Genomic DNA, 56,826 nt, shown 5'->3' on the forward strand with positions numbered 1-56,826 from the left:
ATTGGTGAAGAACTCATTGGGGGTGCTTGTTTCGACGATAGAACCACGGTCCATGAAGACTACCCGGTCGGCAACGTTGCGGGCAAAGCCCATTTCGTGGGTGACAATGGCCATCGTCATGCCGTCGCCGGCGAGCTCTTCCATCACGTCGAGGACCTCCTTGATCATCTCGGGATCAAGTGCCGATGTGGGTTCGTCGAACAGCACTATGTCGGGCTCCATGCAAAGCGCTCGGGCAATCGCCACGCGCTGCTGCTGACCGCCTGACATCTGGCCGGGATACTTTTGGGCTTGATCTGCGATGCGTACGCGCTCGAGATAGCGCATAGCCAGCTCTCGCGCGCGTTCCTCGGACACGCCGAGGTTGACGCGTGGAGAAATGGTCAGATTTTCTAGCACGGTCATGTGAGGGAAAAGACCGAAGTTCTGGAACACCATGCCGACCTTGCGACGAATTTGGCGGATCGTCCGAAGATTGTCGGTCAGCTCGACGCCATCGACAAGAATCTGCCCCGCATCATGGCATTCCAGCCGGTTGATGCAACGAACAAGCGTCGACTTACCCGAACCAGAGGGACCGCAGATAACAACACGCTCGCTGCGGGCAATTTTGAGGTCTACGCCTCGCAGGGCGTGAAAGTTGTTATAGACCTTCTCGACACCGATCATCTTTATGGCGGGTTCGCCGTGGCCCTGCGTGGTGGTTTTATCAGACATCGTGATTTCTCCTGTTGCGACCGCGCTCATGGGATTGGCCGAACATCGACACGCTGTAGCAAATCACCCAAAAGACGAGGCCGACGAAAAGATAGCCCTCGGTGAAGAAGCCGGCCCAATCTGGGTTCTGCGCCGCGTTCTGTACGATACCAAGTAGGTCAAAGACGCCCACGACCAGCACAATGGTACTGCTTTTGAACAAGGCAATGAAAATACCGACCATGGCCGGCAACACGTTTGATAAGGCCTGTGGAAGAATGATCGTCCGCATTTTGTTCCAATAGCCAAAGCCCAGCGCGTCAGCGGCTTCGAACTGCAGGCGACCGATACTGAGCAATCCGCCCCGTATCACCTCGGCAAGATAGGCAGCCGCATAGAGAATGATACCTGCCATGACGGCATAGAAAAGTGGCACCGTGCTCCCGGCCGGCAACATTAACGGCAGTAACAGCGTGGCCATGAACAGAACGCCAAGCAGCGGCACACCGCGCCAGACTTCGATGTAAATAGTGCTGAGAATACGAATAAGCGGCATGTTGGAACGACGCCCAAGCGCAAGCAACACACCAATTGGCAGCGACAGCAGAATGCCAAGTCCACCAACGACGAGCGTGACCAGCAAACCACCCCACTGATTAGCAGCCACGAAACGCAGACCAAAGAACCCGCCATGCAGCGCCGCCAGCGTAAAGAAGGGGCCCAGCACAATGAGAACCGAGCCAAACAGCTGCCGCCTAGGCATGGTCTTCCAGAGATAGACGACGATGGCGGCCAAGACCGGTAGCCCGAAACCAACCAAGACGCGCCACTGCTCGGCCAACGGATAGTTACCGAAGGTAAAGCGGTTGAGATGAACCTTGATGAAGACCCAACATGCCCCGCCGCTTGTACAATCGGCGGCGGTCTGACCAACGAAGTCCGCGTTGAAAACTAGCCAGCTAAGCGCTGGCGCAAAATAAAGCCAAGACAACCAAGCGAGCAGAACCAGTACGACGAGACTGGTCGGCGAGGTTAGCATGCGGCGCATACCGGGGCTAAGGCGCGGTGAGGTTAATTGCATCGCTCAGCGTCCAGGAATTGCAAATCTGCGGCTGTAAAGATTGATCAGCAAGGCGAAGACGAGACTGATCGTGAGGTAAGTGCCCAGTGTGATGACCACGACTTCGATGCCCTGACCGGTTTGAACGAGCACCGTGCTCCAGAACACCTGCATGAGTTCGGGATAGCCAATAGCGGCACCGAGCGAGGTGTCCTTAATGATGTTGAGCACCGAGCCCGTATAGGGCGGTAGGATCACACGTGCTGCCTGCGGGATAACCACGTAGCGGTACATCTTGCCCGACGTGAACGTCAGCGCTTCCGCCGCTTCGTACTGCACTTTCTCAACCGACTGGATACCCGACCGCACGATCTCAGCAATAAACGCACTTTGGTAGAGTGTCAGGCAGAACCAGAGCGCCACTAGTTCGGGCAGCATACGTAGCCCGCCGCGATAGGTCAGCCCCGATAGTGCGGGAGTTTCCCAAGTGAGTTGGGACATGCCGACCCAGAAACCTACGACAATTGAGACTGCGGTCACGGAAAGCAGCACCCTACCCGGAACACGACTGGCATTGCCACGTCTGAACCACGCGATAAAGGCGCCAACGCCGACAGCGAACAGCATTGCGACCAGCCCCAGAACCACGCCATTGGCAGAGGCATCCAGCGATGGGCGCGGCAGGTAAAGGCCACGTCGATTGAGCACAACATCGCCCAAGACCAAGCTTTCGCGCACGACGGGCAACATTGTCAGCGTGACATAGTACCAGAATAGCAAATGCAGCAGCAGCGGGATGTTCCGGTTGAACTCGACGAAAACCTTTCCCAGCAGCGCGAAGAGCGGATTTTTCGATACCCGCATTAAACCGATAACAAAGCCGAGGATCGTCGCCGTGACGATTGCGAGCCCTGCCACCAAAAGAGTGTTGAGCAACGCCACCTTGAACGCATCGAAATAGGTGGAGCTGTCGCTGTGCTCGATCAGCGCCTGCCCGATGCCGAAATGGCCTTCACGGCTTAGGAAATCAAAACCGGAACTGATACCCAAGCGAGAAAGATTGGCCGATACCGTCTGTACAGCGCTCCCGATCAGAAAAGCGAGTGCGGCCAGTACCAGGCCCTGGAAAACCAGGGCCCGGAATCGAGGACTATAGAGCAATCCGGTGATTGTCTTATCGGCCATTCTATAGGTCCTTGCTTAGCGTCAACGGACGGGTGGAGCCCATAGCAAACCACCATCATCCGTTAGTCTATTCTTGCCTCGGGTTAGGTTGATCGCCGTATCTGGGCCGAGGTTGGCGTTGTAGACTTCGCCATAATTTCCGACCTGCTTAATCACGTTGTAGGCCCAGTCGGCTTGCAGGCCGATGAGTTGGCCAATATCGCCGCCTTCGCCGAGCAACCGGCGAATATCGCCGTTCTGGCTACTGCGCATTTCATCGACATTCTCGCTGGTGATGCCAAGCTCTTCGGCCTGGATCATCGCGTTGATGGTCCAGAGCACCACGTTGTGCCACTGCGCATCGCGGTCTGAGATAAACGGACCGCTATAGACGGCTGTGTAGATCGGGTCAGCAACAATGTGGTCGTCTGGAATACGCAGGCCCAGACGGAAACCGGCCAGAGCGAACTGGTCCAGTGAGATCACATCACAGCGCCCATCCTGGTAGGCGTTGAGCATGGCGGGCGTATTGTCGAATGCGATGCTCTCGAACTCAAGCCCGCGCTCATTGAAGAACTGCGGTGTCTGGAGTTCGGATGATGTGCCGGATTGGATACAGGCGGTTACGCCATCGAGTTGCTCAGGATCGGTAATGCCGAGTTCCTTTGGGAACATGAAGCCCTGACCGGTAAAAAAGGTTTCGCGCACAAATCGCAATCCCATTCCAGCTTCACGAGACATCTGCGCGGAAAGCTGGACGGCGAGATCCAGTTCACCAACCTGAACCTTGGGCAAGCGCTCGCCGACCGTACCAGCTACATATTCCACCTTGGTGGCATCACCGAACATCGCTGCGGCCAGAGCCGCACAGATGTCGACGCTGAAGCCTTTCCAGCTGCCCGCTTCGTCGGTGTAGGAGAAGCCGGTCCAGGCTGCCTGAACGCCACAGCGTACAACGCCGCGGTCCTGTATTGCGTCGAATATTTCGCCCGCCTGAGTGGGCGCGATGCTCACTCCAACCCCCGCAAGAACGGTGGCCATAATCAGCCGCTTCGATGTCTTTGCCTTATAGAACATGGTAATCCCTCTCCTTGTTCAGCGTATTGCTGTTCCCTATGCTGTGGTTGGCAGTTCCCCTGCCGGTAGATCCGTCACCAACATGTGGCCGGGGAAATGCGTGATCGCGATCGGCGGGGCGGCCTTCGCCAGCGCATAGTGGCTGGTGACGCCACACGGCCAGAACATCGCAACCTCACCCTCACGCAGATCAGTTAGCCCGATCCCCTCGATCGGGTTCGACAGGTCAACTCCAATTGCGGCCGGATCGCCAACATGAACCGGGCCACCGTGGGTCTCGGGGTGCATGGCGGTTATTGCCGCCACGAGATCCACGTCTTCGCGGCGCACCGCCCGCATTGTTACGACCAGCGGCCCCCTAAACGGCCCGACTTCAACTGTTTCAATGGCGCTGACAAAAGCTGAACAGGTCTGACCCGGTGCATGGCAACGCAGCGCTGCCCCTGCTCCAATAACCACTGCCTCAAACCCCAGTGAGCACCCAAGGGCGAACGTGACCATGTCCGCCCGCCAGACATCGCCAACGTCAAACGGATCGTTAGTAACAACGCCGCCTTGCAAAACGCGATATCGAGGAAGGTCAAAGCGAATGTCGATATTGGATCCCAACGATGGGAGCGACGGATCTCCGGGCGCGCCAATCGCAAGCAATGGACAGGCGGCATGATTAGCCTCGACATAGGCTTGGAAATTCTCGGCCCACTGCATCGGCAGGATGGCAATGTTGGCCTGCTGGAAGCCAGCGGCAAGACTGCCAGTTCTGTCACGCATCACGCCTCTACGCATCAAGGTGCGAAGTTCATGGGGCGCGGTGTTAGAGGTCCACAGCGTCATGGACGACTCCGCGAGACCCACTGCGGACAGTGAGCCTGGATGATAAGAATTTCGAGCTCATGGCTACGGCGCAGACGCTCCCAGCGGGCATCGTCCATGTCCGCCCCGCGCTGCGCCAACAATGTCACAGTGACCTCATCGCCGACCTGAGAGACCCGCGCCTGAATACGTGGCTTGCGAACTTCTGCATTACCTAAGTGGTAGTGAACCACGTGCTGGATCCGATCGGCCTCGATGTGTAGCCACGAGCGCGAGCCGTCAAAAATGGAAGTTCCAGTGTAGACACCGTCCAGCCCGTCGCGCTGAAGGTCCATGCAACCCAACGCCCAACGGCCTAGCGCGTCAGGATCGATCATGAAGTCGAACGCGTCTTCTGGCGAGGCGTCAACCTTTACACTGACGCTGTGCGCGAGATCGCCTTCGATCATTAGCCACTCCAAAACCACTGCGGTATACGAGCGTTAGAAATTTGTATTCTTTTCTAAGCATCAACAGTTGCGGAAGGCAAGTGCCACAACGGTTATGATTAGCGCGAAATATCGCCAATCTTGCCATTCTTGCGTGCGATCGCTGATCTTTTGCGCTAGGAGAGGAGTGCCAATATGCGGATATCTGGCGACGATCAGGGCATTCTGGCCTTTAAAAGAATACAATTATTGCATTATGCAGCGTCGCCGTCGTCGGTGAGAGCTACATATGACTGCTCGGCGGCAAGGATGAAACGCAGCATCTCATCCGCCGCAGCAAAGGCGTCGCGCGCTCGGAACGCCGCAAGCATGCGTGCCTGCCCGTCCACAACGACACGCTGGACCGCAGGATCACGCATAGTGCCCATCCGCACACTCTGAACTTGGATGAGATAGCGACTAATGGCTTCGCGCAGCTCGTCACTAGGCACTGCGCCGAGCCAGCCGCTACGTACCAGTTCGCTGGTTCGATAGAGTGCCTGGATGTCCTGCTCCCGGATGGCAATCCGCGCGCCATCGACCGCAACTGCAATCGATTCAATCTGATCTGTCGTCATCGCGATGGTGGCTTGCCCTACCGCCCGTGGTTCGAGCAGGCGTCGAATTTCGAAAATCTCGCGGACGCGTCGCATGGACAGCGCAGGCAACATAAAGCCGCGCGTGGTGGCGACAAGATATCCTTCATGTGTTAGCCGCATCAGCGCATCGCGTACCGGCATGCGAGAAACACCAAGCTCCGCGCCAATGGCGTTATCGATCAGCCTGTCTTCTCGCCCGATTTCGCCTGCTCGAATGCGAGCCAGAAACATTTGATAGATACGCTCGCGGTGGCTCTTGGACGCCATTCAGTTACTCCGCAATCAATAGGTTTTGCAGTTTCGTATACGGAGCCAGTCCGATTTGTCACCCGAGTTGAGCCGTATTTCGCAAAAAACCAACTGGAACGCCGTGAAATCAAGCGATTGAATTCATGGCTTGACGAAAATAAGTATACTTTTTATCCAGTCATGATCGGCGGTGATGGGAAACCATATGCCGGACCTATGCTGGGGAACACGAGAAAAATGACGACGGGCGAGCAAGGCGGTTCGGGCTATTTCCTTTATCACTCCATAGGGCAGTACGCCAACAAAGGCGTAGATCTGGCCGCGGCGATGAGCCGTTATGCGGAAATCTGGGGGCGGCCTGATGATGCACAGTGGCCCTATCTGTTGGGTCAGCAGGCGCGCTTCATTGATTTATGGACAAACCTCATCGGCGCGGAGCCCGGAACGCTGACGGTTGCGCACAACGTGACCGGAGCGCTCTATTCGCTGATCGGTGCTTTGCCGGCCAACCACCTCAAAGGCAAGAAGCTGCTTGTCGCCGGCGATTGCTTTCCAAGCCTGCACTTCCTGCTCAACGGCCTTCAGGCCCGGTTCGGTTTTGACCTGATCACCGTGCCGCTTCGGCCCGGCGCCTATTGGGTCGAAAACGAGGATGTCATCGCGCATTGGGATGATAGTGTAGGTCTTGCCCTGTTGACGCACGCGAGTTCGACCTCTTCCCACCTTTGTGACCTCGAAACTTTGGTCGCACATGCGCGTGCCAAGGGCAGCCTTGTCGGCGTGGATGTCACTCAGTCGATTGGCCTTGTTCCGTACAATGTTTCCACTCCGTTGGTAGATTTTACGGTATCGTCCACGCTGAAATGGCTATGTGGCACATCGGGCGCCGGCGTCATCCAGGTGGCTCGCCCGCTGCTCGAAACTTGCACGCCGGAACTGCGCGGCTGGTTCAGCCAGGCCAATCCATTCTCGTGGGATTTCAATAGGTTTGAATATGCAGGCGATATACGCCGCTTTGACAACGGCACCCCGGCCGCTATCGCCGCACTGGGGAGCAGTCCGGCCCTGGAATGGCATGCACGGCAAGACGCAAAGAAACTGCAGGCGCAAAACCGCGCTATGACCAGCCTGCTCGTCGAAGCTGCCGATGAGTTCCGTATACCTCTAGCATCACCACGTAATCCGGAAGAGCGCGGCGGAAGTATAATGTTGACTCTGCCCGAAGAGATCGACCCACCGTCCCTAATATCGGCTTTGCGGAAAAAAGCGGTCTATGCTGATGTGAGGGGGCGCATTCTTAGGCTGTCCCCCGGCAATATTACGACACCTGATGGCGTGAGTCGGCTCGCAGATCAGTTGAAGGCAGTGTGCAAAGTCTGATTGATAATTGTGGGGTGGCGGCTACCGACGGACTGCCGACTTTCGGCAACTTCAGCTGCAGCGAAACGTTCATCCACAGGGACATGTTGTGACCGAGGCCGCCCTGAACAGGGCGTTCTGATTGAAGGCCCTATCCTACTCGACCGAAGGCGTCTTTTGCCTGGAAACCCAGGGTCAGTTGCGCAGGGCTACAATATTGAGGCTGCCGTCCAGCTGACAGCACTGAGATCGCGCGTCAACGGAGTCTATCTCATCGGGCGTATCTAGCCGTTCATCGAAGCCCGGATTGGTGATTCACGCGATCATGATGATGGTAAGCTGGTGACCATTCCAGAATGCCCTCGGCTTTAATCCACGTGACATGAGCCGCCGAAGAGCCACGCAGGCTCCATGACGCCGCGCCACCGTGAGGTAGCTGCTTGGGCTTGTTGAACACTTTGGCGTCATCAGGTGCCAGTCGAACCGTGGCGCCGGTCGCATTGTTGAAACTGCTTGTCGGTGCGCCGAAGTTTGAAACCGATACCCGCTTGGTATCGCTCACGCCATCGCCATTGGTATCGGCAAAATGGCGGACGTCGAAACTGCCGCCGCTCGCATTAATAAACGCATTCGTGCCGGCCCCATTAAAGTCGACAAAGCCCGTCACCTGGCCCCAGTTGGTCACTCCCACACTACCAGTGTTGGTGGCGAGATCGCCGATGGCACGGTCCGCCCCCGAACCGATAATGCCGCGGTTGAACAGCAGAGCGTTCCTCGCTGTATTAAACAGAACCTCGGCAGATGGAAGCAACACTCCAGGCGCCAGCGTCATGTCCGATTGCCAGCCCCCAGCGACGATAGCACTCGGATCAATGGTAATTTCGGCCCCGGCCGTCACTGATTGCGCAAAAATGCCAACACCGTATTTCCCGGCAGACGTGACTCGTCCGGCATTGGCTACCGTCACTTGCCCTCCGGCATCGAGGCGCGCGCCCACAGACTCTCGCCCAAAGGCAGTGACAGCCGCGTTCGCGGTCACGCCTAACGCAACTGCCCCCGTAGTCTTAGACAGGGCGTTAATGCCATGGGACTGCTCGCCCAGCGTGACGATGCTCGCACGATCCAGAATATCGAACGAAACGAGGCTGGCATGATCCATTTCAGCCGCCGCGCCGTGGCTGCGAAATCCGTCGGCAACGATGCTGCCATTGCCGTTAACTTGAACAGACTGCGTCGAAGTGTTGAGAACATTTCGTTGCCGCAACTCAGCGCCAGCCGAATCGCCAGGACTGGCCGCGCTATTGCCTAGCACTCTGACGCTGCCGGAAACCATTACATGGGTTTCGCCTTGCCCGTCATTCACCGCGCGGGCGCCTCTGTTAAAATCGCCTTGCAAGACAATGTTGGCGGTATCCAGGACGCTAACAGAAACGGCACCAGATGAGCTCGCGTTACCTGTCCACGCCATAATCCATCGTTTTCATTACCGTAAAGAGTTGAGACACCTGCGGCCTCAATTACCGTATCTCCTGCCCCCCGGTTATAGGCAAAGGCACCAGCAGATTCATTCGCGATGAAATCCACCAGTCCTGACCGTTCCTGGCGGACTAAAATATTGCCGCTTGATAAGGTACTATCAATTGCACCCTGCAATCCATAGGCGAGATCAGGCTCGTTCGAATAGATCGATCCGGCGCCTGAAACACGGATACCCCCCAAGCCGTAATGCAACCCATAGATGCAATTTATACTCAAAGGTCCGGCCAGAAAGAACGAGCTCCCCTGCTCCTGCCGGATATCAATGGTTCCAAGTCCGCCCGCAGCACTGACGAAACCAAAAATCGCTGAGGTCTGCTCCTGCCATGGGGAGGACGGATCCACCCGATTCACCCAAATGTCTGCGGCCGATCGGATAGTGGCGTCGCCATTGCCACTCATCGTCACTTTCAAAGCGTCAGATTGATGTCCGGCCGCCTGGCTCCAGGACCACTGACAATCCATCTGCGCTTGAGCCAGACAGGACGACACCCACTTCAACTGGGCCCGCTAACCGATCGACATGCGCCGTGCTATCGAGCGTCAGCAAAAACTGCTCGGTACCAGCGTCGTATGCTATGCCGGTGTCGTAAGAGGTCGGAGCGCCATGCCCATTGCGCCCAAGAAACCGGCAACTACCCAGGACCGGGATTCATGCCAAACCGCCATTTCCTGCCCCCTTCAAATCTAGAACATCAAACCACGACCATTAACAATACGAGAAACGTATCATCTAAACTATTCAAATCCAAGAATTCGCAAGGTTTATCTTCCCATCCAGGGTCGAGGACGATAAAAACCTCATAATTTAACACAAAAAGCCAGAGCGACACCGCTGTTTTGTCAGCTTGCGTGACCTAGGTCACCTCCAGATTTTGGCAACATGCGCCGCAAGAGTCAGATTGAGCAAGCCTGGGCACACAAGATGCAACGACAGCAGTGATAGCGGCAGCGGCCAAAAGAAGCAGTGTGTATCGGGCAATGCCCATGAGAGGCTCCCGTGAGCGATAGGCGGCGTACATAGATATTCCATGCATACAAGTCGGCAAAGACCTATGACTGCTTTCCGGTCAGCTCCTGACCCAATGAACGTCCGATTTGGGGTCGCAAGCCGCCGGGCGGAAACGCGCCCCATTTCAGCCATTGGCGCGGACTCGGCCGTATCCCCAAAGCGGTCGTTCCTGTGACAGACTGGCAATGGCGACAACGGGGGGGAGCGGACGGGCGAGTTCTGGATATGCCTGACACAAAAGCAGACATTGGTGACCGGTAGATTAGAGGCCGTGACCAGCCTGTCCGCTATTGGTGGAACGCCTCTGAAAAATGCACACCCGTAGTGGGATGTCTCCATATTAGGAACATGACGTGAGCCCCCGCCTTCATCCAACCTAGAGCAGAGTCCTTTGGGACTTAACGCGCGGTGTCAGAGCGGCAGTAACGGCGTACGTATATGACTGGCGGCGTCCGACTGCGATCGAGAGATTGGCCGCCCACTAGTACAGCCTCAAAAGCAGACTTTTGATTTCTAGGGGTATCTGCCGACCGAGAATAGAAAATGCATCATTGCCGCCAGGGCACAGATTGGCGCATAGAAACGTTATAGGCATGACTAGCCTGCAGCAGCCATTTCCTGATCTCTGCATTTGGGTCGGACGTCAGAGGTCGTTGCTCTGTGGTAGGATTACGAGGTCGCGGATGGTCACGTTACGAGGCCGTGTCAGCATGAATTTGACGGCAGCGGCAACTTCGCCCGGTTCCATCAGGTCACCAGCCGCCAGGGCGGCGTCGAGTTTGTCTTTGGGCCAGTCGTTGATCAACGCGGTTACCACGGGGCCGGGTGCTATGGCGCCGACACGGATGCCGAAGGGGGCCACCTGCCTGCGCACGGTGCGCACAAATGCCTGAATGGCATGTTTTGAGGCGATGTAGATGGGCTCCCAGACCACAGGCACCAATCCGGCAATCGAGCTGGTCATGATGATGTCGCCGGTCTTGCGTTCGACCATGTGGGGTAACACGGCACGGACCGACCGAAACGCGGCGTTGATATTGAGGTTGAGCATGCGATCCCACTGATCGGGATCACCCTCCACTATCGGCCCGCCGACATAGGAGCCTGCATTGGCATGAAAAATGTCGAGATGTCCGGTCTTGGCGAGGATCTGTGGCAGCATTTCATCGACTTCGGCATGATCGGTCAGGTCGACGACAATAGGAATGGCGCGGTCACCCAGTTCGACGCAGATTGCGCGCAGACGATCTACATCGCGATCTACCAGGGCAACGCGTGCGCCAGCGGTCAAAAGTGTTCTTGCACATTCAAGCCCGATGCCTGAGGCCGCTCCGGTGATGGCGGCGACGCGATTGGACAAGTCTTGGTCCATGGGGTGACTTTCGGTGTGTTTGATGGACAGGCGCCGCCATGCGCCCGCATGCATTAGAGCGGGTCAGGCGCGGCCGTGTGTGACGCGGGATCGTCGGGCGAGAGAGTCTACGATGACGGCAATTGCTAGCACACCGCCGGTGATCATGTAGCGAAGCGAAGAGGAAAGATCGAGCAGGGTCAATCCGCTTGCAATAGACTGGATGACAATGACACCCAGCAGCGCCGAATAAGCGCTGCCGCGGCCGCCAAACAGACTGGTTCCGCCAATGACCGCCGCAGCGATGGCATTGAGATTGACGTCGCCTGTGCCGGCCTGCTGGCTGGCAGAGGCCAGCCGGGAGGCCGCGAGCATGCCGCCAATGGTGGCTAACATGGCGCAGAACACAAAGGCACTGGTGTAGATGGCCTTGACGTTGATGCCGGCGCGACGAGCGGCTTCACGATTGCCGCCAACGGCAGTCATCGACCGCCCCCATTTGGTACGGGTGAGGGCGTAGTTCATGCCGATGACGAACAACACGAACAGGCCGAACATTCATGGCACACCGCGCGAGGTATTGAGGTAAGCGACCGCGAGTTCAAGGGCAACAGTAACGATTGCTGCTGTAAAGAGAACACCGCCGAGAGACTTGGAGGACAGTCCGGCCTCCCGGCGGCGAGTTGCATTGCGATATCCAGAAATAAACATCGCAATGCCAGGGAGAGCAGCAAGGATATGAGCCACTAGCGGTGGCATGGTTGTGGTCTGGCCGAAATTGACCAGTGGCGAACCGTAGGGAAGATTGATCGATCCGGTGCCACCAAGGATGTAAAGCTGGAGGCCAAGTACGGCCAACAGTCCTGCTAGAGTCGCCACAAAGCTTGGCATGCCGAAACGATTGTAGAGCTGAGCATAGAGATAACCTATCAGGGCACCTACAGCGATTGCGGCGACGATGGCGAGCGCCACTGGCCAGCCCTGATTGACCCACAACACGCCGAGCATGGCTGAAGCCAGCCCACTGACCGAGCCAACGGACAGGTCTATTTCGCCGACCATAAGCACTAGCACTATTCCGATCGCGATCACGCCCACTGTTGAGGAATCGAACAGCAGGTTGACGAGGTTTGCGCTCGACAAAAAAGTAGGGTTGAGCGAGGCAAATACCGTCCAGATGACGATAAGCCCGATAACCACCGGCAGAGCGCCAAGATCGCCGGTTCTGATCCGATCAAAGAAGGCGCGGATCGCTCCACCAATGCCGGCCTCATGCTTCAAACGGGTATCGGCGCGATCCAGGAGTTCGCGCTGTTTGTCGACATTGTTGGTCATGGCTGCACTTCTTGGTTTTGGTGGGCCTCGGCCTTTCGGCCGGCACGGCGGGAGACCGAATTGTCCGAGGCGCCGGTAATGGCGCCGACCAGTTCCGCGTTGGTGCATCGGGCGGGAAAGTGCCGTTGTTCTTGCCCAGCCGCAGCACGACCACACGGTCGGCCACGGCGCGAACGTCTTCCATGTTGTGGCTGATCATGACGACGCCCAGACGGCGATCCCGCACCCGCTCGATCAGATTGAGCACCTCGGCAGTCTGGGCGACCCCCAGAGCGGCTGTCGGCTCGTCGAGCAGGATGATCTTAGGGTCGAGCAGCAGCGAACGCGCGATCGCGACTGTCTGGCGCTGTCCCCCCGAAAGCGAGGCCACGGCTTCGCGCACGCTGGGAATGCGGGCGGATAATTCATTCAGCAATTTCCAGGAGCGGAGCTCCATTTCAACCTCGTCAAGCTGCAGTGGTCGCAGTTCTTTACCGAGGAAGATATTGGCGACCACATCGAGATTTTCGCACAGCGCCAGATCCTGAAAGACCGTCGCAATGCCAATGCCCAACGCGTCGCTGGGCGTCGCCAGAGTCACATCCTGACCGTGCACGTTGATGGTGCCGGATGTTGGGCGGTGCACGCCGGACAAAATCTTGACCAGGGTCGATTTACCGGCACCGTTGTCACCGACAAGAGCAACCACTTCGCCAGCATGAACATCAAGGTCGATATTCGTCAGCGCAGATACGGCGCCAAAATTTTTGCAGATGCCGCGCAAGCTGAGGATCAGCTCTCCAGGCTTGGCGATGTCGCGCGCAGTATCGGTCATGGTGTACAACCTTCATATCAGAGGGGTGCCCGGCTCCACCGGAGCCGGGCCGTGGCGGTTACTGCGTGATGCCAAGCGTCTTGCAGCCATCGGCATAGCGATCAACGCACAGGACGTCGGCGCTCACGATGCCCTTGTCGATAATCTCTGCCTTGAGGTTGTCGGCAGTCACAACTGCTGGGACAAAGAGCTGGCTAGGCGTGTTGTAGAGAGTGGTCTGTGCGACAGGGGGCTCGCCTTTGAGCAGTTGTACGGCAACATCGGCGGCCGCCGCTGCCACGATCTCGCTTGGCTTGGAGATGGTGTTGTACTGGTCACCCGCAATGATCAATTGCAGCGCCGCAATTGTCGCGTCATTGCCGCTCACCGGAGGAACCGGATCGACACCTGCGGCCTTGAACGCTGCAATCGCGCCACCTCCGGTGCCGTCATTGGCTGCCACCACACCGATGATCTGGGCGCCGAAACGCGAGATCTGGCCGCTGGCCCACTGCTGGGCGAGAGGTGGCGCCCAATCTGGCAAGACTCTGATCAGTTACCGCGTCGAGTCGTTGCTCATCACCGGCGCCACGGACCCCGACGCAGTCGGAGCCGTATGCCGCGCGGCCCGCGTTCGGCATATCAATGTCGATTTGCCCGGCAATGTCGCGCCGTCAGTTATCAGCGACAACCGTTGGGGCGCGACAGAGCTCACGCTTACCGTGTTGGATGACCTTGCCGCAAAGCACATCGAGCACCCACTCGTTCACTTCATTGGCGGCGTGGCCAGTGACAATTCAACCGCCATGCGTATCAGCGGGTTCCGTCAGGCGATGGTATCACGAGGCCAAGCGGTCAATGACGAACAGATCGACGCCTCTGGTTATGCCCCTGAACTGGCCGAGGCATCTATCCGCTCGCTCTACCAGCGCCTGGGCAAGTTGCCCGACGGACTGATAGTCAACTCCACTATTGCGTTTGAAGGCATAGTGCGGTTTTTCCGCACCCTTCCCCGCGAGATGCTGCATTCGATCGTGGTTGGCTGCTACGACTGGGACCCGTTCGCTGCACTGGTCGAATTTCCGCTGACCATGGTGCGCCAAGACGTCGATGCCATGGTGGCGAAAGCGTTCGAAATGCTCGATGGCGAAAAAATGGTCGCTGGCAAGATCGAGCTCATAAGACCGAAATTGGTCAGGTCGGTTGGCGCGGGGCATTCTGGCTGAGATGATCGCGCTAAGCTGACCGTTTGGAAAGACGTCGCGCTCGCGCTTCGCCAAGTAACTCGTTGCATCAACAGGAACTGGGGCAGTCAAATGTTGTGGGCACTGTCATCGTCCACCGAACGAACATCCCAGACCGGAGTGGAATATGGGCCTGATCGGGCAGTGGATGCGCGTCAGAATATCAGCGCGCAACCAACACCGAGCCGGCCTCCCAAGCCGGATAAAATACAAGATCCGTACCAGAACGCAGTCCAACGGCAATCCCAACGACGCAGAAATTCTATATCGAAGCCACGCACCAGCAACACGTGTTATTGACGTTATCCAATGCGGCTTTCGGCGCGGCACTGTCCAAAATAACATCTTCATGGCCTGCTGCCGATGTCAGCACGACTCCTGCGTGGACGTAAAGCGACCCATCCGTTTCCACCCCAATCTGGTGTTGCTCTTGCAGGACAACGATGATCACATTTGGGAAATCGAAGACGTTTATCGAACGGCGGGAATGGGGCGCGTTGCGGCTGTTGCCCAGCCGCGAAGGAATGGCAGCTTTTGGCATTTCGAGCGGAGGGCTGGAATGACCGAGATGGGGTCGACTGCTGCCGCTCGTGACGTTGCCATAATCGTTTCACTGTCGGCCGTTTTGGCCAATGGAGAAATATTATGGATCACAGTATGATCCTGCTGCAGCAGGAAAGCCCGCCTGGAATGCCGGCAGACAGGTTGGCGCTAAACGCGCTTTCAAGGTTCGCCAGATTTGGTCCATCCGCTTCTTTCTTGATCGTGAAGGACGGATGCGAGATCGAGCGCTCTTCGACCTTGCGATCGACAGCAAGTTGCGCAGATGAGATCTCGTGAAGATCAAGATTCGGACCCTTGTCTCCAGTCCAATGATCCGTACGAGGTCCATGGTGGTTCAGCAGAAGACGGGACGACCAGCTCAGTTTGAAATTACGGCAGACGCACGAGGCAGTCTGCTTGCTTGGCTGGAACGGCGAGGCGGCACCGTCGAAGACTTTGCTTTTCCCAGCCGCGCAAATCCTGACGCACATTTGAGCACCCGCCAGTTTGCGCGCTTGGTCGATGAGTGGGTAACTGCCATAGGACTGCCTTCAGAAGAATACGCTACCCACTCGCTTCGACGCACCAAGGCTTCCCTGATCTACAAGGCCACAGGCAATCTTAGAGCGATCCAGATTCTGCTCGGCCACAGCAAAATCGAGAACACGGTAAGGTACCTGGGCGTGGACGTGGACGTGGACGTGGACGTGGACGTGGACGTGGACGTGGATGATGCCCTTTCTCTGTCGGAAGCTACCGAAATCTGAAGGATGCGACTTCGCCGGCGATCGCAGAGGGTCGCCGGCGAAGCGCCCCATTCCAGCCGTTCAGTCCACCTTCCAGTTTTCCTGAGAGCGGACATCATCGTGAGACGACATGTACGACAATCAGTTAGTTCTCGGACTGTCCGCGTCCACGGAGTACGTCGGGGACCGGAATTCCTTAGCGTCGACACCCGTCACTGCCGTTCGTCCACGCCGAATTTCAGACCGCCTGCGCGACCCTTTTCCAGGGCCGCGAATCGCGTTTGGCTTGGCATTGCGTTTCGCAAAACCCCGTCAGTTTACCGCTAACTGGCGACGGAGACTGTCTTGATGCCGGCAGCCGAGAGAGCACGAAAGCCGCCGGCGACATCGTGCACGTCGCCTTCTCCGGCCGCTTCCAGCGCGGCAAGGGCGCCGGCCGAGCCGCGTTCGCTCATGCAGAACAGAACCACCTTGCGCTGCTGCCCCTCGGCGGCACGCACCGATTGCACATAGTCGACCACTTTGGTCCTGTCGAGCGGAACGGCACCGGGCACGAGGCCGAATTCCTCGCGGCGCTGATCGCTGCGCACGTCGATCGCCAGCGCGCCTTCGTCAAAAAGCTTGATCGCGCCTTCGGCATCGATGCGCAGGTGCTTGGTCTGCAAGATCAGTTCGTCGGCATCAGGATTGTGCATATTCGTTTTCCTTGGTGTTAGCTGGCGACAGCCAGGGTTTCCTTGCGCTCGGCCTCGGCCCGGAGGCGCGGCACGACGTGCTGGCCGAAGGCGATCGAGTCGTTGAGGGTGTCGAACCCGCGCACGTGAAATATCCGGACGCCGATGTCGTAGTAGTCGAGCAGCGCGGCGGTGATGGTTTCGGGCGAACCGACAAGGGCAATGGCATTGCCGCCACCGCTGGCCTCGGTGGTGTTGTGCACAAGCCCTGCCCGGTCATGCCGCGTGCCCCGGTCACCGATCCGCTGTAGGCGCTTGGATCCCTCGTTTTCGGGGGATGACGGGCGGGCGCGGCTGTCGGCCGGCGCTGCGCTGCGCAGGGTGTCTGCGCGGGCGATCAGCTGCTCGGCGCGTTCCCAGGCCAGATCATCGGTGTCGGCGATGACGAAGCGGAAGAAGGCCTGGATGCGCGGCAGATCGCCACTGCTGCGTCCGGCATTGCGGGCCGCGGCATGAACGGCTTTTATCTGTTCAACGGTGCCGGCCAGATGCTCGGCCCAGAGCGCGTAAATGTCGGCTTCCGCACCGCCTACCGCATAGGCTTCGGGCGACGAACCGCCAAAGGAGATCAACGGGCGCGGACGCCGCGACGAGTGCACCTTGGCGAGGAAATCGTCGATCTGGTAAAACTGGCCGCGATGACTGAAGGGCTCGGTACTGGTCCAGACGCGTTTCAGGATCTGGATATATTCCTGCGTCCTGACATAGCGATCCGCCTTGGAAAAGGTGTCGCCTTCGCGGATCTGGTCCTGGTCATTGCCGCCGGTGATGAAGTGAATACACAGCCTGCCGTCGCTGACCTGGTCGAGCGTCGCGAATTGCTGGGCCGCATAGGTGGGGGCGGACACGTTGGGCCGGTGGGCGAGCAGTATGCCGAGGCGGTCGAACTTGGCGGCGAACCATGCGGCAGAAGCGACGGGATCGCGCCCGCCCGAGCCATACGCGAAGAGCACCCGGTCGAAACCGGCATCCTCGTGAACGCGGGCAAGCCGGAGGAAATGTTCCTTGTCAAAGGCATCCCCGGCATTGTGATTGGTTTCGTCGCCGCTATTGGGGCGCGCCATTCCCACGAATTCAATTGGCATGGTGGAGGTTCTCCGTCGAAGGGGTGAAATGGGGTTGGACACGGCTAGCGAGACCGTCGAGAACCGCCCTTGCGGCGCGATCGGTCATCCGCAGGAAACGGCTATTGGTGCCGGCCAGAGGCGCGATCACCGGCACCCATTCCTGCGGCGCGATCACCTGACCGAGGGCATAGCACCTGCCAACGGGACGCTGATCGGGGCCGAGGACATCGAAACTGACCGGATCGATGGCCAGGGCAGGACCGCCGACGAGCGTGCTGTGCAGAGAGAAAATCTTCCGCCCTGCCTGGCGCGCGATCAGCCCGTCCGCATCCGGCGTGGCGGAGGCCGGAAGCCAGGCATCGATCAGCACACCGGCATTCCATATGCGTGCGGGCAAACGGGGTGAGGAAACGGCAAAGCCGTCGTCTTCTACCGTGACCGACATTTCGGGGCCGGCGAAGTCGACAATGCCGGCGTGGTGCAAGGCCAGAAGCTGGGCGATGCGATGGGCGGGGGGGCCCGAGATGGAAAAATCCAGCAGTTCCCGCACCTGGGCAAGCGCCGGTCCATGGGTCCGCGCGCTGACCCGCCGCAGTGAGAGCTGTTCGCGAATGGTGGAGCGGGCGAGACGCATGGCGCTTTGCAGCCGGCGGAAGGTCGACGACAGATCCAATGCATCGGCAAGGTCGGCGCGCAGATGCTGCTCGACGGCCTCGTTCAGCGCGGCTTGATCGACAAAGGCCTCGTCGCCAAGCGGGTTCGAACATGCCTCCAGCAAAGCCATGGCGTCAGTGGTGTCGTTGCGGCCGGAGGCTGCCAGAAGTTCTGCAGCGATGAGCGGCCAGAGATCGGTTTCGAAGTCGATCCTGTCCAACCCGGCCAGCGCCTCGACCACGGTGCTGGTGAGCACGGAAGGCTGGTAACGTTCATCCGGTTGCGGGCCACGGCCCCGATACGGCAGGCCCCGGCGCGACCCGAGGAGCAGGTGCGGCTCGTTTCCGGAGCACAGGTAGTTGAGTTCGCCCCTCGCGTCGGTCGCGAAACGGCCGCCGCGTCCTTCGGTGAGGAGGGCAATATAGTCGAAGGCGCAAAGCCCCATGCCGCGAATGACGACCGTCTCGTGTGGAGCAATTTCGCCAAGCTCGGCATCGCTGGCATTGCGCGAGGGGATGTGAAGGGGTTGGCCGGGCACGCGCATGGGCCGCCGCCGTGGCAGCGGATGGCCGAGCGCCAGGATGACGCTAGTGACGTTGTCGAGCGCGGAGCCATCCGACAATGCAACGCTCCAGCCGTTGCCGTCGGGCTCCATGTCCACCGCCTCGGCGCGGGCATGGCGGACCGTGATATCAGGCGGGAGCGAGCGGATCAGTTCGTCATAGGCCCCGTGGAGGTAGTGCCCGTAGAGCACGCGAGGCGCGAAGGACTGGTCCTCGATAGCCTGCGCCAGCCGCCTGACATCCTCCGGAAGATGGTCAAGGCCTGGCGCAATGGTTCGCGACCATTGCGCCAGACTTGGTCCGGGCAGGATCGGCCCATGGATCTTCACCGAGGGGTCGGTATAGATCGTGCACGACCCTGCCGGGGTGTTCATCAGCACAAACGGGCTCTGGTCGCGCCGCCAGACCTGGCCGGGGCCGGGCCATTGCGGATCGACGACGACGATCTCCACACCGGCAAGCCGCGTCGCCTCATGGGGCGCAGTCTGCAGGTTGGCCACCAGCCGCTCGAGAACCGAGAAGCCGCGTGGTCCGGCGCCGATGATCACGACCAGAGCCATCTGTTACTGAGCCGCCTTGGGGGTCGCCCACCAGCGCGAATCCTGGCCGCCATTGATCTGCGGATTGGCCTCGTAGAGCGGCTGGAATTCCCACTTTTCGATCAGCTCGTCATAATAGCCGATCTCGTGCAGGTGCTTGACCGCGCCGAGCACGGCGTCCTGGACATCGGTGCGGTCGTTCTTGGCGATGAGGCCCATGCCGACCCAGCCGATTTCCGGCGCGACAATGGCGTGGATAGGCTCGTCGACCACTTCCTGGAAGTACTTCTGCTGGCCATAGCTCTGGAAGTAGACGTCGATCTGTCCGGACTTGAGTGCGAGCAGGCCATTGACGCCCTCGGCGACCTGCACCCGCTCGGCGAGCGGCAGGCCCTTTTCTTCGCAGATGGCGTTGAGCGCACCGGCATAGTCAAAATTGCCGCCGGTCTGGATGGTCTTGAGGCCGCAGGCGTCCGAGACCTCTTCGACGCCATGCGGGTTTTCCGCCGGCACGATGATGCCGAAGATGTTGCGCAGGTAGGTGATGTTGGTCACCGTTTCCTGGCGCGCTTCGAGATTAGCGAAGAAACCAACGCCGATATCGTAGCGGTTGGCGTTGACGCCGAGGACGGTCTGTTCGTTGGTGATCGGCTCGAGCACGATGTCGAGGCCGAGGACGGTGGCAATGCCGCGCACCAGGTCTGCCTCGAAGCCGGTCCAGTCCTTGGTGCCTTCGGGGAAGAAGGCATAGGGCGGTGCATCCCAGCGCCCGCCAACCAGCAGCGTGCCGCGATCGCGGATTTCGGCCGGCAGCAGCGCGCGCAGCTCTTCGGATGGCTCGGCATCGGGGGTGCTCAATTCATATTTGAGCACTTCATAGCTCTGGGCGAGCGCACTGCCCGCCGTCAAGGCGAGGGTCGTGCAGACCGCTGCCGCACGGAGGGGCGCGCGGGGAGAAGAGGAGCGACGCATTTGCAGATGTCCTTGGATCAAGTGGAGGTTGAATGGGCGACGAAAGCCGCGGTGCGCGGGTTTCGAGGAGAGCGGAAAATTTGTTCGGCCGTGCCGGCTTCGACCACCCTGCCCCTTTCGAGCAGGACGACCATGTCGGCGACGTCGCGGGCGAAATCGAGCTCGTGGGTGACCACGACCATGGTCGTGCCGTCGGCGGACAGGTCTCGCACGACCTTGCCCACTTCGAGCGCCAGTTCGGGATCGAGCGCGCTGGTCACTTCGTCGAAGAGGATGACCGACGGATCCATGGCGAGGGCCCGGGCGATGGCAACGCGCTGCTGCTGGCCACCCGACAATTCGCCGGGAAAAGCCTGGGCGCGATCGGCGAGTTCGACCCGCCGCAGATGGCCCATCGCCTTTTCCACCGCCTCGTCACGGCTGCGCCCGAGCACCAGCTGCTGGGCCTCGGTAACATTGTCGAGCACGGTGCGGTGCGGGAAGAGGTTGAACTGCTGGAAGACGATGCCGATATGCCGCCGCAATTGCGACGCCTCGCGCTCGGTCCAGGGCCGCGCCCCGCCCGCCGACCCGACCTCACCGACAGCAATGTCACCGACCTTGACCCTGCCACCCTCGAAATCGACGAGACCGTTGATGCAGCGCAGCAGCGTGCTCTTGCCCGAGCCGGACGGTCCGATCAGGGCGCAGACGGAACCAGCCTCGATGCTGACCGAAACGTCGTCGAGCACCAGCGTGTTGTTGTAGACCTTGGACACCCGCGAGATGTCGATGGGCCAGGCAGTGGGCTGCGAAAGGGATAGTACCGGAGCGCTCATCTTATGCCCCCCGCTCGACGGTGCCACGCGACGTGCGGCGCAGCGGTCTCAGCAGCAGATCGAGCAGGCGCGCCCGCTCGTTTCTGGCCGCCGAGCTGCGTCCAAACTTGGCTTCGATGGCATAGAAGAGCACGGTCGCGCCGATGGTGAGCACGAGGTACCAGCCCGAGGCCACGAGCAGCAGCGGCACGATGCGATAATTGAGCTGGTAGATGTGCTGCGCCGTCGTCAGCAGGTCGCCACCGCCGATGACGGCGACGAGGCTGGTGGACTTGATTTGCCCGACAAAGGCATTGCCGGTAGGCGGCAGCATGACCGGCACCGCCTGCGGCAGCACGACCCGCAATTGCGCTTGGCGCGATGTCATCCCAAGGCCACGCGCCGCTGCCACCTGTTCGTCCGGCACCGAAACCAGCCCGGCCCGCACGATCTCGGACATATAGGCCGCTTCCTGGAGGCCAAGGGCGAGGATCGCGGCGCTGACGCCATTGATGACATTGTTGGCCGGAATGCCCCAGCCGATATCGGTAAAAGGAATCCAGAAGCCGAGGACCGGCCAGAAGGCGCCGATATTGTACCAGAGCAAGAGCTGGACGAGCATGGGCACGGAGCGGAACAGCGCCACATAGCCGCGCGAAAAAGTCTGAAGGCCGGGGCTCCTGCTGCGCTCCATGAGCGCCAGTATCACGCCGATGACCACGGCAACGGCCATGCTGACGATAGCCAGCCAGATGGTGAGCCAGACGCCCTGCAGGATGGAGGGATGGAAGAAGTAGGCGCGGAAATGTTCCCAGCCGAAATTCTGGTTGGTGAGCACCTGCCAGATCGCCCAGAACAGCACGGACAGAGCCAGAGCGCGCAACAGCCAGACACGGACCTGGCGTTGTGCGGGCTGACGCAGCACGCGTGGCGCAGCGATCACCCCTAGCTTTGGCTGAACATTTTCGGTCGAAGCCGAGATGAACATAGATGCGTTCCCCGCTATCCCGCCCGATCACGAGCTCGATGGCAAAAACTCCGAAACCCTCAGCGAGAGCTCAGCAAGAAAGCCCAAATCTTGCGTGACAAGGGCTGATTGACGGAGGCTAAACTGTGGCCTACAGCTTGTTTGGTCAACGCGACTAGACTGAACATAAATGACCATATATCCCGCAAGTGTGGTTTTTGGTCCAACGTAGCTGACGCAAGGCCGCCTTTAGACTACACATTCTGTAGGCTTACTATTTTTTGGATGATTTTTTCTGTGAGGCGCAGGCGACATGCAGCAAAACGGTGGCGACGTCCCGGATGTGGTGGCGGCAGACTGGCTGACGCAGCGCTGGTCCAGCCGGGGCAAGCAGGGCATTGCCGAAAGCATGGTGGCGCTGATCCGCCAGGGCACGCTGCGCGTCGGCACCCGCCTGCCCACCGTCCGCGACATTGCCGAAGTTGGCGGCATCAGCCAGGGCACAGTGGCCGCTGCCTGGAACAGTCTTCGCCTCCAGGGTTATGTCGAAACCCATCGCCGGGGCGGTACTTTCGTGCGGCTGCCGAGCCAGGGCGATTCCGCGCCGCAACCGGCAGAGCGGGGGTGGAATTTTGCCTCCACAGAGTCCGACACCTCCTTCCAGCCGGCGCTGGAAGGGGCGCTGATGCAGGGCCTCGCCGTGCAGTCGCTGCATAGCCCGCGGGCCGAGCATATCATCGAGCCGCTGGTTGCCGCCGTCGGCCCCACATGGCCCTTCAAGCCGGAGGCATGGACCACGGCAGGCGGCGTTTCGGAAGGCATCCTGCTGGCCATCCTCGCTGCCTGCGACGCGGGCCAGACCATAGCCGTGGAATCACCCACAAGCCCCCGGATCATCCGCATGCTGTCGCTGGCCGGCGCGCGGACGGTTGCCGTGGGCTGGGACCGAGATGGCCCGCGCATCGACGACATGCACCGCGCCATCAGCCAGGGCGCGAAGGTGTTCCTCTACCAGCCCCGCTGCCACTTTCCGCTGGCCCGCACGGTCACTCATACGCGCCTCGGCGAACTCGCCGACCTGCTGGGACGGCATGACCATGTGCTGGTGATCGAGGACGATGGTTTTGGTCCCCTGGCCGGGCCGGAGCAGACCAGTCTCGGCCCTTTGCTGGCTGGGCGGGTGATCCTCAGCCGGGCCTATTGCAAGGCCTATGGCATCGACCTCAGGGTCAGCATCCTGGGTGGGCCAGCCACCCTCATCAAAAAGATCCGCCTGAACCGCTCCTTCGGAACAGCCATGACCAGCCGTATCCTGCAAGGGACGGTGGCCGCGCTGCTCGAGAGCCGCCCAGTGGGCAATCTCATCCAGCGGGCGCGGACCGAGTATGCCAGGCGCCGGCAGATGTTTGCCGACGCCCTCTCCCGCCGCGGCTTTGCCATCGAGGGCAATTCCGGATTTTCGATCTGGTTGCCCGTGGCTGCGGGCGACGCCTTGGTGCTGCGGCTCAATGCCCGGGGCATCATGGTGACGCCGGGCAGCAGTTGCACCCTGGATGGGCGGTTAACCCATATCTGCCTCGCCACCAACCGGCTGTCGCTGGGCAGGCCCGAGATCGAGCGGCTCGCCGACGCCATCCAGGAAGCCGCTTTCGACCGCAGCATCGAGGGATATGCCTGATGCGCGCATCCTGTTTTCCGACCACAAGGAAGTAGCCGTGCCCCACGTCATCATCGAACTCAGCCGCAATGTCGCCGACCGCGTGGATCTCGCGGCGACAGTCCAAAGCGTCCACGACGCCCTGTGCGAAACCGGCAAACTGCCGGTCAGTGCCATCAAGTCGCGCCTCGTCATCCATGATCATTTCGCGGTCGGGCGCGACATGTCCGGAGGTTTCGCCACTGCCCTGGTCCGAATCCAGCCAGGACGCCCGCTGGAGATAGAACAGGAGATCGGGAAAGCCGCTTTCGATGCACTTGCCGGCGCCTTCGCAGTCGTTGAAGACTTTCCCGTCAGTGTTTCGGTCGATGTCCAACTCATCAACCGCGAAGCTTCTTTCAGTAAGGCTGGATAACCCCGAGGTCGCTCTCCGAGACCAAGGTGCATGTCTGATTTATATCAATCAGGCGGAGCATATCTGCCAAATGACTATAGCGCCCATTTCATTCTTTCAAAACCTTCTAAGATAATCCTGAAAGCTGCCGTTCGCTGCCGCGAATCGTCGTCGACCCTGCGGCTGTATCTTGGCAGTTGCGTCGCCGGATATAATCCGCCTAGGGGCATCATTGGAGTGAACAACCGGTTACCCAACGTGCCTTGGCCAGTGATCTATTTCATCGCCAAAGATGAGCCCCGCGTTAGCCGTTGAGGCCGCCGATGCTCAAGTATTTTGTTTCAAGATACTCAGCGATGCCGTATTTGCTGCCTTCACGGCCGACGCCGGACTGCTTGAGGCCGCCAAAAGGCGCCACTTCTGTGGTCACGAGGCCTTCGTTGACGCCGATAATGCCGTATTCGAGCCGGCGCGAGACGCGGAAGGTGCGGCCAAGATCCGCGGTGTAGAAGTAGCAAGCGAGACCATATTCGGTAGCGTTGGCCTGCTCGATCACTTCTGCTTCCGTGTCAAAACGGAAGATAGGCGCCACAGGTCCGAAAATCTCGTCACTGGCAAAGGGCATGTCGGGTGTGGCGCCTGTGACAATAGTAGGCTGGAAGAACGTGCCGCCCAACGCATGGCGCTTGCCTCCAAGGGCGATCTCACCGCCTTTGGCGACCGCATCGGCGAGCATGGCCTCGACGGTCTCGACAGCCTTGCTGTCGATCAGCGGCCCCTGAGCCACGCCGTCCTCAAAGCCAGACCCGACGCGCAGGGCACGCGTGGCCTCTACAAATTTTGCGACGAACTGGTCGTGAATCCCGGACTGGACATAGAAGCGGTTGGTGCAAACGCAGGTCTGGCCTGAATTGCGGTATTTAGAGGCAATGGCGCCCTCGACTGCACGATCAAGGTTGGCGTCGTCGAAGACGATGAAGGGCGCATTGCCGCCCAATTCCATCGAGACCTTTTTGACGGTAGCTGCCGCCTGGGTCATCAGCAGCTTGCCCACATCGGTCGAGCCGGTGAAGGTGATCTTGCGGACGAGGGGATGGCTGGTGAGCACGCCGCCGATGGCTGACGCAGAACCGGTGAGGATATTGACGGAGCCGTTGGGGAAGCCGGCGTCCTCACACAATTGCGCCCAGGCCAGACCCGAATAGGGGGTTTGGGTTGCCGGCTTGATGACCAGTGTGCAACCGGCGGCGAGAGCCGGGCCAATCTTGCGGGCCAGCATGGAAGAGGGAAAGTTCCAGGGCGTGATCGCTGCGACCACTCCCACTGGATCATGGGTCACCAGTATCTGCCGACCCCGCCACGGGGAGGGAATGATGTCACCATAGGTGCGGCGCGCCTCCTCGGCGAACCAGAGGATATATTTGGCGCTCATGTCGATTTCGCCCCGCGCCTCGGCGAGGGGCTTGCCCTGTTCGAGCGTCAGCAGCTGGGCCAGGGGTTCACGGCGTTCAACGATGAGCGCGTGAAGCTTGCGCATCATGGCGGCACGATCTTCGCTGGTGGTATAGCCGAAACTGCGGAAGGCGGCATGAGCTGCCTCGATCGCGCGGGTGGTTTCAATGGCACCGGCATTGGCGATGGTGCCGATCACCTTGCCACTGGCCGGATCGGTCACGTCCAGCGTCGAACCAGAGTCTGCGTCACACCATTCGCCATCGATATAGAGTTTCTGGCGCAAAAGCTGGGTGCTCAAGTCTGACATGGTCGTTCAATCCAATTGGTCGGTGGTGGAGAGGTCGCGGGCCAAAAGGGCAAAGGCGAGCATGCCGGGATCGTCGACCCCGATCGTTGCGTCGCCGAACATGCGGGCCCGGCCGATGCGGTTCGGCTTGTCACGGAACTGTTCTAGTGCCGCTTGGGCCGCTTGAGCCACTGCTTCACGTGGATTGGCGGCGCCCGACAGGGCTCGGGCGGCGGCGTCGACGGCGTCGAGCACAGTCTTGTCGCCGAGGTTGGCACCGCCGCGGATCATCATGGCGTCGCGCGCCTTGCCGACGAGGTCCGATAGCGCCGACTGGTCGATCTCGGGTCGCCCCTTGGTTTCGCGGCTGATGGTCAGGAGCGCCGTTGCCAGTAGGGTACCAAGGCTTGAACCGGTGGCCGAGGCGGCTGCACGGGCCAGCTGGCCGAGCGCTGCACCGGGATCGGCGGCGGTGGAGAGATCCTGCTCGGCCATCTTGCCGATCACGCGGGCCAGCATGCCGCCCGTGTCGCCATCGCCCAGGCGAGAATCGGCGGCATTGAGAGCCTGTTCATGCTGCTTGATAGAGATTGCCGCGTCGGCCATGACCCGACTGATGCTCTCTACGGTAATAGACATCAGCGCACCTTCCAGAACGGACAATCGGCGGGCGCGGCAAGCAGCTGGCGCAAGTCTTCGTCGAGAAAGCAGAGGCTGATCGAGGCGCCGGCCATTTCCATCGAGGTCGCGAAGTGGCCCACAAGCGGCTGAACGATGGTCAGTCCGGTTGTCGAAAGGCGCGACGCCGCACGACGATAGAGGATGAACAGTTCCTCGAGCGGGGTAGCGCCCAAGCTATTGACCAGCACTGTAACCGTGTTGCCCGATCCCTCGGGACGGTCGGCCAGCAGGCGCTCGATCATTTCATCGACAATGGTATCGGCCGGTTTGAGCGTGTCACGCCAGATGCCAGGCTCGCCGTGAATGCCCATCCCCATTTCGATTTCGTCTTCGCCCAAGATAAACGACGGCTGAGCCGAACCAGGTACCTGGCACGGCGCCAGGGCCACGCCGATGGTGCGGGTGGCTTCGACTGTCCGACGTGCGGTAGCGGTTACCTCGGCCAGAGAACCGCCTGCCTCCGCGTGGGCGCCGGCGGTCTTGTAGGCGTAGATGAGGCCGGCAACGCCGCGGCGCTTGCTGCGCTCGGCCGGGCTTGCGCTGGCGATGTCGTCATTGCCCAGTACGGTGGTGGATTGGATGTCGTCTTCGAGGAACTCGCCAGCCATGTCGAAATTCATCCTGTCGCCACCGTAATTGCCATAGAGGCGCAGAATGCCCGCGCCGCCGTTGGCGGCGTGCATCGCCTCCATGCAGGAGTCGACTGTCGGGCCCTCGAACACATTGCCGATCGAGCAACTGTCGAGCAGGCCCTGTCCGACATAGCCGGTAAAGAGCGGCAAATGGCCCGAACCGCCGCCAGAGACGACGCCGACCTTGCCGGAGCGAGGAGGCGCGGCGCGGCGGATGACGCGACCATTCGAACACTCGCGCACCAGCTCCGGATTTGCCAGGACAAGTCCGTCGAGCATCTCGTCGACGAAATTGGCCGGGTCGTTCATCAATTTCTTCATCGTTCGCGTCCTCCCGGCTGCGGCTTAGTAGGTCAGCGCCGTATGGTCGTTGAAGCTGGTGATAGGCGGATAGGCCAGCTCGTCAGTGATGACATCGAGCACAGTCGCGCGGCCCGAGGCGAGCGCCGCCTTGAGGGCGGGCAGGAAGTCCTCGGCCTTTTCGACTCGCACGCCATCGCAGCCGGCGCCGCGGGCGATTGCGGCATGATCAACCGGGGTAAAGTCGCAGGCATCGCTATATTCGCCGAACAGCACCTTTTCGGCATGCTTTTCGTAGCCCAGGATAGAATTGTTGAGCACGGCGACGACCACGGGAAGCCCCATGCGGCGGGCGGTTTCAAGTTCGGACCAGACATGAGCGAAACCACCGTCGCCAACGAGGGCAAACACCGGAGCATCGGGGCGGGCAGCTTTGGCGCCGATGGCGAAGGGTAGGCCCCAGCCAAGCCCGGCGAGGCCGCGTGGCGCAATGAATCGCGTGCCGGCCTTGCGGCAGGTCAGGAAATTGCCGATCCAGATCGAGGAATAACTGGCGTCGGAAACGACTATCGTATCGGGCGTGAGGACACTGTCGAGATCGGCCATCATGCGCTCCGGGCGCATCGGGCTGGCCGACGACGCCTCAAAGCTTTCAGCGTCCTTGCGGGCACGGGTCAGGCCCTGGGCAATCGCCTGTTCAACCCCGGCTCGGGCAGCATTGCGCTTGGAGAGGTCGAGCTTTTGGAGCTGCTCGGTGAGAGCGGATAGACCCAGCTTGGCATCACCAACCAGGCGTATGGCCTCGTAGTTGCGACCCACTTCCTGGCTATCGACATCGAGATGAATATAGGTGGCCGCCTTGGGGTAGAGCGACCAGGAATCGGTACCGTTTTGGTTGGTGCGATTGCCAACCAGCAGGATGACGTCGGCCTTTTCGACTTGGTCGCGCAGGTGTGCGGTGCGGCTGCGATTGGCCATGAAGTAGCCCACGATGCCGACCGAAAGGGGGTGCGTCTCGTCGATGGCACCCTTGCCCATGACTGTGGTGGCGACGGGAATACCTGCGATTTCCTGCAGCTCGACCAACTCAGCCACGGCGTCGGACACATGCACGCCACCGCCGGCAATGATCAGCGGACGCTGCGCATTGGCGAGTAGTTCGGCGGCTTCCACCACGCGGCGTGGATCGGGGCCTGAGCGGTCGAGCGGGAACGTCCCGAGCGATGCAAATCGCGTATTCGCATCTGGCTTTGGCGTATCGAGGAACATGTCGATTGGCGCGATCAGCACCGCTGGGCCGGGGCGGCCGGATGCGGCGGCGGTGAAGGCCATGTCGATATAGTCGTCGATGCGGTTCACATCGGCGACGCGCTTGATCCACTTGGCGCTGCCCTTGAACAGCTCGAGGTGGTCGAGTTCCTGGAAGGCATTCCTGTCAGCAAAGGGGCGGGCCACGTCCTGGACGATGGCAACGATGGGGATCGAGGCCTTGAGCGCTTCGGCAAGGCCAGGCACCAGCAGCGTTGCAGCAGGGCCATTCTGCGCTGTTACCACGGCAACCTTGTGGGTGATGCGGGCATAAGCGTCGGCCATGACGGCGCCGGCGTTCTCGGTGCGATAGCCGATCTGGCGGATGCCATAATGCGGGGTGGCGAGGAACAGCGCGGCTGGAATGGACTGGCCGAAGATGACTTCGACGCCATGGCGTTTGAGGGCGGCGGCCATCACATGCGCGCCGTTGATATTGGTCCGTTGGATGGGGGCGTTCATTGTATCTTTCCTCGAAAGGGTTGTGGCCAGCGCGCTAGACCTTGAGCAGCACGCGATTGGGATCGATAACCGAGCGGATGTCGGCAAGTTCGCTGTCGGTGGGTTCTGCGGTGGTCGGTATGGTCGATGGCACGATGGGGCTAAGCGACATGAGATCGCGCACCTCCTCGATCGTCACGCCCGAATGCAGGGAGACAAGGCGCATCGCCTTGCTGATCGGCTCGAAGTCAAAGATGGCCTTGTCGGTGACGACCAGTTGCGGTCCGCCGGCGTCCAGTCCCGCTTGAAGGCGCGTGTTGCCACCATCGAGGTAGCCAACGCTGGTGATGAAATCGACCTTCTCGACGAAGGTGCGGCTATCGAGGTCGCAGACCAGGTACGGACGGCGGACAAAAGCCAGGTGCTCGGGTTGCGCAAGGCTGCCCACGAGCCGGACGTCGGGCTGCCGATAGTCGCCGATGGCCGTGATGTTGAGATTGCCGAAGCGATCGATCTGGGCGGCCGAATTGAAGCTGACATCAAAGCTCGAGCGCATCAGCATATCGCATTTGGCGCCGGTGTCGGCCGGACAGCACGCTGCCTGCCAGCGGGTGAAGGCATCCTGGGTGAAAGTCTCTGGGATCACCGACAGGTCGGGTTCAAGCAAATTGCCCCAATAGACCGCGGCGCCCGGCGCGTGACGCATCTGGGCCAGGCGAACGGCAGCAAGTGGGATGCCCACGGCCAGGGTAAAGGCGCGGCCATTAGTACCGACACCGACAAAGCAAAGGTCGTCGTCGCGGATCTGGCGGGACAGGAAGGCGGTGATCAGTTCGTTGTTTGAATAGGTCATGCTGTCCCCTCAGCTGCGGTCGAGCTTGGCAAGGGCGGAAACGCCGCCAAACAGGTCGAGATAGGCCGCATGATCGGCCGGGGCGCGGGCGAAGTCGTCGAGCCAGGCTTTGGCGCCATCGGCGGTCTTGCCGGCGGCCAGATAGGCCAGCATAGCCGCGTCGTCCTCGTCATAGATCGTGTCACAGGCCGCCGGATGGGATCCGTAGGGCACCTCAACGATGGCCTCGACCCAATTGCCCGGGATGTAAGTCAGCGATGGCTGCTTCTTGATGTCTTCGTGCGGAATGATCTTTTCGACCGTCACGATCAAACGCTTGGCCGCTGCGGCCATGGGTTGGTCAACGTCGTCGGTGTCGCGCACGATCGGCCATTGCACGTTGCCGTATTTGTCGCCCGCATATCCGTGGATGATGGTGAATTCAGTATCAGCCGCGGCTATGCCCTGCATCTTGCGCCCGGTGAAGGGGCAGTAGAACACCTTGATCTGTTCGGGATTGTTCGCGGCAAGGTCGGAACCGAACAGCGTCCTGATCGGGAGGAAAGGCAGGCCCTGCCCCGCCGCACGCAACCGGGCGACGAAAGCAGTTTCGGAAAAGTCGCGGACTTCGATCTTGCCGCTCTGCACGCCGCGGCGGAAATTTGGGGCAAGGCCATAGTTGAACATGCCGACATAAATGCCTTCCCAGCGACGCACGGCTTCGGCTGCTGCCAGCATGTCGATGGCCGTGGTTCCTGCCCAGGTCAGGACAGTCAGGTCGGTCACGCCGCGCTGGATCAGGTGGCGCACTGCGGCATTGGGCTGGCGCCGCAACAGGCTGCCTCCCAAGGCAATGGACGTACCAGACTGGATCGGCGCCAACGCCGTCTCCAGTGAAACGAGTTTTTCTTTCACTTGCTTGTCTCCTGGAATCGGCGCGCTAGAGCACGCCATCCGTCTTGAGTGCTTCGACGTCGCTGTCCGCCATGCCGAGCCAGTCGGAGAGGACGTCTGAATTGTGCTCGCCCAGCATCGGGGGCGGACGACGTATGGAAAGCGGGGTGTCGGACAGGCGCATGGTTACGCCCGATACGGCCACTTCACCGGCCTTGGGGTGGTTGATTTTGATGATCTGGTTGCGATGCAGCAACTGGGGGTTCTGCACGACATCCTGAGGCGTCGCGACCTTAGCCACCGGAATGCCAGCCTCACCGAAGGTGGCGACGATGCCTTCGGTGGTCTGCGACAGGCACCAGTGTTGAATGATTTCTTCGATCGCAGGAGCGTTTTCGAGGCGGGTCGAGACGTTTTCGAAGCGTGCATCGTCCACCAGTTCCGGGCGACCGATGGCTGTGGCTACACGGCGGAACAGCGGTTGGGTCCCTGCCAGCAGCAGCACATAGTCGCCGCTGCCCGTGGCAAACACATTTGCTGGCGCAGAATAGCGGTCGCGATTGCCGATGCGCGACAGGGTCGTGCCCTGGTTCAGCTGTGAGGAGATCGCGGTGGTCAGGACCGAGACGGCACTGTCGAGCAGCGACACGTCGATCATTTGGCCCTTGCCCGTGGTATCGCGGGCAAACAAAGCCGCCAGCGTGGCATTGGCGCCATACATGCCGGTCATGTAGTCAATATAGAAGGCGCCGGCCAACATCGGCGGGCCTTCGGGATTGCCGGCCAGTGACATGAGGCCACTCATGGCCTGGGCGATGCCATCAAAGCCAGGCAACTGGGCATAGGGTCCGTCCTGGCCAAACCCGGACAGACGGGTCATCACCAGCCGTGGATTGATCTCGCGCAGCACGTCCCAGCCGCATCCCATGTCTTCCATGGTGCCGGGGCGGAAATTTTCCACCAATACGTCGGCACCCTTGACCAGCTCACGCAGCATGTCCTGCGATTTGGGATTGCGGAAGTTGAGCGTCATCGACCGCTTGTTGCGGTTGAGCGCCATGCCGTAGAGGCTTTCTCCGTTCTGGAAGGGCGGGAAATGGCGGCTGTCGTCACCGTAGCCCGCCTTTTCCACCTTCACAACATCGGCGCCCATATCGGCCAGGATCATGGTGCAATGCGGCCCGGCGATGAAGCGGGAGAGGTCGAGTACCTTGATGCCGTTGAGTGGGCCAGTCATGTCAGTCTTTCTCTTGAATTCAGTTATGCGGCGACGCGGGAGGGCATTTTCCCGCCCACGATCATGGAAACCAGCTCGTCGTGATCGATATCGGCCCGACGCACGGCGCCCACCATCCGGCCGTTCTTGAGCACGGCGATGCGGTCGGCGACCTGGAACACGTGGTCCAGGTTGTGGCTGATGATCAGGACGCTGTAGCCCTTCTCCTTGAGACGCATGATCAGTTCGACCACGAGGCGCGATTCCTCGACGCCGAGGGCGGCCATCGGCTCGTCCATGATCAGCAGCTTTAGATCGCTTTCGAGCAGCAGGCGGGCGATGCCCACGGCCTGGCGCTGACCGCCCGAGAGCGCGCGGACCATCTTGTTCAGATCCGGTGTCTTGAGGCCCAGCTCTTCGAACAGGGCAATAGTCCGGCGGCGCATTTCAGCGTGATCGAGGGAGGGGATCACACCGCCGATGCGCCGCTGGAGCTCGCGGCCCATGAAGATGTTTTCCTGTACATTGAAAACATCGACCAGGGCCAGGTTCTGGTGCAGTGTCTCGATGCCCTGCTTGGTGGCGTCGCTGGGGCTGCTCATTTCCACGGGCTGGCCGTTGATGGTGATTGTGCCCAACGTCGGGCGCAGCACGCCCGAGATCATCTTGATGAAGGTGGACTTGCCCGCACCGTTGTCGCCGACCAGCGCTACGATTTCATTGGGGAAGACATCAAAGTCGATGGCGTTGTTGGCGATGTGGCCGCCATAGGTTTTGGTCAGGCCACGAATGGCGATCATCGGGTCGCGCGTCTCGGCGCCGAGTGCTGCGGGGGCGGGCATGGGAGGCTCCTGGCAGGATAGCTGGTGAAAGCCGGGATGCGAACACCCCGGCCATTGGATCAGGCCGAAAGGGCGTCGAGATTGACGGCCGGCACGCGGCGGGTCTGCGCCTCGGCATCGTAGAATTCGTCTACGTTCTCGGCCGTGATCATGGGCGAGGAGAAGACGATCTCCTTTGGCACTTCCATGCCCTGGAGGATGCGCGAGGTGACTTCCACGGCTTCACCACCAAAGGTCGGGTAGACGAACGTGCCGCGGAGCAAGCCGTCCTTGATCATCTGCAGCGTCTCTGGCGCGCTGCCGTCAAAGCCTGTGATGAACATCTCTTCGGCGCGACCGGCTTCCTGGATAGCCTGGAGGGCGCCCTTGGCCATGTTGTCGTTGTGGCAATAGACGGCGTCGATCTCGCGCTGGGCCTGCAGGAAATCCTGCATCAGCGTGAGGGCCTCGGCGCGGCTATAGTTGGCAATGCCCTGGGCGACAACTTCGATGCCGGGGGTGGCATCAATGATTTCGCGGAAGCCGTTGCCGCGCGCTTGGTTAACAAGCGAACCTGGACGGCCCTCGATCTGGACGACCTTGCCCGAACCGCCCAGGGTATCGACATAATATTGGCCTGCCATGCGAGCGGTGCCAAACGTATCAGCGGCCAGGTGGGCGTTGAACTGCACGTCGCCGGCGAGAGCTGAGCTCATGACGATCACGGGGATGCCGGCGGCATTGAGTGCCTGCACTCCCGGCTGCACAGCTTCGGCGTAGTAGGTGATCATGATCACCGCATCGACGCCGCGGACCGCAAGATCCTCTAGATTGCGGATCTCTTGCGCCGGGTTTTCACGCGCATCGGTGGTCAGCACTTCCATGCCAAGTCTCTGGGCATAGCTGATCACGTCCTGACGCTGCAGCTTGAGCCATTCGTCCGTCGCATAGGACTGCGAGAAGCCGATGGTCTTGCCGGCAACTGGTGACTGCGCGCGCGCGCTGGTGATTACGAATGGAAAGCCGGTGATGGCCAGTGCGCCGGCGCCGAGGCCGCTTTTGAGCAGGCTGCGGCGGCTGATCGAGGACGTCTGTCCCTTTTTCATGATTGTCATTGTCGTTCCTCCTGCGGGGTTTGCCCCGTTGTCATTTAGCGTTGGCGATTGCGTAGATTGCTGATCACGACGGCCACGACGATGATCAGACCCATTGCGAGCATCTGCACGAATGGCGAGACGCCCATCAGGTTCAGCATGTTGGTGATGATGGCGAGGATCAGCACGCCCAGGATGGTGCCAACCACACCGCCGACGCCGCCGTCGAACGAGGTGCCGCCTATAAGGGTGGCCGCGATCGCGTCCAGTTCGAAGAGGGTGCCGGCATTGGGTTCAGCGACGCTGACGCGGCTGACGAGGATCAGCCCGGCTACACCGGCCAGGAAGCCAGCCAGCGCATAGACCTGAATCTTGATCGCATCCACCTTGATCCCGTAGACGCGTGCGGCGTCCTGGTTGGCACCGACGGCATAGACGTGGCGGCCCCAGCGAGTGTGCTTCATCACATAGGCAGCGATCAGCCAGAGGCCCAGGAACACGACAACCGGGATCGGAATGATCCACAGGTAGCCCGAGCCAAGGGCGCGGAACATAGCGTCGGCGCCTTGCGCATATGTGTCACCACCGTCTGAATAGAGATAGATGCAGCCGCGGGCGAAGATCATCATGGCAAGTGTCGCAATGAACGGCTCGAGCTTGAGCTTGGTGATCATCAGGCCGTTGATTGCGCCCAGTGCCGTGCAAAGGGCCAGCGCTGCAATCCAGGCGACAGGCGATCCGTTCGAGGCCAGCGCTGCCGCCGTGATTGCGGCGACGCCGACAAGCGAGCCTGCCGAAAGGTCAATGCCTTTGGCCAGGATCACGATGGTCATGCCAATACTGACCACACCCACCATGCTGGCGCCGCGCAACACGTTGAGGATGTTGGTGGAGTTCAGAAAATAGGGCGACGCAAGAGTGGCCGCGACCACCAGGATCAGGAAGGTGATGACGTGGCTGTACTGCAGCAGGAACATCAGCACCGCCCGGCTATTGAGCTTGCCGGCTTGCTTAGTTTGCTTGGCTGCGATGGGGGCATCGGACATGGACTGGTTCCCTGCTCGGTGTAATCAGGCCGCGGGGTGCGGAATGAGGAAGTTTTTGGGATCGACGTGCTGGCGCAGGATCATCAGATCCTGAGCCGACGGCTCGGGGGTGAAATCGGGACTGTCATTGCCAAGGGCAAACCCGGTGCTTGCACGGACGTCTTCAAGCGAAACGCCCGGGTGGATGCTCTGGAGGCGCGCCGTGCCGGCCTGCTTGTCGAAGGCAAAGATTGCCTTGGGCGTCACGATCCATTGCGGACCGCCATGGTCGAGGCCGAGCGCAGCGCGCCCTGCCATGCCACCGGGGTAGCCGACGCCCGAGATATAGTCGACGCGTTCAACGAAACTGCGCAGTTGATGATGCGGCATCATCAGATACTCGCGACCAAAGCAGGTCATGTGCTCGGGCAGAAGGATGGAGCCCACTAACCGCACCTTGGGGCTGTCGAAGTCGCCAACGCAGGTACTGTTGATATTGCCTTGGACATCCACCTGCACGCCCGAGCCGAAACCGAAGTCGACATCACCCCGGCGCACCGCATAGTGGCCAGGATAGGTCTGCATCTGGGCTTCGCAAGCCAGGTTCTGGAGCGTTGCGGCAAATTCGGCATCGGGCATGGCCGACAATTCCCTGAGGTCGGGATTGATCGACCAGCCGGCGAGCAGGATCGTCAAATCCGGGGCATGGGTCAGCCGGGCAAACTGCATGGCGGCCAGCGGTATGCCCGTAGCGTAGAGCGCAGCCGGGCCGCCAGTAGCAAGGCCGGTAAAGCCCACCTCGCCGTTGGCAAAGTTGCGCGCCAGGTTGATCGCCAAGAGTTCTTCGATCGTATAGGGCAAAGTGTTCATCGGGGCAGCTCCACCGCGCGCAGCGCCAGCAGGCGTTCAACGCCGATCAGCTCGAGATACGCCGCGTGGTCGGCAACGCCGTGCACATAGCGATCGAGATAGCCCTGAGCACCCTCGGTGGTGGCGCTTGCCTCGGCATAAGCCTCGATATGGGCCTTGTCAGTCTCGTAGAGCCCCAGCACCGGCGTCGGATGCGCGCCATAAGGCGCCTCGACAATATGGGCGGTCCGGAAGGCCGGGATTTCGGTCAGTTCGGGATGGCGGCGGATTTCATCGGTGCCCACAATGCGGTCGACGACGACGATCACAGTGTCGCAGGAGCGGGTGTGGGTGACGTCCACACTCTGCGGCAGCAGGCGCCGGGCGGGGAAAGCCACATTGCCATATTCATCACCCATGATGGCGTGAACCACCACGACATCAGGCCTGGCCGGCGGCACCGCCCACATCTGGCGACCCGTGATCGGGCACTTGAATGGCACGATATCGGCATTGCGGTTCACGATATCGCTGCCGCCCAGAAACGTCGCCGGCCAGAATGGCAGGTTTTCCTGATCCGCACGGAACCGGTCCCAGGCGATCAGTTCCGGGTAGTCCACCGTCTTGATCGCCCCGGCCTCGGCGGCGCGGCGGAAATTGCGGGCCAGGCCGAAATTCTCCAGCCCTACATAGGATGTCTCGATGCGGCTGACGGCGCCGGCTGCGATCAGCAGGTCTGACTCGATGCTGTTGACGACGCCGACGATCGTCAGATCTCGCCGGTTCTGTCGGACGAGCTCGCGCACGAAAGCCATTGGCCTTTGATAGGTCGCGAAGCCGCCAAATGCGATGCGCATGCCGTCAGTGACTATTGCGGCAGCGTCGCTCAGCGAACACAGTTTGGATCGACGTTTCACCGGCAAGGTTCTCCCCAGGAAACCGATCGGTCATCCATTGTCGGCCTTTGATCGGCTCTCTTGAGACAATGTGATATCGATTTCACATGACATCGATCTCATATTGGGCTTGGCTCGTCAAGTGAGGCGCTATAGATTCTGTTATGTTTTGAAGACAACCGCGGCGAAAAGGCCGGAAAGGGAGGCCTACCATCAACCAAGATCGAAAGAAGCGACCGTCTCTCGAAGACGTCGCAGAGGCCGCCGGCGTGTCCCGAGCCACCGTGGCGCGCGCCCTTTCGGGCAAGGGCTATGTCGACAAACAGAAGCGCGAGGTGATCGAGAACGCAGCCAAGCAGCTGGGCTATCGCACGTCCGCAATTGCCCGGGCGCTGCGCACCCAGCGTTCACGCTCCATCGGCGTCCTGGTCGCCGATATCACAAACCCGATCTTTCCGCAGATCGTCAAAGGTATCGACGATGTGCTGAGCGCCGAGGGGCACATCATCTTTTTGTGCAACACCGACGAAAACACCGCCAAGCAGTTCAAGCTCGCCAGTTCACTGATCGACCGCAATGTCGACGGACTGATCTTAGTTTCGCAGAATCTTGAAAGCGAAGGGTTTCGCAACCTTCTAGCCGGCGGCCCGCCCTGCATCTACGTCAACCGCCGACCGCTTGAAGGCGAGTACGACTATGTTGGTTCGGATAACGAGCAAGCCATCGAATTCCTGGTCGAGCATCTGGTTGGCCTCGGTCACCGGCAAATCGGCTTTATCGCCGGTTCTGCCAATTCCTCGACAGCGCGCGAACGCCGCGAGTTCTACCACCGTGCCCTTGAGCGCCGTGGCATCACCATGGAGGATAATTTTGTGTTCCAAGGTGACTATACGATTGAAGGCGGACGACGGGCCTTTGTCGAGATGATGCAGCGGGGACCTGCGTTGACGGCGGTAATGGCGTCGAATGACTTCTCAGCACTGGGTTTCATCGATGCCGCCCAGGCTTTCGGCCTCACTGTGCCAGGCGACATTTCGGTCACCGGCTTCGACGACACGGCCGGCGTGAACAGCTTTATGAAGTATCCTCTGCCTATAAAGGGCCTGACCACAATCTACCAATCCAAACGCGAGATCGGCATTCACGCAGCAAATATGATGCTGCGCCGTCTAGATGGCAGCGCGGGTACTGCGCCTCAGGTCGCCATCGTGCCGACGAACCTGCGGGCACGGGACACAACTGGCGAGGTTCGGTTGGTGCGCAAAAAATCGGCGGTTCAGCGACAAAATTAGCAAGCCAGGGAAGGCTATACGGTTCTGCATGACCATGCCGACGGCAGTCGCCGGTTTCACGGCACAGCACTTTTCCAGTCAGACGAGGCCTGACGACCTCCTTCACGTCGGGCAAGCTTGGCCTTTCGTGAAACCGGATATTGCTGCTGATGACACTGAACCTCTGTGGAACGGCTTATTAGACGGAAGCAGAGAAAGAATAGGACGGTCTCTCCTGCAACCGCTTTTCGAAGTGTTCGATGCTTTATCGCCCCTCCACTCTCGGACGATGGCTTCGCCGAAGTTCTTGCGACTGAAGGTATCAAGCTTGTCTTGGACGCCTGCGTTTAGAAGACGGGCGGTTTCGACCCGCGATTTTTCTGGCATCCCGGACTTTGACCACAAAGCTGCGCGCGGTCTGCCCGATAGTTGGCGGGTGCCGCTCTGTGCGCTTCTCAACATCGCAGAAATTGCATTTGATCACGGTGGTGCAACCACATCGTTCGACAGCAGGGCCAACGCCCACATCCGGAGGTCTCGCTTGGTCTTCTAGCCTCTGACGGCACCCCTAAGCGACTCGCATTCGTCCATAATGTCGGCAAGTGCGATCGGTGCGGCGTTTTTCATGTGTTCTGCGCGACCTGCCGTCAAATTCTCTGCGTTCCTGAATTGCGGCGCGACACGGCCATCGAGTTGCGACCAAGGCAGATCTGCTTTGTCCGTGGCATGGAAGCCGGGCGCATAGTGTCCAGTGGCGAGCGAGTGCCAAAGTCGCAGATAAGCTGCAATGGCGTAGGGACAGGATTGAGGGCGTATCGCATAGGGCCGTGGATTTAGCGCTGGAGGCCGGAACAGCGCGTCAGTCAGACCGAGGCCGTGCTGAAGGCTGGTCCAACGCCGGCTGAGTTCGTCTCCCAAGCTTGGGTCGTGGCGCCTGTACCGAAGTTGGTCTAGCAGGTCCGCCACCTCAAGGAGCCCGAGTGGTTCGCGACGGATTTTTCCGACGTTCCGAGAGGAATCGATCTCGTCCCAGCACCCATGCTTCAGTGCGCTGGTCAAAAGGTTGGCGTTGTGGCGGGCAAAATCAGGATCGGCTCGCTCGATCAGCCGAATTTGGGGGCTGGGTCCCGGGCTAAGAGGAACTTTGCGTGTCTCAACCTTGCTTGTGGCAACGAACTCTAGCCCCTCTAGGATGAGTGTTCCGGCGGCGGTCTCGTTCTCAGGCAAGGCCATGCGACGCAGCACCAGAGATTTGAGGGCTTTGTCTCGGACATTGTATTGCCGAAACAGTTCAAGTTGGTCCTCCAGTAGAAAGACACGGCAAAAGGGCAAATGTCCTCCGCGATTGCCGAACCAACGTTGCATTTGCATCTGCGTATCGGCAGCGGGCTCCGCACTGCTGCGGAGGAAAAGGCTTGTCGCAAGCCCTTCAACTGTGAGACCTCGCGATAGGATGTTGCCCGCAACGAAGATAGTGAGGAGATCGGCTGGTGCATGCCATCCATCCGCATCTTCGATAGCGTCGAAACGCGGACGGTCATCCGCAGCAGGGTCGCTGTTTAGAACGCGAAGTATCACATTGGGGAAAATCTCAGTCAGAAGAAGGGTGTAAACTTCCTGCCACCGAGAAGGGTCGAGCCGAGGGTAGGCCGCGCGCGGAAAGCTTGAAAGAGCTAAGCGAGAATTCTCGTAGCTTAAATAGCAGGCTCGCCACGCTTCTTCCTCGGCTTGGAGACGGAGCGCCAAACCAGCCGTATCGACTGCTACGATGGGCTCTCCGTCTTCTCCCTCTGGCAAATCAACCTCGCGCTCGTGTCCGGGCAGCGAGCGAGACCATCGCGCAATATCCTCGGCCGCCGCGAAATGAGCGTCTTTCCGAGCAGAAGGATGGAACATCATTGTATGCGGGCGAGGTATGGCCGCGATGAGTGCATCCTTAGTAGGAAATGCCCGACCCATAGCATTGGTGAAACGTCTGCCGTCGATAAGCAGACGCACCGCAGCTCCGACCATATAGCTACGCAGCGCTGCGGATATCGCCTCCCATCGCAGGGCTTCCCGGCGATCAGCAAGTTCCGCTTCGGTCTCCCCGGGCTGCAGTTCAGGATAGGGCCACGACACCGTTAGCGGTCCCGATAGAAAATTTGTGGCGTCGTAATAAATGTCGCCTCCGCAGTAGTAGCCGCGGATACCGTCTGGTTCACGATAAGTGAGCGAGCGAGGCGTGATCTCACCCTCATAGCCAGCTACGCGCAGCGCAGCGCTAAACTGTCGCGGTGCGAGCGGATTGTGTGACTCTTGAAGGTAGTTCGCCTGGGGCGTCGCGGTATAAGCAACATAGGTCGCCCGCAACTGCGCATTTCTGGAAGCGGAATGGTGGTGGTCACCGCTACAAAGAGCTGCGATGGAACGGGGGGTAACCTTCTCCGAAGTGGCACTATCAAGTACCGAAGCGTCATCGGCTTCGTCATCAAGTACCAGCATTGTGGTTGCTCGATCGCGATTGGCAAGAACTGGCTCGGTCAACACATTCCGCAGCATACGTGAGAGATGGAGGAGATGTTCATCGAGCTTGGGGACCACGATAATCATGGGTATCCCCTGTCGTATCGCGAGTGTCGCCCGAGATGACTTGAGATAGCTCGTCGGGCCCATGCGGTCGGGACTCAATACGTCTTCAGGCTGTGGTAATATTAACCTGACGTTTGCCCGTGCATACGCAGTATCACGGGTGCTTCCATCCAGTTGACTGAGCATTCGCTCATAGGTCTGAAGCCACAAACCGACGCGTGTACCCGCAAGCAACACCACGACATCGACGCCTTGGTCCAGTGCGAGACTTGCGACCGCGAGCATGCTAGCGGCTTTTCCAGATTGAACAGAGCCGATCACCATTCCAGTACGCAGCCCGTCTTCCGGCCAAGCCGCAGCGTCGATCTTACCGTCTATTGTCGGCAACGCTTCTCAACGATATACCGTGCGTCAGCATGCAGTACCTCCAGCGCCGTTGAGGAGAGTTGCTGAGCCGCATTAGCTCTATACCTTTCCCACCATCCCGACAGCTGCTCACCACTCTTGGATTCGGCAGGCCGAGCCGGAACAACCGTGATTATGCTGGAATCAGGCTCAGGCATCCGCGGCTAACACGCGCAGTTCAATCAACCCGTCCACGGCCGAAGTTCCGTACCGCTCTTCGACCGAATCCTTTGCCAAGGTGCTGTCGGCCGGGAACCGCGAGTTGCTCCGCGTCATCGCCGAGAAAGCCCCGGCGTCGCTGGAGGAACTGGCGGAAATCACCGGCCGGGCCGGCTCCAATCTCTCACGCACCCTCAAAACGATGGAGAGCTACGGCCTTGTGCGGCTTGAGTCGGGCCACGGCCGCAAGCTCGCGCCCAAGGTGGTGCATGACCGCGTGGAACTGGCGTTGCCCCTGATCGACCGTCCGAAGCCGAGGAAGGCCATAGGAGATCGGCCATGAACATGCACAGCCCAACCATAACCGCTCGCGCTGCCCTCTATCTGCGCGTTTCGACCGCCCGGCAGGCCGAGCATGACATTTCCATTCCCGATCAGAAGCGGCAGGGCGAAGCTTATTGCGAGCAACGCGGCTTCCAGCTCGTTGAGACTTACGTTGAACCGGGTGCGACCCCACCAACGACAAACGCCCCGAGTGCCAGCGCATGATCGAGGCGGGCACGTCCAAGCCTGCGCCCTTCGATATAGTCGTGGTGCATAGCTTCTCGCGCTTCTTCCGCGATCACTTCGAGATGGAGTTCTACGTCAGGAGGCTGGCGAAGAACGGCGTCAAGCTGGTGTCCATCACGCAGGAGATAGGCGACGATCCCATGCACCAGATGATGCGACAGATCATGGCGCTGTTCGACGAGCACCAGTCGAAGGAGAACGCCAAGCACGTCCTGCGCGTTATGAAAGAGAACGCCCGGCAAGGCTTCTGGAACGGCGCGCGACCGCCCATCGGCTATCGCATTGTCGTGGCCGAGCAGCGCGGATCGAAGACGAAGAAGAAGCTGGAGATCGACCCGCTGCACGCCGACACTGTGCGGACGATCTATCGCCTGTTCCTTGAAGGCGACGGCACGCGAGGCGCGATGGGCGTCAAGGCCATCGCCACCTATCTCAACGAGCGCCGTTTCTTCACCCGCGACGGCGGACGATGGGGGCTGGCGCAAATCCAAGGCATCCTGACCCGCACCACCTATATCGGCGAGCACAGGTTCAACACGCGCTCGCACAAGAACCGGGAGAAGAAGCCGGAGAGCGAGGTCGCCATCATGGCGGTGCCGCCCCTGATCGAGCGGGAGATTTACGATGCAGTGCAAGCCCGCCTCAAATCCCGCAATCCCATGGTGACGCCCGCGCGTGTCTCCAGTGGCCCCACGCTGCTGACAGGCATTTGCTTCTGCGCCAAGTGCGGGGGTGCGGTGACGTTGCGCACCGGCCAAGGCAGCACGGGAGCGACATAACGCTATTACACCTGTTCGACCAAGGCGCGGCAGGGCAAGACCGGCTGCAAGGGCCGCACGATCCCAATGGACAAGCTGGACCATCTGGTCGCCGATCATATCGGAGATCGGCTGCTCCAGCCCAAGCGACTGGAAACTGTCCTCGCCAGCGTCATCGACCGGCGGCAGGAGCGTGCCGAGCGCCGCCGCGAGCATCTTGCCGAGCTTCACAGGCGAATCACGGAAGCCGACCAGCGGCTCGGCCGTCTCTTTGACGCCATCGAAGCGGGCATGGTGGACAAGGACGACGCCATGGCAAAAGAGCGCATGGTGGGCCTAAAGGCGTTGCGGGATCAGGCCGCCGCCGACGCCGAGCGCACCCAGCTCGCGCTCGACAGTTCAGGCAATCAGGGCGTCAGCCCCGACATGCTCAAGCGCTTCGCCCGCAAAGCCCGCGAACGGATACGACACGACGATGGCGGCTACCGACGCGACCATCTGCGCGCTCTGGCGCAGCGCGTCGAGGTCGCCGACGACGAGGTTCGCATCATGGGATCGAAGTCGGAATTGCTGCGAACGCTGGTCCCCGCTTCCAGCGTGGAAACGGCGGCGTTCATAGTTCTGTTCTGTTCTGTTCTGTTCTGTTCTGTTCTGTTCTGTTCTGTTCTGTTCTGTTCTGTTCTGTTCTGTTCTGAAATGGCGCACCCGCTGCTACATAGATGGGCACTGTAATTTTTGGGAAATTTCAGTTTCTACGGCGGACTAATGGCGGCTTAGCGCCCCATTCCGACCGTTCAACGGACCGTCGCTATATCCTAAAAGTAGACGCGTCGTCGCGCATCAACCTGCAACCTGACATTATTTACCTTGAGGCAAGCTAAGTCGCCTCAAGGCAGTATGCGTCAGGACTCTACGGTGTGCTCCTCGCCAACTGTAAATTTTGCAATTCTTGACCAGTCCCATTCGATCCCCAGACCTGGCGCGCTGGGGGGTACGGCATAGCCGTCAGCGTCTATTGTCATTGGCTCGCTCAGAATGTCATCCAGTTGCGGAATGTGCTCGACCCACTTTGCGTTGGGTACGGCTGCAGCGAGGGAGACGTGCAGTTCCATGAGATAGTGTGGCGCGATGGTCAGATTGAAGGCCTGCGCCATGTGCGCGACCTTGAGCCAGGGCGTAATACCGCCAATGCGGGCAGCGTCGACCTGGATAACGGAGGCTGCGGCCGACGCGATATACTCGCGAAACTGGGCGATGCTGAACACGGTCTCGCCGATAGCGATCGGCAGCGCCGTGGATTTGGCCAGAAGCCGGTGCGATGAGATATCGTCGGCGATCATCGGCTCTTCGAACCATGTCAGGCCAAGATCCTGATATTGGGCAGCGCGGCGCACGGACTCGTCGAGTGTCAATATCTGGTTGGCATCAGTCATCAGCGCGAAATCCATCGGCAATGCGGCTTTGACTTCCTTGAGACGGGCCATGTCCTCGTCGATCGAGCGTCCGACCTTGACCTTGAAGCCACCGAATTTCCGGTCGATTGCCGATTGCGCGTTTTTGAGCAGCTCGTCGGTCGACAGGTTCAGCCAGCCCCCCTCGGTATCGTAGATCGGCAGGCGCCGTTGCGCGCCGCCGGCGAGCAGATGCAATGGCTGCCCGGCCATCTGGCAGCGGATGTCCCAGAGCGCCATGTCGATGGGGGCCAGGGCGAGGCTCGAAACCATACCGGGATTGATGGAATTGATGGAGCGGTAGAGCTGCAACCACAATTCTTCGACATAGCGCGCGTCCTTGCCGATCAGGCGCGGCGCCAGGGTATCGGCGATCAGGCTCAGAATTGCCGAACCGCCGGTGCCCAGAGTGTAGGTATAGCCAGTTCCGACGGCCCCGCCCGCCGTATGAATGCGGACCATCGGAGTTTCCTGCATTTCGAACGGCTGGATAGCGTCCTTACGAGGAAATTTGGCGGGTATGTTGACCATGCGAACGTCGATACGTGTGATGGTGGTGGCAGATCTAGACGGCATTGAGTGTCCCTTTATTCGACTGGAAATGGATGTGATCACCAGTTGGTGGCAATGTATTTGGCTTCGAGGAATTCCATGAGTCCATGGTGTCCTCCCTCGCGTCCGAGGCCGCTCTGCTTGACGCCACCAAAGGGAGCCGCCGGATCGGAAACGAGACCACGATTGAGGCCGATCATTCCGCTATCGAGCTTCTCCGAGACGCGGAGTCCACGCGCAAGATCGCCCGTATAGACGTAGGCGCTGAGGCCATATTCGGTGTCATTGGCGAGGCGGATGGCTTCCTCCTCGGTGTCAAAGGCGATGACGGGCGCGACCGGTCCGAAGATTTCCTCGGCATTGACGCGCGCGTCTCGCGACACATCGACCAGAACGGTCGCTGGGTAGAAAAATCCGGTGCCTTGCGGAACGGCGCCCCCGGCAAGGACCGAAGCGCCCTTATCGATGGCGTCCTGAACCAGTTCGTGAACCTTGTCCCGGCTCTTGGCATTGACAAGCGGCCCGAGCTGGACGCCGTCACCCAGACCCGCGCCCGTCTTCATCGCGGCCATGCGGGTAGCGAGCTTTCCGGCAAAGGTTTCAGCGATGGAGCGCTCAACATAGAAGCGGTTGGCGGCCGTGCATGCCTCGCCGCCATTGCGCATCTTGGCGACCATGGCGCCTTCGACAGCGGCATCGAGATCGGCATCGGCAAAAACCAGGAAAGGCGCGTTGCCGCCCAGTTCCATGGAGCAGTTGATCACCTGATCGGCCGCTTCCTTGAGCAGTATCCGCCCCACTTCGGTCGAACCGGTGAAGGAGAGCTTGCGGACGCGCTTATCATGCAGCATGGCGCTAACCACCGGGCCGGAGCGGGCGGCGACCAGAACATTGACGACGCCATCGGGTACACCGGCCTCCTGCAGCACCCCGGCCAAAGCCAGGGCAGTCAGCGGTGTTTCGGTGGCCGGCTTGAGAATGCAGGTATTACCGGCGGCCAGGGCCGGGCCAATCTTGCGGGTGCCCATGGCTGCGGGAAAGTTCCATGGCGTCACCAGCAGAGAAATACCGATGGGCTGGTATTGCACGAGAATGCGATTGCCGCCGCTGGGCGACAGGCCCAGATGACCGTCAATGCGGACGGCTTCTTCGGCATACCAGCGGAAAAATTCGGCGGCATAGGCCGCTTCGCCCTTGGCGTCAGGCAGCGCCTTACCGTTTTCCAGCGTGATCAGCTCGGCAAAGAAATCGAGACGTTCTGTCATGATCTCGTAGGCGCGGCGGAGGATTTCAGCGCGTTGGCGTGGCGGCGTGGCGGCCCAGCCTGCGGCGGCAGCATCGGCGGCATCGATGGCTGCCCGGGCGTCTTCCAGATCGCCGCTGGCCACTTCGGCGATGACGGTTTCGGTTGCAGGGTCATAGACAGGCACGGTCTTGCCGGAGACGGCTGGAACATACTTGCCGTTGATGAACAGGCCGGTGTTCAGCGACCCTGGTTCGACATGGCGCGGGGAATGACTCATGATGTGGTCCTTACAAAGTATAGAGTGCGTCGCGATTGCCGGCATAGGCAGCGGCAACGAGGGCCTTCATGGCCGTGAGATCAAGTGTGCGGGGATTGTTGTTGACCAGGCGCTTGGCTTCCAGCGACTGCTCGGCCACCCAGTCGAGCCTGTCAGCGTCAAGCCCCAGATCCTGCAAGGTGGAAGGAATGCCGATGGTCGCGAACAATTGCGCGATAGCGTCTATTGCGGCCCTGGCCCTGCTGGCGTCGTCCTCACCTGCGCCTACCGCGATGAGATCGGCAATGGTGGCAAAACGGGCTGGATCCTGTGCGCTGTTGAAGGCCATGACATAGGGAAGCAGGCACGCCACGCCCACGCCATGCGCCGTATGGGTCAGGGCCCCGACGGGATATTGAATGGCATGGGCCGCGGCCGTGCCCGCAACGCCGAAGGCCTGGCCAGCCAGCGTCGCGCCCAGCATGACATTTTCGCGGGCGGCAATATCGGAGCCGTCGTTGACCGCCCGCGCCAGATTGGCAAAGAGCAGTTCGATCGCGGCGCGGGCCTGGACATCGCTGAAGCCATTGCGGCCGACAAAAACCTGCCGCCGCGTGATGCCCGCATCAGCCGGACGGGCGATGGCGGTAAAAGCCTCGATGGCATGGCAGAGCGCGTCGGCACCCGAGCTGGCCGTCAAGCCGGGCGGGCAGGTCAGGGTCAGTTCCGGGTCGCAGATGGCCACCTGCGGAATGAGATATGGGCTGGAAATACCGACTTTGACGCTGCGTTCAGGATCGCCAACCACCGCTACGGGAGTCACTTCGGAGCCGGTTCCAGCAGTCGTGGGCAGAGCGATGATCGGCAGGACAGGACCGGGGACTTTGAACTCGCCGTAAAAACCGGGCACGGGGCCGTCGTGAGCAAGGCGCAAAGCCACAACCTTGGCGAGGTCGACACAGCTGCCTCCGCCGATTGCGATCACCATGTCCGGGCCGAATGTCCGGGCCGAAGCCGTTGCCTCGTCGATGCATTGCATTGGCAGTTCGGCGACCGTGCCGTCATAGACGAAGGATTCGATGCCGGCGTTGCGCAGGTCATCGGCCAGCCGGGACAGCTTTTCGTCGACGTGAAAGCGATTGTCGGTGCAGATGAAGGCGCGACGGCCAAAGGAGACCGCGATGGAGGGCAGAGCCGCGCGCTGCCCATTTCCGACGATGACCTGTGCCGGCGATCTAATAGCAGCAAACAAGCTCAACTTTTCATTCCTTCCTTGGAGAGGTCCAGAATCCGCGCCCAAAGGGCGTCTGGCAGCTCGACGCCATTGGCCAGGGAGCGCTCCCTAACGGCCAAGGCGCGGTCACCGGGGACAAGCACCGGGCTATCCGCGCTTCCTGAGGCCCTGATATCGTTGAGATAGGTGCTGATGATATGGGCCGTTCCCGGCTGCAGCGCGGGATCGATGACGATGACGACGTCGCCCTTGTTGCAAAGAGCCGTGCTGTCGAGTGTGCCGACCACGTTCCTGCCGATGGCCGAGGCGGTCAAGGCGACGACGAGCACTTCAAAGGCCAGGCCGAGCGCATAGCCCTTTGCCTCGCCAAATGGTGCGATGGCGCCGCTTTTGGCGGCGGCGGCATCCGTAGTGGGATTGCCATCCGCATCCACGGCCCAACCCGGCGGCAGCGCTTGGCCGCGATTGGCGTAGTGGTGAATTTGGCCCATGGATACGAGGCTCGTCGCCATGTCGAGGACGAAAGGCAATCCAGCAGTCGGCACGCCAATGGCGATCGGATTGGTGCCCAGCATCGCCTTGCGGCCGCGATAGGGGTGGACCAGAGCTTCGCTGGTCGAGAGAACGATAGCGACCAACCCAGCGCTGGCGATCTGCTCGGCATAGAAGGCCAGCATGCCGATATGATTGCTGTTGGCAATCGCACCAACGGCTATTCCTGTTTCCCGCACCTTGTCGCGCAGCGCTCCAATGGCGCTGTGGGCGACAACGGGCCCCAATCCGGCCTCACCATCAACCGACAGGAACGCGCCGCGCCAGTCATGCGCACCGCTCGTCACCGGATTGATGACGCGGTTATCGATCCGCTCGCATATGCGGCTGAGGCGCAGCAGACCATGCGAAGCCCGGCCACGTAATTCCGCTTCAACCAGCAACTCGACCTGAAGCTTCGCAAACGCCTCGGGCACGCCATGTGCCCGGAGTGCCGACACAGCTGCAGCCTCCACCTTCTTTGTGGGCAACAACACCAAAGTCAAAATCCGATCTGATATCCGATTTGCAATTCGATATTCATGATGCTATTCCTTCGGTGCTGTCAAGGTCACCACATGTGAGAAGGATGGACTTGCCGATGGGAAAAACAGGCCCCCGCCCGCCAGTTGCCGAGGACGACACGGCCCCTATGCCCATGCTCAGCCGACCTAGCGGACTGGGGGACGAGGTCTATGAGGTGCTCCTGTCGCAACTGGTCTCATTGCGCATTCCGCCCGGCTCGCGCATCACAGTCGACGCACTGGCCCGAAGCCTGGGCGTGTCGCAGACCCCTATCCGCCAAGCCCTGCACCAGTTGGAGTCCGAGGGGCTTGTGGTCAAAGCGCACCTCATTGGCTACTCGGCAACGCCCCAGCTGTCCTTCGCCCAGTTCAACGAACTGTTCGAATTGCGTCTCCTGCTCGAGCCGGCTCTCGCCGGCATGGCGGCGCGCAATATGAGCGATGATGCGATCGAAGACCTGGCAGGCATGGTTTCGGGCATGGCCGGCAAAAATGCCGCGGAAAGCCGAATCGGATATTCGCGCTTCGCCAAGAAGGACGAGGAATTCCACGAGCGCATCGCGGCTGGCAGCGGCAACAATCTCATCAAGGACGTGCTGTCACGCCTGCATGTCCACATTCACCTCTTCCGCCTGAAATTCCATTCCCAGGTGACCGAAGAAGCCGTGGACGAACATGCCACGATTATCGAGGCAATCCGCAGGCGCGATGCCAACGCGGCGGAGGCGGCCATGCGCACCCATATCGGAACGTCGCGCAATCGCCTGAAGGACTTCTTCGAAGATCAATAGGGAAGATGTCGGGCACTACCCGGCCCAATATCACATTTCAAATTCAACAAACGTCATCATGGAGGAGAACTGAATGACATTCTTGAACAGCATGAACCGGCGGCAGATGCTGCTGGGGTCGAGTGCCCTGTTCGGCGGCCTGGCCATGCCGGCCATCGTTCGCGGACAAGGCGTAACCAATATCCGCCTCGCTCATCATCTGGCGCTCGAGTCCGAACAGGATATCGCAGCAAACTTCTTCGCCCAGCGGGTGAGCGAGCTCAGCGGTGGCGCCGTCGCGGCGCAGGTCCTGCCCGCCGGCCAGATGGGCGGCCAGCGCGAGATCGTAGAATCGGTGGCGCTCGGTACGCTGGAAATGGGATATGGCGAGTCCGGCCTCTATGCCAGCTACCTGCCGCGCTTCAGCGTCGTCGCCCTGCCCTATATCTATCGCGATTTCGAGCATTGGCAATCGGTGGTGACCGGCGATCTCGGCAAAACGCTGGCCGGTGAGCTCGAGCAGGCTTCGGGCATGCGCGTGATGAACTGGATGACGTCGGGCCGCCGCAGCACCTATCTGCGCAACCGCGCCATCAACGAGCCGTCCGATTTCCGCGGCGTCAAGGTTCGCCTGCCGGAAGCCCCGGTGTTTGTCCGCACATTCTCGCAACTGGGCGCCATTCCGACGCCAATTCCGGCGACCGAAATGTATTCGGCCCTGCAGTCCGGGGTCGTGGATGCGATGGAAGGTTCACCCGAAGTCGCCTACACTTTCCGCATCCATGAAGTGACCCAATATTGCTCGATGACCCGTCACATTTTCCTGGACGGCTCGTTCGTGGCCAATAATTCGTTCCTGGCCGGCCTGTCCGACGCGAACCGGGAAGCGGTGGAACAGGCGGCAGCCGAGGCCGGCGACAAGCTGCGCAGCGAGCACCTTGCACGCGAAGAAGGCTGGCTCGAAAAGCTGGCCGAAGCCGGGCTGACCATCAACGAGCCCAACCTCGAGGCGTTCACCAGCCAGCTCGGATCGCTTCAGGACAGCTTTGCTCAGGAATCGGGCTCGATGGATCTGCTCACCGCCATCCGCGAACAGGCCTGAGGTTCTCATGATCACACGCCTCACGGGGTGGATCATGGATGCGGCGAAGGTCACCATGTCGGTGGCCTTCGCTGTCATGATCTTCACGACGCTGCTCCAGATCGTCAATCGATATGCGTTCAACTTCAGCATCTTCTGGACCGAGGAGCTGATCGTCATGCTGTTGGTCTGGGCAACTTTGCTGGGCCTGCCGGTACAGTTGTGGCGGCATGAGGAAATCCTCGTGGACATAATTGAGTTGCCCGCCGGCTGGATGCGCACGCTCAAGGCCAAGACGGCAATCGTCTCGTCCATCGTTTTCTGCGCGGCGCTAGCCTGGACCGGAATGGACTTTGCCATGCGCGGCCTACCGGTCGTGTCCCCGGCGCTGGGCATTTCGCGATTCTGGTTCTTTTTGCCCATTCCGCTTTCGGCTGCCCTCGCCATTCTGGCGCTCTTGGTGCGTCCGCCGGGACCAAGCATCGGAGGATATGATTGATGCTGATCTCGCTTACCCTTCTCCTGCTTCTGTTCATCGCCTTGGGCATGCCCATCGCCTTTTCCATGGGGCTGGCGGCCTTTGGCGCGCTGGCGCTGGATGGATCGATCCCGCTTCTGGTCATGCCCCAGAAAATGTACAGCTCGCTCGACAGCTTTCCACTACTGGCCATTCCCCTGTTTATTCTGGCAGGCGCGGTGATGAATATCAGTGGCATTACCGGCCGGCTCATCGACCTGTCGCGTATATTGGTCGGTCGGCTGCGCGGTGGCATGGGCCATGTCACGATCATGACCAGCTTCCTGTTCGCCACCATTTCCGGCTCTGCTGCCGCATCGGCCGCAGCAGTTGGCTCTATGATGGTCCCGGCCATGGTCGAGGACGGTTTCCGCAAGGAAGACGCTGCGGTGGTCAATGCCTCCGCCGCTATTCTGGGCCCGATCCTGCCGCCCAGCGTCGTCATGGTGATCTACGCTTCCATGACCGGATTGTCGGTAGGCACGCTGTTCCTTGCCGGTATTTTTCCAGGTGTGCTGATTGCCTTGGTGCTGATGGGTGCAGTCTTTGTTCTTGCGCATCGAGACGGCATCAAGAAGTCGGTGACCGCAGTCAGTGCCCGTGAAATCTTCGATGCGATCCGGCGCTCGATCGTTGCGCTCCTGATGCCAGCAATCATTGTGGGTGGCATTATATCGGGCGTGGTGACGGCCACCGAAGCCGGCGTGATCGCCGTGCTCTATGGCGCGGCCTTTGCCTTGCTGACACGTCGCAGCACACTGGGCCAGCTAGCCTCAAATATGACCCAGGCGGCGATCACCTCGTCCTCGATCATGATCATCATGGGCGGCGCATCGGTGTTCGGCTGGATCATCGCCCGCGAAGGCGTGCCGGTGATGATCGTGACCGCAATGCAGGCCTTTACAGCAGATCCCCTGATCGCCATGGCTGCCATTCTGGTGATCCTTCTCGTCATCGGCATCTTCATCGAGCCGATCCCGGCACTGATCATGCTGGTTCCGGTGCTTCAGCCACTGGGCATGTCCTATGGGTTCGACCCCTATCAGTTTGCCATGGTGATCATCTTTGGCGTGCTGATGGGATCGCTGACGCCGCCCGTTGCAGTCCTGCTGCTGATCACCTGCAAGATTGCGGGCGTTGACCAGAACAAGGCTAACCGCCCGTTGTTACCGGTCTTCGGGGCGCTGATCGGGGCGCTAGTGATCATCGCCTTTGTTCCGGGTGTATCGACGCTGATTCCCGCGCTGTTCAGCCCCTCATAAAGGGGATTGGACGGTCGTGGTGGCTGGCCAACGGTGCGTGCCCTGCGCCGTTGGCCAGCGACTTATAGGCAAGCTGGGGCCGATGCTTGCCGGGGACAGGATTAAGTGGCCGCCATGTATGCCAGCGGCTATCTGTCGGCAGCCTCGGCCTGGACAGCACGGCCGGGCGAGGACTGCCGGCTGCGCAGGATAAGCTGAGCCCCGCGGCTCTCGTTCAGGACGATATCCGCATTGACCAAGTCGTTGCTGTCGACCTTCGCTCGCGCGGCGTCACCACTGTAGCCATGAGACAACCATCGCTGCAGCAGGCGCCGCTCAAGCAGTTGACGATCCTCGCGCACCATGGTCACCAGATTAAAGAATGGCATCAGATCGGACCACGGCTTCGTTCCGATCAACAGATAATTGCACTCCACGATGATGTGGCGCGCGGAGCGTCCAGATGCAGATCCTGTCCGTTGTTGACGCGACAAAATCGGCGACATCATAGCCGAGTTGCGGGGTACATTGATCCCGTCGGCGCCATTTTCGCGCTAATCGTGTCCGGCGTCACGGCGGAGCTGAAGACCTGCGTCATCGACTCTGACCCCATGGTCTCCCGCGACGATAGCACTGACTATGAGGATATTGTCGCGGTCCCCTCGATCCTTCCAACACGTACCTGTCGTCCACCATCGCTTCGATCACAGCTTCCAACCCCGGCGTCTTGTCGCTCGAAATCACTCATCGGCCGAATGGCAGGCACAGGACGAAGTGGTCGTCGAATTTGTTGATGCTGACGGCGACGTCGCCGGTGGCCGCTCGGCATATCTGAACCTAAACACCGTCGCTTATGATAGCGGGGGGAGAAATCACCTTCGCAGCCAACTATGACCGAGGCGAGCCCGACGCCTCGCTGCCCCAGTCTTACCACTGTATCGGCATGGGCCATCGTGATGCCGACCGCACAATGTGCTATGAATTGGCCGATGATGGTATGGTTTACGAAAACCCAAAGGAAAGCAGTTGGCGCTGAGAACCGTCGGTGCTCTCAATAGGCGCAAAGACACACCCGATTCGACCTACCGGTGTAGTACGTGCAGTGCAGCGGTGATTTTTCAGAAGTTGCCCGACCTTAGAGGGGTCTAGAAGTCGGCTCGAATGCCTGGCTACGGTTGCATTCGACTGCCGTCGCCCAAAAGCTGCCTGACCGCTACCGGCCCCCTACCCTGGCGGGTGCGGGGCACCAGGATATTCATGGCGTTGAAATCACTTGGCACGCTGGCGCCAGGCGTTTCGCGCGTCGAGCCAGTTTCGAAGTCTCCGCGCCCGTGTACCGGCGCAAAATCGACGGTTACCATGAACATGGTGATCGTCACCGACTTCACCTTGGGCCTTGCAGTGTCCAAGGCTGAAGCCGATCTGTACCTGCACTGGGCCGACGACCTGCTGGCCCCGGCAAAGGATGATGTTGACGATAGCAATGGCTGAACAGATCGGATCGCGGACGCAAGCGCGTCGTCTTCGGGCTCTCGGCTATTGCCGCGTCAGCACTAGACGCCAGGCCGACCACCAGGTCTCCCTCGATGACCAACAGAGGAAAATCGACGCCACCTGCGTGCTCCGCGATGCCGATCTCGTCGAGGTGTTCGTTGAACCGGGGGTGTCGGCTCGATCCGATCAGCGGCCTGAGTTCAAGCGGATGCTCGCCTTCGCCTGCGATCCCGCCAATCACGTGGACGTGGTCATTGTTTATGCCTTCAGCCGCTTCTTCCGCAATCCCACCCAGTATCTGCACTACAAGGAACTTCTCTAACAGGCCGGCGTACGCCTGGTCTCGGCGACCCAGGATATTCCGGAAGGGGCCCATGGCGAGTTGATGGAAACCATCCTCGCCGCCTTCGACGGTCACCAGAGCGAGGTCAATGCCGGTATTGTCCGCGACATGATGATGGCCAACGCCGAAGAGGGCTACTGGAACGGTTCGGCGCCGCCCTTCGGCTAACGCACCAAGATCGCTCTGGTGCTGCGCCGCAAGGAGAAGAAGGTTCTCGAGGTCAACGAGGCGGAGGCCGCCATCGTCAACACGGTGTTCAGGCTCTACATGAACGGCCACGAGGGCGGCAGCCCCATGGGCATCAAGGCCATCACTACCCACCTCAACACCCGGGGCTACCGGTATCGGGGCAAGGCCTTCTATACCGCCTCGGTCGAGCGCATCCTCAAGAACGAAGCCTATATCGGCATCCATTACTACAATCGCATCGACAGCCGCACCCGCAAGGAATGCCCGCCATCCGAATGGATCAGGATGGCGGTGCCGGTCATCGTCGACCAGGAAACCTTCGATGCCGTACAGAGCACCTTGCAGGCGCGCAATCCCAGGAAGACGGCGCCGCGGGTCGTCACCGGCCCGACCCTTCTGACTGGTATTGCCGCCTGCGATCAGTGCGGGCGCGGCATGATGTTGCGCACCGGCAAGGGTGGCCGGTACAAGTATTTGACTTGCGCCAAGAGTGCCACCGAGGGCACCGGCTGTGGCCATTCGGTCAGGATGGACAAGATCGACGAGCTGGTGATCAGCGCCGTTGAGGAGCAGATCTTCGCTCCCCAGCGTCTCGCAGCCATCCTCGAGGCCATGACCGACCGAACCGATGCGACCCGCCAGCAACTCGATGCCGAGATCGGGCGACAGCGTGCCGCCATCGCTGACGCCCAATCGCGCCTCGACCGGCTCTACGACGCCATCGAGGCCGGTGTTGCCGAGCTACACTATACCCGCTTCAGGGAACGCGTCGATTTGTCCAAGCTGCAGGTTCGCGAGGGCACCGCAGCGCTCGAATCGTTGCGCCGGCGCAGCACGGTCCGGACTGAACTTTCACCGGTCATGGTGCGACGCTTCTCCTCCGGGATCCGCCGCCGCCTTCGCGATGCCGATCCGGCATTTCGTCGTACCTGGTTGCATACCTTTGTCAGCAAGGTGACCATCGGCAAGGATCGCATCCGCATCTGCGGACCCAAGGGTCAGCTTTTGAAAGCCGTTTCGGATGGGGAGGATTCTGCGCGAGCAATGGTGCCCAATTTTGCAGGAGAATGGCGCGCCGGTCAGAATAAAACTGCGAACTCATATCGTATTGAAATTAATAGATAATCCAAGATGGCCCTTGACCGTGCGCTTGGCTTTGCGACAACTCGCCTGCTTGGCGAAATTGCCTTCACATTGAGTGATGCGGAGTGATCGCCCTCTTCGAACGACGAGTGCTCAAGGTTCACGGAGGTGTTGCCGACAAGAGAGGTGCCTGTCGACGGAACAGCTCGTTGCTGCTGTCCTCATTGCGCAGTCCACCAAGCCAGTCACCGCAATTCTTTTACGTCATCTGTCGAACGGCCGGCTTTGACTGCTCGCGAACCGGCCGATGATTGACGCGCTGGAAGTGACCTATCGTTACTTGGAGACTACTTCATGGTCGGCATCTGGAATTCGGCGCCATCCTTGATACCGCTGGGCCAGCGTGCCGTTACGGTCTTTGTCCGAGTCCAGAATTTGATGGAATCGGTGCCGTGCTGGTTGAGATCGCCGAAGGCGCTCGCCTTCCAGCCGCCAAAGCTGTGATAGGCCAGCGGCACGGGAACCGGCACATTGATGCCGACCATGCCGACATTGATGCGCGCGGCAAAATCGCGGGCGGCGTCGCCGTCACGGGTGAAGACCGCGGTGCCATTGCCATAGGCATTGTCCATGATCAGGGTCACGGCATCCTCATAAGTCTGGCTACGCACGACACTCAGGACCGGGCCGAAGATTTCTTCCTTGTAGATGTCCATTTCCGGGGTCACGCGATCGAACAGGGTCGGGCCCACGAAATAGCCGTTTTCATAACCCTGCAGGGTAAAGTCGCGCCCGTCGATAACCAGTTCGGCGCCCTGGCTCTCTCCACTCGAAATCAGTGACTTGATGCGCTCCTGACTGGCCTTGGTGACGACCGGCCCCATTTCAGAGCCGGCATCGGAGGCCGGGCCGACCTTGAGCTTTTCGATCCGCGGCTTGAGCGCAGCAACGATGCGGTCCGCCGTGCCATCGCCGACCGGTACGGCCACCGAAACAGCCATGCAGCGTTCGCCCGCCGAGCCATAGCCGGCGCCCATCAGGGCATCGGCGGCCTTTTCCATGTCGGCATCCGGCATGATGACCATATGGTTCTTGGCGCCACCGAACGCCTGCACGCGCTTGCCATTGGCGGCTGCCGTTCCATAGACATAGCGGGCGATGGGCGTGGAGCCTACAAAGCTGATGGCTTCGATCTTCTCGTGTGCGAGAATGGCATCGACGACCGATTTGCCGCCATGCACCACGTTCAGGATGCCCTTGGGCAGACCGGCCTCAATGGCCAGCTGCGCCAGCCGCATCGGCACGGAGGGATCACGCTCGGAGGGCTTGAGAATGAAGGCATTTCCGGCAGCAATGGCGGGCGAGAGCATCCAGAGCGGGATCATGGCCGGGAAGTTGAAGGGCGTGATGCCCGCGCCGATGCCGACCGGCTGGCGCATGGAATACATGTCGATGCCCGGTC

Annotated in this window: 53 protein-coding genes and 4 pseudogenes (2 of these 57 running past the window's edge); 19 read left to right on the top strand and 38 right to left on the bottom strand. The window is 60.4% G+C overall.

From position 1 onward, the window contains the following. From ABIE28_RS17550 to ABIE28_RS17580, 7 genes are all read right to left on the bottom strand, one after another. Positions 1-717, bottom strand: partial view of an amino acid ABC transporter ATP-binding protein gene (locus ABIE28_RS17550; RefSeq protein WP_354065164.1) — the 5' portion only. 51 nt of this gene lie to the left of the window's left edge; 717 of the gene's 768 nt are visible here — the first part of the coding sequence; the start codon lies at positions 715-717; its stop codon lies off the left edge, out of view. Next, on the bottom strand, positions 710-1,492 hold the full coding sequence (locus tag ABIE28_RS17555; RefSeq protein WP_354065166.1) for an amino acid ABC transporter permease: 783 nt from the start codon (positions 1,490-1,492) through the stop codon (positions 710-712). The genes ABIE28_RS17550 and ABIE28_RS17555 overlap by 8 nt, the downstream gene beginning before the upstream one ends. A 288-nt stretch (positions 1,493-1,780) precedes the next feature. Next, complete coding sequence (locus ABIE28_RS17560) at positions 1,781-2,941, bottom strand: amino acid ABC transporter permease (protein ID WP_354065168.1); 1,161 nt, start codon at positions 2,939-2,941, stop codon at positions 1,781-1,783. A gap of 21 nt (positions 2,942-2,962) precedes the next feature. Continuing rightward, positions 2,963-3,997, bottom strand: a complete 1,035-nt coding sequence (locus ABIE28_RS17565) for a transporter substrate-binding domain-containing protein (RefSeq protein ID WP_354065170.1) — start codon at positions 3,995-3,997, stop codon at positions 2,963-2,965. 36 nt (positions 3,998-4,033) lie between these two features. Beyond that, positions 4,034-4,831, bottom strand: coding sequence for a D-glutamate cyclase family protein (locus ABIE28_RS17570; protein ID WP_354065172.1), 798 nt, complete (start codon positions 4,829-4,831; stop codon positions 4,034-4,036). Then, complete coding sequence (locus ABIE28_RS17575; protein ID WP_354065174.1) at positions 4,828-5,259, bottom strand: SRPBCC family protein; 432 nt, start codon at positions 5,257-5,259, stop codon at positions 4,828-4,830. The genes ABIE28_RS17570 and ABIE28_RS17575 overlap by 4 nt, the downstream gene beginning before the upstream one ends. Positions 5,260-5,492: 233 nt before the next feature. Continuing rightward, on the bottom strand, positions 5,493-6,143 hold the full coding sequence (locus tag ABIE28_RS17580; protein ID WP_354065176.1) for a GntR family transcriptional regulator: 651 nt from the start codon (positions 6,141-6,143) through the stop codon (positions 5,493-5,495). A gap of 219 nt (positions 6,144-6,362) precedes the next feature. On the opposite strand from ABIE28_RS17580, the gene ABIE28_RS17585 reads away from it, so the two are divergent. After that, a complete protein-coding gene (locus tag ABIE28_RS17585) occupies positions 6,363-7,505 on the top strand; it encodes an aminotransferase class V-fold PLP-dependent enzyme (protein ID WP_354065178.1) in 1,143 nt (380 codons plus the stop codon). A gap of 271 nt (positions 7,506-7,776) precedes the next feature. On the opposite strand, the gene ABIE28_RS17590 is transcribed toward ABIE28_RS17585, so the two are convergent. The 6 genes and pseudogenes from ABIE28_RS17590 to ABIE28_RS17615 form a co-directional block, all read right to left on the bottom strand. Further along, positions 7,777-8,817 (bottom strand): hypothetical protein, encoded by a 1,041-nt coding sequence (locus tag ABIE28_RS17590; RefSeq protein ID WP_354065180.1) that lies wholly within the window; start codon positions 8,815-8,817, stop codon positions 7,777-7,779. A gap of 26 nt (positions 8,818-8,843) precedes the next feature. Next, positions 8,844-9,422: a hypothetical protein gene (locus ABIE28_RS17595; RefSeq protein WP_354065182.1), complete on the bottom strand. Its 579-nt coding sequence runs from the start codon at positions 9,420-9,422 to the stop codon at positions 8,844-8,846. Positions 9,423-10,675: 1,253 nt separating this feature from the next. Continuing rightward, on the bottom strand, positions 10,676-11,404 hold the full coding sequence (locus ABIE28_RS17600) for an SDR family oxidoreductase (RefSeq protein ID WP_354065184.1): 729 nt from the start codon (positions 11,402-11,404) through the stop codon (positions 10,676-10,678). Between the two features lie 63 nt (positions 11,405-11,467). After that, positions 11,468-12,718: pseudogene (locus tag ABIE28_RS17605) on the bottom strand (sugar ABC transporter permease). After that, positions 12,715-13,532, bottom strand: a pseudogene (locus tag ABIE28_RS17610) (ATP-binding cassette domain-containing protein). The pseudogenes ABIE28_RS17605 and ABIE28_RS17610 overlap by 4 nt, the downstream one beginning before the upstream one ends. Positions 13,533-13,590: 58 nt before the next feature. Continuing rightward, positions 13,591-14,052, bottom strand: a pseudogene (locus ABIE28_RS17615) (substrate-binding domain-containing protein); the annotation flags it as partial. Between the two features lie 112 nt (positions 14,053-14,164). On the opposite strand from ABIE28_RS17615, the gene ABIE28_RS17620 reads away from it, so the two are divergent. The 3 genes and pseudogenes from ABIE28_RS17620 to ABIE28_RS17630 all read left to right on the top strand — a co-directional run bounded on the left by ABIE28_RS17620 (position 14,165) and on the right by ABIE28_RS17630 (position 16,065). After that, positions 14,165-14,737: a substrate-binding domain-containing protein gene (locus tag ABIE28_RS17620; RefSeq protein WP_354065186.1), complete on the top strand. Its 573-nt coding sequence runs from the start codon at positions 14,165-14,167 to the stop codon at positions 14,735-14,737. Positions 14,738-14,882: 145 nt separating this feature from the next. Then, positions 14,883-15,416 (top strand): hypothetical protein, encoded by a 534-nt coding sequence (locus ABIE28_RS17625; protein ID WP_354065188.1) that lies wholly within the window; start codon positions 14,883-14,885, stop codon positions 15,414-15,416. Continuing rightward, positions 15,388-16,065: pseudogene (locus ABIE28_RS17630) on the top strand (tyrosine-type recombinase/integrase). Before ABIE28_RS17625 ends, ABIE28_RS17630 begins: the two are co-directional and overlap by 29 nt. 302 nt (positions 16,066-16,367) lie before the next feature. Here the strand turns inward: ABIE28_RS17630 and ABIE28_RS17635 are convergent. The 6 genes from ABIE28_RS17635 to ABIE28_RS17660 are packed head-to-tail and all read right to left on the bottom strand — an operon-like array spanning position 16,368 to position 22,358. After that, positions 16,368-16,739, bottom strand: coding sequence for a rhodanese-like domain-containing protein (locus ABIE28_RS17635; protein ID WP_354065190.1), 372 nt, complete (start codon positions 16,737-16,739; stop codon positions 16,368-16,370). Between the two features lie 17 nt (positions 16,740-16,756). Further along, on the bottom strand, positions 16,757-17,863 hold the full coding sequence (locus tag ABIE28_RS17640; protein WP_354065192.1) for an LLM class flavin-dependent oxidoreductase: 1,107 nt from the start codon (positions 17,861-17,863) through the stop codon (positions 16,757-16,759). Further along, a complete protein-coding gene (locus ABIE28_RS17645) occupies positions 17,853-19,622 on the bottom strand; it encodes an FAD/NAD(P)-binding protein (RefSeq protein ID WP_354065194.1) in 1,770 nt (589 codons plus the stop codon). Before ABIE28_RS17645 ends, ABIE28_RS17640 begins: the two co-directional genes overlap by 11 nt. 3 nt (positions 19,623-19,625) lie before the next feature. Then, the gene (locus tag ABIE28_RS17650; RefSeq protein ID WP_354065195.1) at positions 19,626-20,573 is read right to left on the bottom strand and encodes a transporter substrate-binding domain-containing protein; all 948 of its coding nucleotides are present in this window, start codon (positions 20,571-20,573) and stop codon (positions 19,626-19,628) included. Positions 20,574-20,590: 17 nt separating this feature from the next. Further along, on the bottom strand, positions 20,591-21,391 hold the full coding sequence (locus tag ABIE28_RS17655) for an amino acid ABC transporter ATP-binding protein (RefSeq protein WP_354065197.1): 801 nt from the start codon (positions 21,389-21,391) through the stop codon (positions 20,591-20,593). A gap of 1 nt (position 21,392) precedes the next feature. After that, positions 21,393-22,358, bottom strand: a complete 966-nt coding sequence (locus tag ABIE28_RS17660; RefSeq protein WP_354065199.1) for an amino acid ABC transporter permease — start codon at positions 22,356-22,358, stop codon at positions 21,393-21,395. Between the two features lie 292 nt (positions 22,359-22,650). Here ABIE28_RS17660 and ABIE28_RS17665 point away from each other — a divergent pair, with 292 nt between their 5' ends. After that, positions 22,651-24,015, top strand: a complete 1,365-nt coding sequence (locus ABIE28_RS17665; protein ID WP_354065200.1) for an aminotransferase-like domain-containing protein — start codon at positions 22,651-22,653, stop codon at positions 24,013-24,015. Continuing rightward, positions 24,008-24,409 carry a 5-carboxymethyl-2-hydroxymuconate Delta-isomerase gene (locus ABIE28_RS17670; RefSeq protein ID WP_354065202.1) on the top strand — a complete coding sequence of 134 codons (402 nt, stop codon included), beginning with the start codon at positions 24,008-24,010 and terminating at the stop codon, positions 24,407-24,409. Before ABIE28_RS17665 ends, ABIE28_RS17670 begins: the two co-directional genes overlap by 8 nt. Positions 24,410-24,692: 283 nt before the next feature. Here ABIE28_RS17670 and ABIE28_RS17675 read toward each other — a convergent pair whose 3' ends face one another. The 12 genes from ABIE28_RS17675 to ABIE28_RS17730 are packed head-to-tail and all read right to left on the bottom strand — an operon-like array spanning position 24,693 to position 37,139. Further along, complete coding sequence (locus ABIE28_RS17675; RefSeq protein WP_354065204.1) at positions 24,693-26,150, bottom strand: NAD-dependent succinate-semialdehyde dehydrogenase; 1,458 nt, start codon at positions 26,148-26,150, stop codon at positions 24,693-24,695. A 6-nt stretch (positions 26,151-26,156) separates the two neighbouring features. Further along, a complete protein-coding gene (locus ABIE28_RS17680; protein ID WP_354065206.1) occupies positions 26,157-26,768 on the bottom strand; it encodes a DAK2 domain-containing protein in 612 nt (203 codons plus the stop codon). Continuing rightward, a complete protein-coding gene (locus ABIE28_RS17685) occupies positions 26,768-27,763 on the bottom strand; it encodes a dihydroxyacetone kinase subunit DhaK (protein ID WP_354065208.1) in 996 nt (331 codons plus the stop codon). Before ABIE28_RS17685 ends, ABIE28_RS17680 begins: the two co-directional genes overlap by 1 nt. Before the next feature lie 24 nt (positions 27,764-27,787). Next, positions 27,788-29,512: an acetolactate synthase catalytic subunit gene (locus ABIE28_RS17690; RefSeq protein WP_354065210.1), complete on the bottom strand. Its 1,725-nt coding sequence runs from the start codon at positions 29,510-29,512 to the stop codon at positions 27,788-27,790. A 34-nt stretch (positions 29,513-29,546) separates the two neighbouring features. Continuing rightward, entirely contained in the window at positions 29,547-30,344 is a 798-nt protein-coding gene (locus ABIE28_RS17695; RefSeq protein ID WP_354065212.1) for a CoA-transferase, read from the bottom strand. 9 nt (positions 30,345-30,353) lie between these two features. Continuing rightward, on the bottom strand, positions 30,354-31,238 hold the full coding sequence (locus tag ABIE28_RS17700) for a CoA transferase subunit A (protein ID WP_354065214.1): 885 nt from the start codon (positions 31,236-31,238) through the stop codon (positions 30,354-30,356). 25 nt (positions 31,239-31,263) lie between these two features. Further along, on the bottom strand, positions 31,264-32,454 hold the full coding sequence (locus ABIE28_RS17705) for a CaiB/BaiF CoA transferase family protein (protein ID WP_354065216.1): 1,191 nt from the start codon (positions 32,452-32,454) through the stop codon (positions 31,264-31,266). A 23-nt stretch (positions 32,455-32,477) separates the two neighbouring features. Continuing rightward, on the bottom strand, positions 32,478-33,275 hold the full coding sequence (locus ABIE28_RS17710; protein ID WP_354065218.1) for an ATP-binding cassette domain-containing protein: 798 nt from the start codon (positions 33,273-33,275) through the stop codon (positions 32,478-32,480). A gap of 59 nt (positions 33,276-33,334) precedes the next feature. Then, entirely contained in the window at positions 33,335-34,369 is a 1,035-nt protein-coding gene (locus ABIE28_RS17715) for a substrate-binding domain-containing protein (RefSeq protein ID WP_354065220.1), read from the bottom strand. A 35-nt stretch (positions 34,370-34,404) separates the two neighbouring features. Beyond that, positions 34,405-35,394 carry an ABC transporter permease gene (locus ABIE28_RS17720; protein WP_354065222.1) on the bottom strand — a complete coding sequence of 330 codons (990 nt, stop codon included), beginning with the start codon at positions 35,392-35,394 and terminating at the stop codon, positions 34,405-34,407. Positions 35,395-35,418: 24 nt separating this feature from the next. After that, entirely contained in the window at positions 35,419-36,243 is an 825-nt protein-coding gene (locus ABIE28_RS17725; RefSeq protein ID WP_354065223.1) for a CoA-transferase, read from the bottom strand. After that, positions 36,240-37,139, bottom strand: a complete 900-nt coding sequence (locus ABIE28_RS17730) for a CoA transferase subunit A (protein ID WP_354065225.1) — start codon at positions 37,137-37,139, stop codon at positions 36,240-36,242. Before ABIE28_RS17730 ends, ABIE28_RS17725 begins: the two co-directional genes overlap by 4 nt. Positions 37,140-37,330: 191 nt before the next feature. On the opposite strand from ABIE28_RS17730, the gene ABIE28_RS17735 reads away from it, so the two are divergent. Beyond that, positions 37,331-38,410, top strand: a complete 1,080-nt coding sequence (locus tag ABIE28_RS17735; protein ID WP_354066478.1) for a LacI family DNA-binding transcriptional regulator — start codon at positions 37,331-37,333, stop codon at positions 38,408-38,410. Between the two features lie 528 nt (positions 38,411-38,938). Here ABIE28_RS17735 and ABIE28_RS17740 read toward each other — a convergent pair. Beyond that, positions 38,939-41,347: a Z1 domain-containing protein gene (locus tag ABIE28_RS17740; RefSeq protein ID WP_354065227.1), complete on the bottom strand. Its 2,409-nt coding sequence runs from the start codon at positions 41,345-41,347 to the stop codon at positions 38,939-38,941. A gap of 280 nt (positions 41,348-41,627) precedes the next feature. On the opposite strand from ABIE28_RS17740, the gene ABIE28_RS17745 reads away from it, so the two are divergent. From ABIE28_RS17745 to ABIE28_RS17760, 4 genes are all read left to right on the top strand, one after another. Further along, entirely contained in the window at positions 41,628-41,867 is a 240-nt protein-coding gene (locus tag ABIE28_RS17745; RefSeq protein WP_354065229.1) for an HVO_A0114 family putative DNA-binding protein, read from the top strand. After that, positions 41,864-42,073: a recombinase family protein gene (locus ABIE28_RS17750; RefSeq protein ID WP_354065231.1), complete on the top strand. Its 210-nt coding sequence runs from the start codon at positions 41,864-41,866 to the stop codon at positions 42,071-42,073. Before ABIE28_RS17745 ends, ABIE28_RS17750 begins: the two co-directional genes overlap by 4 nt. Continuing rightward, positions 42,070-42,873, top strand: a complete 804-nt coding sequence (locus tag ABIE28_RS17755; RefSeq protein ID WP_354065233.1) for a recombinase family protein — start codon at positions 42,070-42,072, stop codon at positions 42,871-42,873. Before ABIE28_RS17750 ends, ABIE28_RS17755 begins: the two co-directional genes overlap by 4 nt. Positions 42,874-42,939: 66 nt before the next feature. After that, positions 42,940-43,584 (top strand): hypothetical protein, encoded by a 645-nt coding sequence (locus ABIE28_RS17760; protein WP_354065235.1) that lies wholly within the window; start codon positions 42,940-42,942, stop codon positions 43,582-43,584. 170 nt (positions 43,585-43,754) lie between these two features. Here ABIE28_RS17760 and ABIE28_RS17765 read toward each other — a convergent pair whose 3' ends face one another. Genes ABIE28_RS17765 through ABIE28_RS17780 form a run of 4 tightly spaced genes read right to left on the bottom strand, consistent with a single transcriptional unit; the run spans position 43,755 to position 48,619 of the window. Continuing rightward, on the bottom strand, positions 43,755-44,879 hold the full coding sequence (locus ABIE28_RS17765) for a mandelate racemase/muconate lactonizing enzyme family protein (protein ID WP_354065237.1): 1,125 nt from the start codon (positions 44,877-44,879) through the stop codon (positions 43,755-43,757). A gap of 35 nt (positions 44,880-44,914) precedes the next feature. Next, entirely contained in the window at positions 44,915-46,378 is a 1,464-nt protein-coding gene (locus ABIE28_RS17770; RefSeq protein ID WP_354065239.1) for an NAD-dependent succinate-semialdehyde dehydrogenase, read from the bottom strand. A gap of 10 nt (positions 46,379-46,388) precedes the next feature. Beyond that, on the bottom strand, positions 46,389-47,615 hold the full coding sequence (locus ABIE28_RS17775) for an iron-containing alcohol dehydrogenase (RefSeq protein ID WP_354065241.1): 1,227 nt from the start codon (positions 47,613-47,615) through the stop codon (positions 46,389-46,391). Beyond that, complete coding sequence (locus ABIE28_RS17780) at positions 47,612-48,619, bottom strand: Ldh family oxidoreductase (RefSeq protein WP_354065243.1); 1,008 nt, start codon at positions 48,617-48,619, stop codon at positions 47,612-47,614. The genes ABIE28_RS17775 and ABIE28_RS17780 overlap by 4 nt, the downstream gene beginning before the upstream one ends. A 155-nt stretch (positions 48,620-48,774) precedes the next feature. Between ABIE28_RS17780 and ABIE28_RS17785 the strand changes: the two genes are divergently transcribed. From ABIE28_RS17785 to ABIE28_RS17800, 4 genes are all read left to right on the top strand, one after another. Then, positions 48,775-49,437, top strand: a complete 663-nt coding sequence (locus ABIE28_RS17785; RefSeq protein ID WP_354065245.1) for a GntR family transcriptional regulator — start codon at positions 48,775-48,777, stop codon at positions 49,435-49,437. Between the two features lie 73 nt (positions 49,438-49,510). After that, entirely contained in the window at positions 49,511-50,518 is a 1,008-nt protein-coding gene (locus ABIE28_RS17790; RefSeq protein ID WP_354065247.1) for a TRAP transporter substrate-binding protein, read from the top strand. A gap of 7 nt (positions 50,519-50,525) precedes the next feature. Beyond that, positions 50,526-50,996, top strand: coding sequence for a TRAP transporter small permease (locus ABIE28_RS17795; protein WP_354065248.1), 471 nt, complete (start codon positions 50,526-50,528; stop codon positions 50,994-50,996). Next, entirely contained in the window at positions 50,996-52,276 is a 1,281-nt protein-coding gene (locus ABIE28_RS17800) for a TRAP transporter large permease (protein ID WP_354065250.1), read from the top strand. Before ABIE28_RS17795 ends, ABIE28_RS17800 begins: the two co-directional genes overlap by 1 nt. A gap of 128 nt (positions 52,277-52,404) precedes the next feature. On the opposite strand, the gene ABIE28_RS17805 is transcribed toward ABIE28_RS17800, so the two are convergent. Further along, a complete protein-coding gene (locus ABIE28_RS17805; protein ID WP_354065252.1) occupies positions 52,405-52,764 on the bottom strand; it encodes a nucleoside/nucleotide kinase family protein in 360 nt (119 codons plus the stop codon). Between the two features lie 748 nt (positions 52,765-53,512). Between ABIE28_RS17805 and ABIE28_RS17810 the strand changes: the two genes are divergently transcribed. The 4 genes from ABIE28_RS17810 to ABIE28_RS17825 all read left to right on the top strand — a co-directional run bounded on the left by ABIE28_RS17810 (position 53,513) and on the right by ABIE28_RS17825 (position 55,406). Further along, positions 53,513-53,746, top strand: coding sequence for a hypothetical protein (locus ABIE28_RS17810; protein WP_354065254.1), 234 nt, complete (start codon positions 53,513-53,515; stop codon positions 53,744-53,746). Next, complete coding sequence (locus tag ABIE28_RS17815; protein WP_354065256.1) at positions 53,739-54,071, top strand: recombinase family protein; 333 nt, start codon at positions 53,739-53,741, stop codon at positions 54,069-54,071. The genes ABIE28_RS17810 and ABIE28_RS17815 overlap by 8 nt, the downstream gene beginning before the upstream one ends. A 63-nt stretch (positions 54,072-54,134) precedes the next feature. After that, positions 54,135-54,260 carry a hypothetical protein gene (locus ABIE28_RS17820; protein WP_354065258.1) on the top strand — a complete coding sequence of 42 codons (126 nt, stop codon included), beginning with the start codon at positions 54,135-54,137 and terminating at the stop codon, positions 54,258-54,260. An 18-nt stretch (positions 54,261-54,278) separates the two neighbouring features. Beyond that, positions 54,279-55,406, top strand: coding sequence for a recombinase family protein (locus ABIE28_RS17825; protein ID WP_354065260.1), 1,128 nt, complete (start codon positions 54,279-54,281; stop codon positions 55,404-55,406). Between the two features lie 305 nt (positions 55,407-55,711). Here ABIE28_RS17825 and ABIE28_RS17830 read toward each other — a convergent pair whose 3' ends face one another. Beyond that, positions 55,712-56,826, bottom strand: the 3' portion of a protein-coding gene (locus ABIE28_RS17830) for a CoA-acylating methylmalonate-semialdehyde dehydrogenase (RefSeq protein ID WP_354065262.1). It continues 382 nt past the right edge of the window; 1,115 of the gene's 1,497 nt are visible here — the last part of the coding sequence; the start codon falls outside the window, past its right edge; its stop codon occupies positions 55,712-55,714.

This window comes from Devosia sp. 2618, from assembly GCF_040546815.1.
Classification (GTDB): Bacteria; Pseudomonadota; Alphaproteobacteria; order Rhizobiales; family Devosiaceae; genus Devosia.

Excerpts from the sequence above, each read along its gene's own strand:
- ABIE28_RS17560 (WP_354065168.1), bottom strand. The coding sequence starts at position 2,941 with ATGGCCGATAAGACAATCACCGGATTGCTCTATAGTCCTCGATTCCGG.
- ABIE28_RS17565 (WP_354065170.1), bottom strand. The coding sequence starts at position 3,997 with ATGTTCTATAAGGCAAAGACATCGAAGCGGCTGATTATGGCCACCGTT.
- ABIE28_RS17570 (WP_354065172.1), bottom strand. The coding sequence starts at position 4,831 with ATGACGCTGTGGACCTCTAACACCGCGCCCCATGAACTTCGCACCTTG.
- ABIE28_RS17575 (WP_354065174.1), bottom strand. The coding sequence starts at position 5,259 with ATGATCGAAGGCGATCTCGCGCACAGCGTCAGTGTAAAGGTTGACGCC.
- ABIE28_RS17580 (WP_354065176.1), bottom strand. The coding sequence starts at position 6,143 with ATGGCGTCCAAGAGCCACCGCGAGCGTATCTATCAAATGTTTCTGGCT.
- ABIE28_RS17585 (WP_354065178.1), top strand. The coding sequence starts at position 6,363 with ATGACGACGGGCGAGCAAGGCGGTTCGGGCTATTTCCTTTATCACTCC.
- ABIE28_RS17590 (WP_354065180.1), bottom strand. The coding sequence starts at position 8,817 with ATGGTTTCCGGCAGCGTCAGAGTGCTAGGCAATAGCGCGGCCAGTCCT.
- ABIE28_RS17595 (WP_354065182.1), bottom strand. The coding sequence starts at position 9,422 with ATGAGTGGCAATGGCGACGCCACTATCCGATCGGCCGCAGACATTTGG.
- ABIE28_RS17600 (WP_354065184.1), bottom strand. The coding sequence starts at position 11,404 with ATGGACCAAGACTTGTCCAATCGCGTCGCCGCCATCACCGGAGCGGCC.
- ABIE28_RS17625 (WP_354065188.1), top strand. The coding sequence starts at position 14,883 with ATGGGCCTGATCGGGCAGTGGATGCGCGTCAGAATATCAGCGCGCAAC.
- ABIE28_RS17635 (WP_354065190.1), bottom strand. The coding sequence starts at position 16,739 with ATGCACAATCCTGATGCCGACGAACTGATCTTGCAGACCAAGCACCTG.
- ABIE28_RS17640 (WP_354065192.1), bottom strand. The coding sequence starts at position 17,863 with ATGCCAATTGAATTCGTGGGAATGGCGCGCCCCAATAGCGGCGACGAA.
- ABIE28_RS17645 (WP_354065194.1), bottom strand. The coding sequence starts at position 19,622 with ATGGCTCTGGTCGTGATCATCGGCGCCGGACCACGCGGCTTCTCGGTT.
- ABIE28_RS17650 (WP_354065195.1), bottom strand. The coding sequence starts at position 20,573 with ATGCGTCGCTCCTCTTCTCCCCGCGCGCCCCTCCGTGCGGCAGCGGTC.
- ABIE28_RS17655 (WP_354065197.1), bottom strand. The coding sequence starts at position 21,391 with ATGAGCGCTCCGGTACTATCCCTTTCGCAGCCCACTGCCTGGCCCATC.
- ABIE28_RS17660 (WP_354065199.1), bottom strand. The coding sequence starts at position 22,358 with ATGTTCATCTCGGCTTCGACCGAAAATGTTCAGCCAAAGCTAGGGGTG.
- ABIE28_RS17665 (WP_354065200.1), top strand. The coding sequence starts at position 22,651 with ATGCAGCAAAACGGTGGCGACGTCCCGGATGTGGTGGCGGCAGACTGG.
- ABIE28_RS17670 (WP_354065202.1), top strand. The coding sequence starts at position 24,008 with ATGCCTGATGCGCGCATCCTGTTTTCCGACCACAAGGAAGTAGCCGTG.
- ABIE28_RS17675 (WP_354065204.1), bottom strand. The coding sequence starts at position 26,150 with ATGTCAGACTTGAGCACCCAGCTTTTGCGCCAGAAACTCTATATCGAT.
- ABIE28_RS17680 (WP_354065206.1), bottom strand. The coding sequence starts at position 26,768 with ATGTCTATTACCGTAGAGAGCATCAGTCGGGTCATGGCCGACGCGGCA.
- ABIE28_RS17685 (WP_354065208.1), bottom strand. The coding sequence starts at position 27,763 with ATGAAGAAATTGATGAACGACCCGGCCAATTTCGTCGACGAGATGCTC.
- ABIE28_RS17690 (WP_354065210.1), bottom strand. The coding sequence starts at position 29,512 with ATGAACGCCCCCATCCAACGGACCAATATCAACGGCGCGCATGTGATG.
- ABIE28_RS17695 (WP_354065212.1), bottom strand. The coding sequence starts at position 30,344 with ATGACCTATTCAAACAACGAACTGATCACCGCCTTCCTGTCCCGCCAG.
- ABIE28_RS17705 (WP_354065216.1), bottom strand. The coding sequence starts at position 32,454 with ATGACTGGCCCACTCAACGGCATCAAGGTACTCGACCTCTCCCGCTTC.
- ABIE28_RS17710 (WP_354065218.1), bottom strand. The coding sequence starts at position 33,275 with ATGCCCGCCCCCGCAGCACTCGGCGCCGAGACGCGCGACCCGATGATC.
- ABIE28_RS17715 (WP_354065220.1), bottom strand. The coding sequence starts at position 34,369 with ATGACAATCATGAAAAAGGGACAGACGTCCTCGATCAGCCGCCGCAGC.
- ABIE28_RS17720 (WP_354065222.1), bottom strand. The coding sequence starts at position 35,394 with ATGTCCGATGCCCCCATCGCAGCCAAGCAAACTAAGCAAGCCGGCAAG.
- ABIE28_RS17725 (WP_354065223.1), bottom strand. The coding sequence starts at position 36,243 with ATGAACACTTTGCCCTATACGATCGAAGAACTCTTGGCGATCAACCTG.
- ABIE28_RS17750 (WP_354065231.1), top strand. The coding sequence starts at position 41,864 with ATGAACATGCACAGCCCAACCATAACCGCTCGCGCTGCCCTCTATCTG.
- ABIE28_RS17755 (WP_354065233.1), top strand. The coding sequence starts at position 42,070 with ATGATCGAGGCGGGCACGTCCAAGCCTGCGCCCTTCGATATAGTCGTG.
- ABIE28_RS17760 (WP_354065235.1), top strand. The coding sequence starts at position 42,940 with ATGGACAAGCTGGACCATCTGGTCGCCGATCATATCGGAGATCGGCTG.
- ABIE28_RS17765 (WP_354065237.1), bottom strand. The coding sequence starts at position 44,879 with ATGCCGTCTAGATCTGCCACCACCATCACACGTATCGACGTTCGCATG.
- ABIE28_RS17770 (WP_354065239.1), bottom strand. The coding sequence starts at position 46,378 with ATGAGTCATTCCCCGCGCCATGTCGAACCAGGGTCGCTGAACACCGGC.
- ABIE28_RS17785 (WP_354065245.1), top strand. The coding sequence starts at position 48,775 with ATGCCCATGCTCAGCCGACCTAGCGGACTGGGGGACGAGGTCTATGAG.
- ABIE28_RS17790 (WP_354065247.1), top strand. The coding sequence starts at position 49,511 with ATGACATTCTTGAACAGCATGAACCGGCGGCAGATGCTGCTGGGGTCG.
- ABIE28_RS17795 (WP_354065248.1), top strand. The coding sequence starts at position 50,526 with ATGATCACACGCCTCACGGGGTGGATCATGGATGCGGCGAAGGTCACC.
- ABIE28_RS17800 (WP_354065250.1), top strand. The coding sequence starts at position 50,996 with ATGCTGATCTCGCTTACCCTTCTCCTGCTTCTGTTCATCGCCTTGGGC.
- ABIE28_RS17805 (WP_354065252.1), bottom strand. The coding sequence starts at position 52,764 with ATGATGTCGCCGATTTTGTCGCGTCAACAACGGACAGGATCTGCATCT.
- ABIE28_RS17810 (WP_354065254.1), top strand. The coding sequence starts at position 53,513 with ATGGCGTTGAAATCACTTGGCACGCTGGCGCCAGGCGTTTCGCGCGTC.
- ABIE28_RS17815 (WP_354065256.1), top strand. The coding sequence starts at position 53,739 with ATGGCTGAACAGATCGGATCGCGGACGCAAGCGCGTCGTCTTCGGGCT.
- ABIE28_RS17820 (WP_354065258.1), top strand. The coding sequence starts at position 54,135 with ATGGAAACCATCCTCGCCGCCTTCGACGGTCACCAGAGCGAGGTCAAT.